Here is a 57,671-nt window from a genome sequence, read left to right on the forward strand (position 1 = left end):
TTGAGAATAAAAGACTTACAAGACTTGAAGTTCTCGGCTTTTTTTTCTATATATTTTTTTTAAAGCATTGAGAAAGTGCTGGATAGAATGAGAGAGCGAAGGAGAATTTGTCAGGAGGAGTCGAAAATTTTTCCTCCTTTAAAAAAAGATTTTTTTCTCGTGTCAAGATTGTTAGATCAATGTATAAGTTGGAGAGCTTGTGGGAAGAGGTGGAAGAGACCACCTCTAAATCGTGAGTTGATGGTTATCTTAAAAATAGACTCGAAGTCATTGCTGTAATGTTTTTAGCCATTTTGAGAAGGGCTTCTTGAGATTTGGGATTTGTAGGATCCCAAAGGTCAGCATTATTTGTGGTTTCAGGTAGAGTTCCATCAACCCGCGATTCCCCAGCATCACTACGCATAGCCGCTGGTAGGCGTCCGCCAATAAATGATTTCTGTCCATACTTGGGTAGAGGAAGGCCTCCCGAACGTACTTTGACTTCTGTCCCCATTAAGGAACGTGTATCAAGAGCGGGTTTAGGAGCGTTTTTCTCTTCTTTATAGAGTTCTTTGCTTGTGTTTTGTAATTGCTCTAAGCATATGGGGAGTTCTTGATCAGCACCTACTGGGGTAAATCCTAAAGATAGCAAAGAAAGAAGAAGTAAAGTACGGTATTTTGATTCTTCAAGAGTTAATCCAAACCCTGGAGAATCAAAGGTATTTTTCGCTTCATCAACGTATTTGCTTAAAGTGAAAATCAAAACACCCACAGCATCTCGAGATTGAAAGCCTAAGTAACCCATTTCATTAGAGTTCAAATCTAATACTTCCAATTGGCTGAGTTGCTGCTGCAGTCTTTGAAGGTTCAAAGTATACCCTGACCTTTGTTCGTTAGAAGCGCCTTCGGCATTCTCATTGGGGTAAAGAATCAAACATGTGGGAAGAGAGGGAGGTGTTTTAGAGCTAATAAATTCTTCTCGGGACTTCTTCACATTTTCCATCTCTGTAGAACCTTTTGAAGGGAGATGCTGAGCCGCATTGGCAACTTTAAAGAGCTCATGTTGCGATCCTCCTTTTAAGCATCTTCCGAGCTGCTCTTTTGCTTCTATACATTTCTCAGAAAATAGGCTTTTCTGATCTTCGGATAGAGTTTGACCTTCAGCGAGTAACTTAGAGACATCCCAGGGACCATTTTTCATGGCGATACCCACGCAAATAGGCCCAAACAAATCTCTTTGACTTTGGATGAATTCAGACAACTCATCTTGTTTTTCTTGAGAGCCAGCTTCTCCTGGGGTGATCATACATGCACAAAGACAATCAAAGAAACATAGGCAGGGGCTCCAACAAGAGTCTGCACACCAAGGTCTGCAAGAATCTTGGCAAAATTGGCTTGTTCTTTGTACTCTTTCAGAATTCAAGGCATCTGAAACAAGATCTCCAGCAGCTCGAATTGTATCTAGTAATGAAGGATCTCCAATTTTCAGATGAAATTCTGAAGAGGATCCAGGTTGTTTTGAAATTCCGTTTAAAGCAAGGCTTTCTTCTGAGCAGGCATTTTGAGATGAACGCCAGCCCGCGCTAATTCCAGGGCAGCACATAATTTACTCCATAAATAACAATGTTTTTTACTAAGAATCCTCTTACGGTTGACGATTCTTAATCCTTTGCTAAATGGCTTTACGCACTTTTAACGTTACTGGGGAATGAGTTCATAAGAGCTATTGCGCTTATGAAAATAGAAGGTACATTGCTAAGTTTGGAAAATTTTTTAGGAAACCAAAGCGTGGATCATCCTCATTTTGTGCTCAAAAGCATTCAGACGGACAGAGGCTATTCAAAAAATTATTATAAGTCTATAAAATATTTTTTAATTTAAGAGGCTTTCTCTTTACATAGGAAAGTCTCTTAAACGGAAGAAAATTATTCCCCATACTCTTGTCGCATAGCAGCAAATAATTTTTCTAAACGGAGAGAGCTATTGACGAGTTGTCGTTGACGTTCAATGCCTTCATCATCATCATCACTACTCTCGCTGATTCCATCCAGCTGTAATTGCAACCATTCTTGATCAACTTGAGGTTGGTAATCATCCGAAGGCGTGGAGTACGTGCGTACACTATCTTGACGTACAAGAGGTCTTCTTGATAAAGGAGACGAGGGGGTTGAGCTTGATAATGGAGAGGGTATTATGGAAGTAGAAGATTCTATGAGTACCGTTTGGGAAAATCCTACGGTTTTTTTCGTTTTAGGACGTGCTCCAAGGAGTTCATCTCCCAGGCTTTGTCTCCTCCTTTCTAACGGTCGCGATAGTGGGGCGGCTGCATCTTTGGGGTTGTTATAATTTAACATGGCTTGTTTGTATATCTGTGCATGCTCATCGTTCGGATCATCATACTTAATGTCAGTCGTTTTGTTGTCATCCAGGGGAACATAACCGCAGGTAGTTAAAATTAACATAAAGAGTTTGACGAACTTTTCCATCTCGTAACCTAAACATCCGTCAGAGAGTGTTAGGGGGGAATCTTCTCCCGCACTCATGAGGCGTAGAATATCAAATACTGTAGTTACTAAATGTGCTTCTTTAACCCCTAATTTTCCTGTAGTTCCGCTTTCTAGAGAATAAACCTCTAAGTCTGAGAGGAATCTTGTCATTTTCTTTTTGTCGTATTTTATCCCAATTGCCCGCGTAGGATCCGGATACATGTTTTTATCGGTTGCAGGCGATAGAGATGATCTATCTAGACTTAACCGAGATAGAGGCAATTCATCTTCAGTGGTAGGTTCTAAGATCCAACATTTCAGAGGCGTATGCTGGTAGATAGGCTGTGTCCAAGATTTCTCTTTCATAATTTTAAATAAGAGAGGGAGAACAGATTTTGCGAGTGGACTTCCCGGGAGATCTTTAGTAAGGTCATAGAAATATTGTTGGGATAAATGAACGAAAGATCCGGTAAGTTTCTTTTTAGCTTTTTTACATGCTTTCTCAAGATCTTCTTGTTCTTCTTCTGTTATGTGGCGGTTATTAATAGCCATCTTAGTAATCTCCCAGCGCAGTTCTTGCAGCGCTAAAGCTAGACTTAAAGGCCCATACTTCTTATCCATTTGTTGCATAACCTTAGGGATGTTCGTCGTTATTGGGGTTTCTACAATACAACAGGCTTTAAAGCAGGCACAGAGCCAACTTCCAAAGCATCCACAACGATAGGAGCAGCGCGGCGCGCACTGATCGTAACAGACCAAACAGCCTTGTTGTATATGAGGATTCTTAATTATCCGTTGAGAATCCTCTACCAGTTGTTGAACACGTTCAACAGTTTGTAAAAGACCATCCTCGTTGTTTGGGCTTAATAGCAATTTCATTTCTGTTGTTGTTGATGATGGCTGGGGTTGGCTTGTAACTACCGGTGCAGATGCTATGCTACCATCGTCTTGATCGTTTTCTGTCTGATTTGCGGTAGTTTCAGTTGTTCGAGTATAAATACATGAAATATTAGGAATATTGGGACAACCTGGGAAACACATAACGTCACCTTATTTAAGAGATTAACCAGTGAATTCTTGTGCATTTTAGATCCGCGTTTGGATACAGATAATCTCTGTATTCTGAATTCACTCCAGATTTCGATTTTTTAAATTTTGTAGCGTTGCTCTGCGAGAACTAGGAGAATTTCTTGTCTGTGTAAAGCTCTTAATTTCTTGTCTGTCAACGCTTTTGGTAGAGGTATTATTGTAAAAAAATTTTTTAAATCCATTAGTTTTTCAAAAAAATTATTTACAATTGTTGGGGGGGGGGGGGTAAAGTTGCCCTGAGAACTATGTGTAAAGGCGTTTTATTGTAAATATTGGTGGGGAAGTTTTTTGAGATTTTTTATGAATAAAATCTTTTTTATTGATTTTATTTCAAAAAATTATTATTACTTCTTCCTTGTTTTAACCAAGGTATGGTAAACGTGACCCATTGGCTGAAATATTTTCCTAAGATATTGGTACTTGCTTTTGCAATCTTAGGAGTATTATCTCCAGCTGAAGCAGCGAAGAAACACTCTGTGCCCATGACCATGGCCTATTCTTTTGGTGATGTTTTTGCTCATTTAGAAAAAAATGAGGAGGAAACGTTATTTTGCATCAATGTGGATACCGTCATTCAGCATAAGTATATAGGTTCTCCGGGTTGGCATCAAAGTAGGTTATCGAAGCTTTCTACGCGTTTAGGAGATTTTTATAACGCTAAGAGACGTGTGGAAGAAGAACAGGTTATTGTAGATACATTGCTAAGCAAAAGGTGTTTGGAGCCAGACTTTGCCGAGCAGTTTGCTCGCCTACTTTCTGATTATTCGTGTTCCTTGTTGGGGATTTCTTTATCAGGTAGTGAATCTGTTTCTTCAACATTAAAGAGTCTGAAAGAATTGGGGATAGCCTTGCGCTCACAGGCGTTTTCCCAACAAGATTTTTGCCTGGATACTCATGCCAAATGTAGTGCATCCGCATTGGTGCAAGAGGGGATTTTATTTTGTGGGGCTTCAGAAATCTCAGAAGCTATGAAGTTGCTATTTACCTATGAAAATAAAACTCCAAAGAACATCATATTTTTAACTGATAACCCCGAGGAAGCTAAAGCTTTAGGGCGCGAGTGCTTGGGGTGGGGAATCGCATTTTTAGCTTTCATATACTATCCTGCTGCGGAAAGCTTATTTTTTTATGCAGACCCTTTTTCCACAGCAGTAGGGATTCAAGAGGAACAGGCATTGAAGGTTATCTCCGATGCTGCAGCGCAATTATCGCTAGATTCTCTTAATCAAAAGAGTTAATATTATTTATCCGAAACAAGCCTTACAGCATCCTCTCTGTCCCCCTGAGAGGATGCTTAGGGCCCTTTTTTATTTCTTTTCGACATCTTCAAAACATTATCGATACGCGTATATAAAAAATGTTTCTTCCTAAAGGCAGGCTCTGTAAAATAAAACAATTTTTTTTAGAGTGTTGCCATGAAGGTTCTATTTTTTATCCTAGCGATCTTTTCTGTATTTTCCTTAGAAGCGAGTATTATCCAAGTTTCTAATGCGCAGGCTGTCAATAAGTATGCAAAGCAAGAAACGCTAGTTTTACTAGCCTTAGAGGAAACAATGATTTTCCCTAAGCAGATGGTAGGAAACTCTTCCTGGTTTCACCAGCGTTTAGAAAGTGTGAAAAACGAAGAGTCTATTGCAGATCCCTTTGAAAAGGCCTTTGCTGAAAAAATCGCCGTATCTTTTGCTGTAGACTATGAGCTGATCCATTCAGATATCCCTAAAGTTATAAAAGCTTTATCTTTATCGCAAGCCTGGGTCTTGGGGGTTTCTCAACTTCCCATTCCTATGGCAAAACATTTTCTGCAAACTGCTCAAGATCTGGGAGTCGGATTTTCTTCATGTCTACCTATACGTGAGGATGGATGGATGCAACATCCCAAAACGCTTGCTAAACCGCAACACGCGATTTTTATAGAAGATCAAGTGCTCTTTACTGGAAGACTCGTTAATGAAATTCCCCTGGAAGAAGTGCTGGCTGTCTTATTTGCAACGATAGAAACACTTCCGAAACAAGTAGTTTACTTAGACGCAAATAAAGATAACCTCATTGCTGCAGAAGCTGCCTGCAAACGAGCGAATATCTTCTTTATCGGTATGCACTACAGTCCTGCAGAGCAACGCCTACAAGGATACAAATCTGACATTGCTGAGATGCAGTGGTTACAATTGTGTACACATCTTTCTGATGAGTACTTTCAGTCTCTGCTTACCTATGTCATTGGACCGGAAGGTTAAGAATCCTACCTTAAGAAAATTAGGGAATCCCCTCACTGCAAAGTGGGGCATGTTCTCTAATTTTTAATCATTTAGGAAATAGAAAACGGAAGAGAAGGGATTCGAACCCCCGGTTCCTGTAAGAGAACTTCTGATTTCGAATCAGATGCATTCGACCACTCTGCCACTCTTCCGCGAATACATTAGTTTAGGCTTTCCTTACTAGGAAATCAAGCGCAACCATAATTTTCTCACGCCTCCTAAAGCACTAACAACAAGATCAAAAACTCTTCCTCACACGAATACAGTTGCTCTTTCTACATTGGCCTATTCAATAACAGAACGTTGAAAATAAAAGAGATGGGAGTTTCTTTTCTTGGAATCGAGAATCAAAACAAAATTAATTAGAATTATGAAATTCTATATAAGCAGTTTAATAAAAACGCTTGGATAAAAACATGTTAAAAGTGTGTTTTTTGATTTAAAATGGAGTATAGATTTTTGATTTTTTGATTTTTTTATTTTATCATGTCGCAGCCGTTATATACGAATAGACTTATTAGTGAGAAATCTCCGTATTTGCTTCTTTATGCCCATACTCCGGTAAATTGGTATCCTTGGTGTAGTGAGGCTTTTGATCTTGCTGTGGAAAAAGATAAGCCAATTTTCCTTTCTATAGGGTGTGCACATTCTCGATGGTGCCAGGTGATGCTTCGCGAAAGCTTTGAAAATCCTGAGGTTGCTGCGATACTCAATGAGAATTTTATTAACATCAAAGTAGATAAAGAAGAGTTGCCTCATGTGGCGAATCTCTATTTTGATCTTGTGCAAATGCTTTCGATCTCGGGGGAACATGAAAGTTCTCCCTCATGGCCACTAAATGTATTTTTAACTCCGGATCTTCTTCCTTTTTTCTCCGCAAATTATTTAGGAGCAGAGGGGAAATTAGGGATCCCTTCATTCTCACAGACAATAGAAAGACTCCACATGATGTGGGAAGATCCTGAAGAAAGAGAGACGCTTGTTCATCAGGGGCATAAAGTTCTTGAAATAGCTTCATTTATAGAAAAATGCGCAAGGAAAGAGATGCTCGAAGAGGGCTCTCTTCGAAAAACAGTGGAAGCCCTATACCTTGGTGTAGATCCGCATTATGGAGGGGTGAAAGCTTTTCCTAAAACCCCACCAGCCTTGCTTAGTCAATTTCTCCTGCGCTATGGAGTGGAGTATCAAGATAACAGGAGTTTGTTCTTTGTAGATCGTTCTTTGCAAATGATGGCTCACGGGGGAATTTTCGATCATTTGGCAGGAGGGTTTTACTGTTATGCCATAGATGATAGATGGTTAATTCCCTGTTTTGAGAAGCGTCTCGTGGATAATGCTTTCTTGGTATTAGACTATCTCGACGCTTGGGTTTGTATGAAAAGACCCGAGTATGGCTCTGTAGCTAAGCAAACTCTCCATTATATCCTTTCTGAGCTCTACAATCCTGAAGTGGGAGCTTTCTATACCTCAGAACATGGAGAACATTGGGGAGATTTTGATGGGGGGTATGCAACATGGTCAGGAGAAGAAATCCGCGAAGTTCTGGGAGAGAATGCCGCGATTTTTTGCGAGTATTATGGGATTTCTCGAGAAGGATTTTGTAACGGAAGGAATATCCTACATATTCCTTCAAATATTGATGTCGAAGAGATCGCAGATAAGCATGGCTGTAGCGTTGAAGAATTTTATGAGATTATCGACAGGCTTAAGGAAAAGTTACGTATGTACAGGGCGACTAAGGTGCGCCCATTTAAAGATGACCAGTCTCTGACATTCCAAAATGGCTGGATGGTCTACACACTAGCATATGCAGGAAGAGTCCTTGGTAATTCCTACTACATTGATGTAGCAAAGAAATGTGGGGAGTTTATCTGCGAAAATTTATGCAGACACTCTAAGGTGCTACGTAGATGGCGTGATGGAGAAGCAAAATATTCCGGAGGTCTTGAAGATTATGCAGGAGTTATTTTAGGAGCCCTAGCTCTTTATGAAACAGGGTGTGGAGCTAAATGGTTGCTTTTGGCAGAAGATCTCATGAAAGAGGTGATCTTATCCTTTCGTTCCGAAAGTGGGGGATTTTACACTACAGACGGTAAAGATGCCGCATTGCTTTTAAAACAGGAGAATCTTTCTGATGGGGAGACAATATCTGGAAATGCTCTTGTCTGTCAGGCTTTGATAAAATTACATATGCTTACCGAAAAAAAACACTACCTGACTTATGCGGAAGATATTTTGCAGATAGCCCAAGCTCGATGGCATACCCATAAGTTTTCTTCTTTAGGGAGTCTCATAGCCGCGCAATCTTATTTTTCACGTAAACATCAAAAAATTCTTATTTCTTTAGCTAACGATCAAGATCGCGAAGCGATCCTATCCTGCTTCGCGGGATTATTTCTTCCTCAAGTTTCCCTTGTTTGGATGAGCGCGAAAGATAGTGAATTGTTAGAAGCTATTCTTCCTGAATACGAACATAGCTTAATCCCTAAGGAAGGCCAAAAGTCTTCGGTGATTTGTCTTTTAGAATCGGGAGTGGGAAGGAAATTTTCTAATATTGAAGCATTTCGCGCCTACCTACATTCAAATTAACCCTTTGTTTTTCATGCTTTTCTCATGAAGATTTTTCTCGAAGTGGTCAAAATTAGGTTAATTTCCTATAGTTAATCCCTAGACATGTCAACCATTATGGAGTAGCAAATCATGAAGAACAAAACACTAAGCGTTTTCTCTTTGGTGGGGTTGGTTTGTTCGGTAGGAGTTTTACCAGGCAATGAAAGTTCTCTCCCTGTACAACGGGAGTATCCAAGTCGTACAGAAAGAATCCCTGAAGATCCTGCCGGAATTGCTATTCATGATCGTGTGTTATTTAAAATCGATGAAGATAACGTTGTTACGACTTTAGATGTTATACAGAAGCTTAACCTTCTTTTTGCTTCTTCATACCCTCAGCTTATGGATTCTTATCCTGCGCGTTCGCAATACTATACAGCCATGTGGCCAGTAGTTTTAGAATCTGTAATAGACGAGTTTCTTATGGTTGCCGATGCTAAGACTAAAAAAATCCAGGTGGACTCTACTACAGTGAATGAAGAAATTGAAGCAATGTTTGGTAGAGATCTATCTCCTTTGTATGTACATTTTGACATGACCCCCGAAGATGTTTTCAACGTGGTAAATCGTACCCTAATTGCTCAGAGAGTCATGGGTATGATGGTGCGCTCTAAGGTAATGTTGAAAGTTACCCCAGGGAAAATTCGCGAACATTATAATCAGCTGGCTGAAGATGCAGCAAACACTACTGTATGGAAATACAGAGTTGTTACGATTAAAGCAGCTACAGAGTCATTATCGAGCCAAATTGCCGATAAAGTCTGCGCTAGGTTAAATGAAACGCAAAGCTGGAATAAAGAGCGTTTATCTGCTCTTACTCTTTCTCAAGGAGGGCAGTTTGTCTGTTCTGAAGAGTTTACACGCAATGATAAAGAATTATCAGAAGCTCATAAAATGGAATTGTCCTCGGTAAACTACCCACAAACTATTTGCAGCCTACCTAAAGCCCATAAGTCAGGACATAAGCTTTATGTGCTTCTTGATAAATCTGCAATGGCAATGCAGCCCCTAGAAGAAATGGAAACGCAGATAAAGCAGACGCTATTTATGAATTATGCTGGGACTATAGAAAGTCAGTATAAAATGAAATTGCGTACACGCTATGGATTTGACTCTTCAACGATTGCTAAATTGCTTTCTGAAGAAGCTCCGCCTCTATTTTCATTGCTTTAGGAGATCTCTTGTCACGCAGCTCCCCAGATCAACTTACCCGTTTCTTAGCTCAAGTCCAAGGTCGTCCTAAAAAAGGTCTATCACAGAACTTTTTGATAGATGGGAATATTCTAAGAAAAATTCTTGCTGTCTCTTGCGTAGAAGCTGGGGATTGGGTTTTGGAAATCGGTCCTGGATTTGGCGCTCTTACCGAAGTCCTCGTGAATCAAGGGGCGCATGTCGTTGCTTTAGAAAAAGATCCCATGTTTGAGGAAACACTAAAGCAACTTCCTATAGATCTAGAAATCACAGATGCATGTAAGTATCCGTTATCCCAGTTGGAAGAGAAAGGCTGGCAAGGGAAGGGAAGGGTCGTTGCGAACCTGCCTTATCATATTACCACACCCTTATTAACGAAATTATTTTTAGAAGTGCCTAACCAATGGAAAACGGTTACGGTAATGATGCAAGATGAGGTTGCACGACGTATTACCGCACAACCTGGAGGGAAGGAATACGGATCTCTAACTATATTTTTACAATTTTTTGCCGACGTACGCTACGCCTTTAAAGTGAGTCCTGGATGCTTTTTCCCCAAACCTCAAGTGTCCTCAGCTGTCGTACATATGACAGTGAAAGAGACCTTTCCGCTTGAAACCTCCCTCCATCAGAAATTCTTTTCTTTAACTCGAGCTGCTTTTGGACAAAGACGCAAATTATTAGCTAATGCTCTTAAAGATCTTTATCCTAAAGAATTAGTTTTCTCCGCTCTAAACCAATTAAACTTTTCTGAAAAAACCCGTCCAGAGACCCTCTCTCTCAACGAATATCTTCAACTTTTCCATCTCCTTTCCTCGAACGCCTAAGAAGACCTTAGGATCTGCTGACAAGTATTTTTTTATCTTAAAACTTAATAGATAGATTACATCTGCAGGAGTTGAATTTGTTTTTTTATAAAAGCGTTTTTTGAACAAAAAAGAAAGAAATAGAAAGCATAATATGGTATTATTCTTCGTTGAGATTAACAGAAGAATAGGGGATTCATCCTGTAAAATTCTGTTTGTTTATAAATATCAATAAAGACTAGGAAGTTCTTATGGAGACTTGGTTATACTATTCTAAATTGCCTACCCGTAATTATTATATTCCCTGCCTTCCCATGCTATCGCCAATTATGCTGCAAGCAGATCAGTGTCTTCCTACATTATACCTGTCCCCCTTTAGCCGCTGTTGTGGAAAAACTACTTTTGTAGCGTCTGTAATGGGATAACGATGCTGCTTCTTAAAGAAGACATCCTAATCTAGGCGTGTTAAACAATACTCAACTTATTAGAGGGAGAGGTTTTTGTCCGAAAGTTAAAGTGTGTGAGAATCCGCTTAACCATGCTTTCAGTATCCAAGCCTACTCTTTTTAATAAGCTTTCCTTATCTCCATGAGCAAAGAACGCATCAGGAATACCAAAGTGCAAGACATCGACTTTAAAGCTGTAGGTAGCTAGAAAATCATTGAATTCTGAAGCTAACCCACCCCGAATCGAATGCTCTTCTATAATAATGACCTTAGAATGATGCATTAATAGAATGCTAAATAGGTTATTATCAAAAGGTTTGACAAATACAGGATCTACTACAGTTGCAGAAATCCCATGGGTGAGCAACTGTAGTTTTATAGACAGCGCCGTATTGCACATATGACCTAAACCTAGGATCAAAACATCCTCTCCTTGACTGAGGATTTCTCCTACTCCCGGATCGCGGTGCATATGCACATCCGTAGCAATGGGATCTCTTTGAGTCGCCGCAATATTAGGATAACGAATCGCTACAGGCATGTTCCATTGTAGAGACGATTGCAGTAACTGCTGGAAAACAACCGCACTTCTTGGCTGACAAATAACCATATTTGGCATGGCACGAAGAAAACTTAAATCATAAATGCCATGATGGCTGCAGCCGTCCCCATAGGCTAAACCTGCACGATCTATCGCTAAGATTACAGGGAGACCTTGTAAACATACATCATGGAAAACATTGTCTAAAGCACGATGTAAGAATGTCGAATAGATAGAACAAATAACAGGAGATTTAGCTTTGGCAATGCCTGCTGAAAAAGTCACCGCATGTCCTTCTGCAATCCCCACATCTATAAAACGGTTGGGAAATTTTTCTTTAAATGCTTCCAAGCGGGAGCCTAACGACATCGCAGGAGTCACAATATGTAAATTCGGAAATGCTTCTCCGAGTGTGCACACTGTTTGTCCAAAAATATCCGGATAAGTGAGCTGAGGCTTAATAGTTGGCAGGAATTTATTTTCCTTAGAAGAGTTAAAATTCGCTGTCACACCATGATACTTCTCTGGGTTTTCTTGAGCGATTTCTAAACCCTTACCCTTGGTTGTGTACACATGAATAAGAACAGGAAAGGGTAAATCCCGCGCAGTTTGGAATACAGAGATCAGCCTTTTTATGTCGTGACCATCTACAGGACCCATATAGGCCAAATTAAACTGCTCAAAAATAGGAATCGGACAAAATAAAGATTTTAAACAGATGGATAGTTTGTGAGAACGCCTGGATATGCTGTTGCCATAACGAGGGATCTTTGTTAGCCATTTTTCTATCTTTCTAGAAAATAAATTGAATTTGGGATGGTGAATCCATCGCGACAAATTCTTAGACATAACACCCACGTTTTGCGAAATCGACATGTTATTATCGTTTAAAACGACAATAAACTTAGATAGGTTTGAGCTAATATTATTCAAAGCTTCTAAAGTTAACCCACAAGAAAAAGCCGCATCACCAAGGATGGGAAGAATGTGCGTTCTAGAGTCCTCAGTAGCTTTAGCCATCCCCAAAGCTAAAGATAAGGCATTCCCCGCATGACCAGAAAAGAAGAGATCGTGAATGCTTTCCGAAGGGGAGGTGAATCCACTCAAACCCCCATCATGGCGAATCCGATCAAATTCCTCAGTATTGCGTCCTGTGAGTAATTTGTGCGGATAGGCTTGATGACCGACATCAAAAATAAACTTATCCTCAGTAGAGGAAAAAACATAATGCAAAGCTATAGTTAATTCAATGATCCCTAAATTAGAAGCTAAATGCCCTCCCGTGTTGGTAAGAACAGAAATAATTTTATGACGCATCTGCTCAGCAAGAAGAGAAAGCTCCGCAAGAGAAAACTTTTTTAGATCTGTAGGGGAAGAAATTTGACTTAAAATAGAGGAAACTTGGGAAGTCATGGTCTTGTCATGGCAAACGTTTGTAAAATAGGCGGATCTAACGCATCCTTTACAACGGTTCCATTAGATTGCACAGAAAGAATATAACATTGTTGATCTTTGACTAAGATCTCATCTAAACCCTGATGTATCAAGGAAAACATTTTTTCATAGGCGACTAAAATATCGTCCAAAGAGTCCAGGATGTCTAATTGATTTTGTAAAAAACTCAGCTTTTGAGCTAGGGAATCCAAATCATTATGAGACATGGCTTACTCTACAGTTAATGCGTACAAGATTCTTCTTCAGAAAGAAGAGTTTCATTTCGCTTTTCGGACAATTCGCGTACACGGTCTTCTGCTTTGCGAATGCGTGATTCACAAATACGCATTAAAGCATCAGCTTCTTCATAAAGTTTTAAAGAAGAATCTAAGGACGTTGAGGGTTGATTCATAAGATCTACGATCTCTTCCAACCTTGCCATAGCATTTTCAAAGGGAATTTCTTCCATAAATTAGGACTCTTGAGTTTCAAAATTCTGAATATCCGTTACAGTAAGAGTGGCTTCCCCGTCCTGCAGTCGTACCCTTACACAACTGTGTTTATGTAAGCTTTTTGCAGAAATAATAGCGAAATTTTCATTAAAGTCAAAGAGCATAGCGTACCCACGTTTGAAAACATTTTTAGGGTTTAATAGGGTAAGTTGCTTAGAAACCTGAGAATATTTTTCGCGGTTTCTTTTTACAAGGTGGTGTAAGGAAAATATTAAGTTTTCCCTAGAACGCATATAGCTCTCTCGATGCTCGTCTACTCTATTGGCAAAAGTTCTCGTCAGCCGTTTCTGTAAAAGACTCAAGGCATGGTTTTCCTTGGTAAACTGCTGATTTAATTTAGTTATAAAATGTTTTAGTGATGTTTGTTGGTGCGTTAGAGATTGGCTGCAGTATCCTAAGCGTTGTCTCAGAGCTCTACGGGTTTGTTGCTTCCAAAGATCCAATTTCTGGATAAACTGCTGTGTATTAAGAAATGTTAGATTTTTTTTCTGATGTATACAGAGATGTTTTGCAGCAATCAAACGATTGTGAAAGGCCTGCACGATCATTTTCCAAAGATCATAAAGGCGGTAGGTCATTCTCTGTAAAACATCACTTTGTAACCAGCGTGCATATTGCATATAACGCTGTTTGTATTGTGAAAGTTTTATTTTAATTGACCGTTCTATAGATAAGCAAAGGTAATCTAGGGACTGATGTGCTGGACGGAAAAAATCTACGTGATCTAAATAACGCTTCCATTGTTGAATTTGTTTTGTTTTCCCTGAAAGCAGCTGCTGCGCATGCGCATTCAGGTAGCGTAAATAACTCTTCAATACTTGAATTTGCTGTTCGCTACTTTGGCAGACAATTTCTGCAGCAGCAGAAGGTGTGGGAGCACGTACGTCAGCAGCAAAATCACATAACGTATAGTCCGTTTCATGACCAACAGCAGAAATAATGGGGATGGAGCTGGCAGCTATGGCTTTGACAATGATCTCTTCATTGAAAGCCCAAAGATCTTCGATGCTTCCACCACCACGAGCTAGAATAAGAACATCTGCAAGATTCTCTTTATTCATTTCTTCAATAGCTCGGGAGATTTCTTTTGCAGCTGTAGCTCCCTGAACCGTTACAGGATAAATGAGGAGTTTGTATTGATAACACCGACGGGAAAGAACGCGCAGAATATCTTGAATTACTGCCCCTGTAGGGCTGGTAATCACCCCAATGCTTTTAGGAATCGTGGGCAGCGCTTGCTTCTTCTCTATAGCAAAATACCCCTCAGCAGCGAGGCGTTTTTTCGTCTCTTCAAATTTTTGTAGTAGGTCTCCCTCTCCAGCATAGACTAAAGCATGGGCGATAATTTGATATTGACCCCGTGGAGCATAAACCGTCAGCTTTCCATGAATGACTACAGAATCGCCATCTTTGGGACGACGATCGAAATACTTACTTTTAAAATGGAAAAACGCCCCATTTAAGAAAGATCGGTTATCTTTAATTCCAAAATATAAATGTCCGCTAGGTTGTAGTGAGACATTGCTTAACTCTCCTTTGACCACAATATGACAAAAGTTTGACTCTAAAAGATTTTTTATAGATTCTGTGAGCGTCGTGACTGCTTGGGGAGGAGATGAAGTTGTCATATCCTTAGATCCAGGAGGTTTCAATTTTTATTTATTTGAAGAATAAAGTACCTTACTTAGCAGAAAACTAGCAAGAATCGTGAATCAATGTCTATAGTAAGACATAAGAGTTAAAACAATTTGAGGGCATAGATGGAACGCAAGAGTTATGTTTTTGGTAATTGGAAAATGCATAAGACAGCTAAGGAAGCTAAAGACTTTTTATCGATTTTTTGCCCTTTCGTTAAAGAAATTTCTCCTGCATCCCTAGTGGGTATAGCTCCAGCATTTACAACATTAAGTGCTTGCTGCGAATCCATAAAAGAGATGGACTCTTCTATTTGGTTAGGAGCGCAAAATGTCCATCAGGACTCTTCTGGAGCCTTCACAGGGGAAGTGTCCTTGCCCATGCTTCAAGAATTTCATGTAAATTTTGTTCTTCTAGGGCATTCAGAATGTCGGCATATCTTTCATGAAGAAGACGCTACCATAGCTCTTAAAGTGGGGGCTGCAGCTCGTTCGGGAGTGGTTCCAGTTTTATGTATTGGCGAGACTTTAGAAGCCAGAGAAAATGGTACGACTAAGGAGGTTTTGTCTAACCAATTGATGTTGGGACTGGCTCAGCTTCCCGAAACAGCCCCCGTGATTATTGCCTACGAGCCTGTATGGGCAATCGGTACGGGAAAAGTTGCTTCAACCGCAGATGTGCAAGAAGTTCACGCTTTTTGTCGCGAGGTTCTCTCTCGTATATTCTCTAAAGAAAAATCTGAGATAATTTCTATTCTCTACGGCGGATCTGTAAAAGCTGACAACGCAGAAGGATTTGCTCGCTGCCCCGATGTGGATGGTTTATTGGTAGGAGGAGCCTCTTTAGATCCTCAAGGTTTTGCCAATGTTTTAAGAAATTTTAATCTTTAAATATTGCCGGAGTAAAAAGTTCTTCATAAAACTTCCCAAGGTTGTGTCTAGGAATGGCGTTTTAAAGGAATAAAATGTTTTTCAATATGGTGATTAATTTAGTTTTATAAGAGAATATTGCCTGAGCCCTTTTAGAGATTTTTTATTCTGTTGAGCATGCTGTGTAAGGGAGATTTTTTAAAATCTCAAGTGTTGCTTCGTTTTTTCTATAAGAGTGTAGGGAAGAGGGTGATAGATTCAAGGGTTTGGAATTCACCTCGAATAGGTTTATTGATTTAGGAGAAGCATTGTGACAGCTTTGTTTTATTCGTTTTTATTTATTTTTCTTCTTTTGTGCGTAATTTTGTGCGGGCTGATTTTGATTCAAGAAAGCAAGAGCATGGGACTAGGTTCTTCCTTTGGTGTGGATTCAGGAGATTCTGTTTTCGGTGTATCGACACCAGATATTTTAAAGAGAGTCACAGCTTGGCTTGCTGTCGCTTTTTGTTGTAGTTGTCTGCTTCTTTCCTTTGCAACAACACATTTAGGGAAAAAAGCTCAAGAGCTGCCTACGAAAGCTCTAGAACAAGTTGCTCCGGATGGAGAAGAAATTCTCGTGGAATAGGATGCTGGAGTAAAAGCTAGTATTTTTTATAAATAAATTTTAACCGGTTACCGTCTTGTGAAAAAGATCCTTTGTATACTTTGTTTTTGTAGTTTACTACCTGTCTCTACAGTGTTTTCTGTAGAAGAAGTTCAAGAAGAGGAAACAGAGCAACCAGCTCCGTCACCTGCGGTTTGCCCTTTCAAAGTAGAGGAAGCTAGTTAACGGCTTTATCTTCGAGAGTAAATCATGATTAGAGAATTAGAATATTATGGCAGCCATATTTTACGTAGAAAGGCTGATATAATTCCTGAAATTACTGACGCGACTCGTCAGTTAGTTCAAGATATGTATGAAACTATGGTAGCGCATAAAGGCGTTGGTTTAGCAGCTCCCCAAGTAGGAGAAAGCCTGAGTCTTTTTGTTATGTGTGTTGAAGGAGAAACCGAAGAAGGGGATTTGATCTTTTGTGATTTCCCAAAGGTCTATATCAATCCTGTTCTTTCTAATCCTTCTGAGGATCTCGTTATCGGTCGGGAAGGATGTTTATCTATTCCTGGGCTTCGTGCTGACGTCTACCGTCCACAAAGTATTACCGTAACGGCGGTGAATCTTGATGGTCAGGAATTCACAGAACATTTGGAAGGGTTTCCTGCACGAATCATTATGCATGAAAATGACCATCTTCATGGAGTGTTGTATATCGATAAGATGGAAGAGCCTAAAGACATTAAGAAGTTTAAGGCTTCTTTAGAAAAGATACGCCGTCGTTATCATGCTCATGTAAAGCCAGAAGATAGAGCTTCCTAACCATTTTTTATAGGATTCCTCTACTCTTGAGGATCCTTTAATGCATTCTAGAGAAAATACATTATTTATTTTTCAGGCGTTTAGGTTTGTCGAGCTTGAGATAGAAGAAAAAGCGGTTGTCTGCTTCTCTTTTCTCATACACAGAATATAACTGCCAATGCTCAAAGATTTTTGTTCCTAAAATCATCTGATATTCGAGATAGCTAGGCGTATCCAATCTATGCCAGCCATATCTCAATGTTAAATGGTAATTCCAGCAAGGATGAGGACGAACAAACACCTTTCCTAAAATAAGGTTGCGACGATCCGATAGGGGAGAATTGAAAAGCTCGTCAGGAGAGCGACTTACATCTAAAACGTAATTTTCTTTATCGCATTTAAGAAGACTGTATTTACTTCGATGTAAGAACTCTAAAGTTAAGCCCACATTTTCACTTCCTACCCATTGCCAAAGGAGATTCATATGATCCCAGCAATGTTTCTTCCATATCCATTCAGCATCTAAAGATAGGGTGTTCTTACGGTCTAAAGGTAGGGAAATCGTACATGCCGTTTTGGGAAAGGTCGAGTTGGCAAAGGTATTTTTAAAAATTTGCGTTGTCCAAAGTTTTGCCGAAATCGGAGGCGTGCTCGGAGACACTCTATTGTATATGAAAGATTCTATACCAACTTTGCCTAAATGTAGGGAAGCAAAGGCATCGTTTATAGAAAAGATAAAGTGCTCATGATTCTTTGTTAAAGGATGTGTTGTCGAAGTAAAAGACACAAACGGTTCTACAATATGTCTCGTCTGTAGGTAATTCTTATATAAAGAGAAACGATAATCTAAATTGATTTTCGCAGAAGCTTGGCAATGACGTGAGAATGTTTTCGGAACATTACTATAGTAAATTGCCGATGCCAATGCCGATGGAGTCAGAGTTCCTATAAATAAGGGAATCGGACGGTATACCTTAGGAGAGACAGATGCGCGTAATGATGAGAAGTTAGAATCAGCAATGTTATTGCTAAAGGCAAAGTTCAAGTACCCGCACTCAAGCAGGTTCTCAATAAAAATCCCCGTATTTTTAATATTCAGAGGACGTTGTTTCAAAGATAGATAGGGAAGCTCCTGATTTACATTCTGGAAAGGATTTACTCTCACAGAAGAGGATAGACTGCCATCAAATAACGCATCTGTCCAAGTCAGGCGAACTTGCGTAGGACCGGTATTTTTTAAAGAGAAATTGTTGGGGAAAATATCCGCAACGGTTTCCCAGCTATCACTAACATGATATTCCCCAAATAACTTTGCCTGTTTATGCGAAAGAGAAAAATCCCCATGGAAACGATAGCGGTCTCGAGGTTCTGCCATGTCAATCGCTAAGCGATGGGCATAGTAGCTTTTCATGTTGAAGACATTTTTAGGATTATCTTTTAGGGAGAAGTGCATATTATAGCCCACCCCAATGCCATGTTTGAAAAAGCTATCTAGGAAAAATGTAGATTGGAAGTGCTTTTTGGAAATTGGCGAGTAGCTAATTCCTAAATAAGACCCTAAAAATCCTCCCGTACCTCCACGGAAATTAATAGGAGGTTTGGGAATTTCCATAGGCATAATGGAAAATTGCGGAAAGAATAACACTGGAATATTGCAAATGCTAAATGTTGTCTTTCCTATAGAAAGCACACTATCGGAAGAGTATTCTAAGTAATCTCCGGAGAGGCAAATATGTTTTTTAGGCCCTTCAGATGTGGATATGTATCCCTTATGGATAATTAAGGTTTCTGGAGTCAATGTCATCATTGATCCTCCTAAAAACCACGGATACATGGCAAATCTACCATTAGTCAAAAGACAAGAATCAGTGTCTTCGTAGTACTCTAGGTAATCACAAACTAAAGTCTTTCCTCGGTAATTGACCATGACATTTCCATGGGCAATTAACTTCATACCACGATCAGGAACGTTATCTACATACGCGCGGTTTGCCTGTATGCGCAGATTGTTATGAATATTTAATACACCATCTTCAATGTCTAACGATCCCGATACCCCTTTAAAATGGCTTAGGTAGGAGACTTTTTTCTTAGCGGCTTCCTTATGAGTTAATGCTTGTGCAGAAGACGAGAATGCAAGTAGGGCGGATAGAATAAGGAAGGGGAAATAACGATTCATATGTCTCCCATTATTCTACAATTTTCATCAATAACCCAGCTAAAATATGACAGTTTTTTGCCTTTGCTTGTGTCATTAGCTGAATAAGAAAGCGAATGTCTTCATGTGTCTTCGATACCACGAGAGTTTCTAGGATATCTAACATGAGCTTTGCTCGTGTTGCTGGAGTCACCTGATAACGAAGATAGGGAGAATCTGGATGTGGCTGTTTGTCTTCGGTATCAATGAACAATAGTGTTTCTTGAATGAGATTTTGAGCGTAACGGTGTAGGGATAATTTTTTTTCAGGATCTTTGGTAAGATTATATAAAGCTAAATCAGCATAAGCTCGGATTATAGGCTCTCCAGGAAGCTGTGAGGCTCGTGAAAGGATTTCTAAAGCTTGTTGATGTGAAGAATGCGCCAAAAAGGTAATCGCTTTAGAAGCTAGAGCTGTTTTCTGACTTAATAAGATCTTCTCGATATAGGGAAGATAGGCTTCTTTAGGTAACCGCAATAGAGAAACAAGAATCTGCTCTTCAGCATTTTGAATGATCGATAACGCCTTAATACGTTCTGTAGGATTTTGGGGAAGGATAATCCCCCTGCATTTCCATGCTTGTGTGGCTCGCCCTTTGGAAAATGTAGGAACTAAGGCTTGGCTATAATGTTGTTGAACCAACCACTCTGTAATGTATTCAAGAAGAAGGGGATGGTCACACCCTAAATGTATCAAAGCTAGCGCAGCATTTAATTTTGCTTCGCTGTTTTTCGTATTTAAAAATACAGGAAGTAGTAGGGGAATCCCTGTCTCTTTAGATAGTAATCGTGCTGTATATAGAGCTGTTGAGCGTTCTTCCACAATCTGCTTTTCAAAAACCGGAAGAGCATCTTCTTCCTTCCCAATCGCAATTAATGCTTGAGCAGAAGCTAACGATAGATCAGGATCATTTCTCTTTGAGAGATTTTTTATCGTGGTATAGCTCTGACCGTCTTTTAACATCCCTAAGGCATAAACTGCTGCTTCACGATCTAAAGGGGAGGCGCTTGTTAATAAACTCCTTAGTGTAGGCAAGAACCGTTTTTGTTGGTATTCACCAATGAGCAAAGCTGTATAATTTCTTGTCGTGTTACTTGTTGATGAAAGCATCTGGCGGATATACGTATCCGACTCTTCAGTCTCTAATCTTAAAAAAATTGCTGTAGCAAGACATTGTATTTCTTCAGGAAGCTTATGAATAAAAGAGTGAAGATGATCGATAACTTTAATGTTTTTTAGTCCTGCTAGACGGTAGGCGGCTTCTAAACGGATCACAGGATAGGCAGAAGCTAATGCTTTAAATAAAAGCTCGTCCGACGTTTTTCCTAGGTTGGAAGATAAAGCAGACAATACTAACAGTTGCTGAAAAGGATCTTCCGTTTCCATAGCTTGAGAAAGAATCTCCAAAGCTTCCGAAGAACCTACAATCCCTGCTCCGATAATAGTACTTTTCCGAATATAGGGGTCGTTAGAATGTAACCCCTGCCTTAAACAATTCTCAGAGATTTTTCTTAATAAAGCAAAGTCATGATCCCCATGAGTGTTTAAAGCTTCTAGGTAGGCCGTGAGAGCCTTGTCTACAGATTTTTGGCTAGTATAAAGAATCTTATGGCTTACTGGATCGGGGAAGTTGCCAAATACTACACTGGGAAAACTTAAAAGTATTCCTAGGGATACAGTTAAACGAGATAATCCCATAAGTTAATGTCGAACTCCAGCAAGAGATGATACAATGTTCTAATCGGAAGACCCTGGACGTTGTATGCACAGCCCTGGATATTATGAATAATCAATCCTCCGCCTTCTTGAGTGCTATAGCCTCCACACTTATCTAACGTGGAAAATGCCTCGACATACCTTCCTAAATACTTTTCAGGAAGCTGATTAAAGGTCACTTGCGTTGTTTCTTGGCCAACCATCAATTTCTTTTGTTGAAGAAGAGCAACACTTGTAATTATAGAATGCGTTTGACCACTTAACGTTTTTAGCATTTCAATAGCCTCATCACGCGAACTCGGCTTATTGAAAACTTTTCCCTTATAGATAACAACCGTATCTGCTGTGAGGATTACTCCTTCAGGATTGTGGTCTTGTACTATAGATTCTGCTTTTCCTACAGCTAATTCTTGAGAATACGCAGCAGGATCACCTTGATAAGGAACAGAACGTTCTTCGAAACTTGGTGAGATACAGGTAAAAGGAATACGGAAGTACTGCAAGATTGATTTTCTTCGCGGAGAAGAAGAGCCCAAGATTAATTGTGGTTCCATATGACCTCAGTAAAACATCTCCCAAACTGCCACGCAGCTTGGGTCTATAACTTGCTGCTGCTTGTATAGTCAGCCATAGTCCCATCAAAGAAAGTAATTTTGCCTTTATCAAAGATAAGCAATTTCGTGGCACACTCTTCAATTAACGTTCTGTCGTGAGAAACAAAGATAGAGGTGCCTTTATAATCATTAATCGCCCAAGCTAATGCAGAAACAGACTCTAGATCCAAGTGGTTATTTGCTTCGTCAAGAATCAATACGTTGTGATTTTCCAACATCATTCCTGCCATAAGCAATCGTGCTGTTTCTCCCCCGGATAATGCTTTAATTTGTTTGAAAGCATCATCGCCTCCAAACAACATCTTTCCTAAAACACTGCGTATTTCCTGATCATTGATCCCTGTTTTACGATTGCGTAACCATTCAAACAGTGTCTCGTCTCCACAATCCTTTAAAACATCAGAGTGATTTTGAGGAAAATAGGAATAAGCAACCTGATGACCGGTTTTTATAGTCCCTTGAGTAGGAGTCTCTACGCCGGCTAAAAGCTTCATTAAGGTTGTTTTCCCAAGACCGTTATTTCCGATAACTCCTAATTTGTCTCCTTGATATATCTCCAAAGAGAAAGGCTGGAATATAGGCTCTTCGTTATTGTAACCTTTCGTAATGCTTTCTATAGAAAAGACGACCTTCCCAGAAGCTTTTTCTGACAAAGGAAAGCGTATGTAAGGGCGCTGAATATTCGACTTCTTTAATTCCTGAGGTTGGAGCTTTTTAATTTCTCTTAAACGAGATTGTACCTGACTAGCTCGAGAACCTGCCCCAAATTTAGCTACGAACTCTTTAAGTTGGGCAATTTTCTTTTCTTTAGATTTGATATCGGCCTTTTCTTGATCTCTAGAAGCTGTTTTCATTTCTACCATGGCATCGTAATTTCCAGGATAGATAATGACTGTGTCATAATCGATATCAGCAATATGGGTAGTGATGGTATTTAAAAAGTGCCTATCGTGGCTAACAACAATCACGGTACCATCGTAATCTTTTAAAAAGCTTCCTAACCAGTTAATAGAATGAATATCTAAGTGGTTTGTAGGCTCATCAAGAAGAAGAGCTTCTGGATGACCAAATAAGGACTGGCATAGAAGAACACGAAACTGCAAATCTATGGGAATCGTGGACATTTTATTGTTAAATAATTCTTCAGGAATGCCAATGCCTGTGAGAAGCTCTTCAGCTTCAGATTCTGCTCGGTAACCATTTTCCTCGCCGACGATTTCTTCCATCTCGCCGAGCTTGATACCTATAGCATCGGTGAATTCTTCTAAGTATAAAGCATCTCTTTTTTGGAGAGCATCCCATAGGCGGGCATTGCCCATAATCACGCAGTCTATAACGGAAACATCACCAAAGCTATCAATATTTTGGCGTAAGATTCCAACTTTTTTAGGTAAAGAAATTGACCCACGAGTAGGCTCTACAAAACCTGTGATAATTTTTAATAATGTAGATTTTCCTGCGCCGTTAGGCCCCGTTAATCCGTAGCGATTTCCTGGATTGAAGACGACGGAAACGTCGTCGAACAGTACGCGTGTGCCTAGAGTTTTGCCGATTTTATCAAGTACGATGCTCATAGCATCTAGCATAACAAAGAAAGTCTTAGAGCACAAGAGGTTTGCCTAAGGTTTAGCTATGAGGATGCGACTCCTCATGCGTTTGCTTTTTAAGCTTCATAGATACATGAGTATAGATGGTTGTAGTTTCTAAAGAACTATGTCCAAGAAGTGCTTGAATCGTTTTTAAGTCCATACCGTTCTCTAACCAGTGTGTGGCAATTGTATGACGAATCGTATGAGGAGTAATACTTCCTGACAGGCCCGATTGACGAAGATATTTTTGAAATTTCCTATCAATAGAGCGTGTAGTCAATCTTTTCCCAAAACGATTTAAAAAAAATGCTTGAGGATCTTGTTCGACATGGGCTCTTTCTGGATGATGTAGATATTGTTGCAGCCACTGAGCAGCATGAGGAGTCATAGGAACAAGACGTTCTTTTTTCCCTTTTCCTCGGATGCGGATAAGGTTAGAATTGAAATCGATATCCCAATGATTGATAGCGACAATTTCACTAATACGCAATCCTGAGCTATAGAATAATTCTAATAAGCACCGATCACGAAATCCTGTATATTTTGATAGATCAGGAGTGGCCATGAGGATTTCTACTTGCTCATAGGTAATGGGTGAAGGCAGTTCCTTAGGTAATCTAGGTCCATGAATTGTTTCTGTAGGATCTTCAAAAATGATGCGGTTTTTTATGCAATATTGTGAGAAGCTTTTAATTGCTGAAAGACGGCGTTTTATCGTGCGTTTCGCTTTATTTTCCTGCATGAGTTCTAGAACATAGAGGCGTACGCTATCTTTCGTAAATAAAGAGAAAGGAAGCTCTGTTTCTTTTCTCTCTTTTGTAAGTAAGCAGATAGGGGAAGATGGAGAGAGCTCTCCCTGTTTTTCTAAGAAGCTTTTAAAGCTATTAAGGTCTATGCAATAGTTCCTTAGGGTATGAGGTGAGGCTGTTTTTATGTTTTTTAGGTAATCAAGAAAAGCATAAAAAGCTGAGATCATAGTTTCCCTAAGTACTTTTCTAAAGTATCTCCTTATAGAGATTTATTTAGAAGAAGGGTTTTTAGGAAAGGGATAACTACGGAATTCTTCAGCAGCAGCAACATTGGGGAAAATTTTCCCAGCTTCTAATTCAAACTCTTTAGAATTTAAATAACGTGCAGAAAAGTGTGTGAGCACGAGCTGCTGGGCTCCAGCAGCCAATGCTTGAGTGGCTGCTTGTTTCGCTGTCATGTGGTAATGACTTTTTGCTAAATGAAGATGCTCTTCAAGATATGTGCTTTCACATAACATGATTCTTGCATCTTTGGCTAAGTCTACAACAGATTGACAGGGAAGAGTATCAGCAATAACGGCAATGCTATCGCCTTTTCGTACATAGCTGACATCTTTAAGGTATATAGTATTTCCGTTTACCGTTACGTGATCATCACGGAGAAGATCTTGCATGATAGGTCCACGCAACCCTGCAGCTTTGATTTTTTCGGGAATGAATTTTATCGTATCAGGCTCGGTGATTCTCCATCCTAAAGTATCTACAAGATGATCGAGTTTACGTGCTTCAATACGAAAATTTCCAAAATCTTCAACAATCCCCTCCTTATCTACAGGATGCTCTACAACATGGATAGTCTCGTGATAGATAGTACCGTAGCGTAACCGATCAAAGTACTTTTTCCCCGAGGCTGGGTAGTAACAGTGTATAGGGTGGGTAACTTTGTCTAAGTTTAGTCTCATAAGCATGGAACCTAAACCTAAACAGTGATCCCCATGGAAATGGCTGATAAAGATTCTGGAGACTACAGTAGGAGCAATGTTAGCAAAAATGAATTGTCTTTGTGTTCCCTCGCCGGGATCAAAAAGCAAGCCCTCATTATTCCAACGGAATAGATAGGCTCCTTGATTACGCATTCGCGTAGGTTGTTGACTAGAGCAACCTAAAATAATTAATTCTCTACAGCTCATAAATTTAGGAGAAAGTTTCTAGGGAAAAAGATAGAATAAACCAATCCAGTAAAAATACTCTACTAGAACTTACCTCTAGATATTGTTAAGTTTTGTTTTTAATTTAATCTTTAGGGTTGAGGTGCTTATAAAGCTGGTAGAGCGGAGGGGTGGTTACGGCTTTTGCTATCATCTTGGTTGTAGAAAGTAACCTTGGGCCTACTTTTGCATCTGCATCCGTATCTGAATCAGAAGAGGAAGGACTAGAAGATGTATTAGATGAGGGGCTTTTAGGCCGAATTAAGTCTAGTATCGGTGAAGTTCTTCTTCGTGGTTTTGGTGATTCATCCGAAGATGTTTCTTGAGCTTGTTTTTGTTGAGGACGAGTTCTTAAAGGCCTTCGTTGTTTTTTTTGGATTTTTTCTTCCTGTTCTTGGGCATATTTTTTCTCATCTTTTTTGATGATTTCATGAAGTAGGCGGTTGTGCCGTGTATCTAGTTTGGACAGATCTAAATCTTTAGGGCGTACAGGAATGTTAGCGGGAGATTTTGATAAACAGCTCATGATGATGGGGAACAAGACCATACCTACGAGAAGTGAGCTTAAAGCAGCAATACCGATATAGACCCCTCCAGGGAAAAATGGTGTAACAAGAAATCCTCCTAACATAACCACTGCTAATAAGGCTAAGACGAGCAGGCAAATCAAAGCGATAAGGCTATTTCTTTTCTTGCTTTCTACTTCTTTCGATGGTTCTGCGGTTATAGTATGCGTGGTGTGATTCTTTTTGACAGCAACGCTGGGAGCTGATTCAGAGATAATCATGAAGATCTACTGCGAAGTTTTTTTTAAAACGTGCAGTTTAGAAATTTTACGAGCGTTTGTAAATATACAGTTTTTTTTCTAAGAAGAATTTAGAGCCGTTAATTTATAAAGAAAACGGCTCTAAACTATATTATAAGAGTTAATTAATGTTCGGAAAAGCAACTTTGAAAACATCATCATAATGTGCAACAAAATGAATCTTCAGTCCCTTTTTTAGGTAGGCAGGAAGTTCTTCATAATCACGACGGTTATCTTCAGGGAAGATTAGGATGTTTAATCGTGATCGACGTGCAGCGATGAGTTTTTCGCGAATGCCTCCCACTCCTAGTACACGACCTGTTAGCGTGATCTCTCCCGTCATACCTAAATTTTCTAAAATAGGTGTGTCCAAAAGCAAGGATAATAAGGAGGTGACCATCGTTACACCCGCTGAAGGACCATCTTTAGGTGTTGCCCCTTCAGGAATATGAATATGTACCTGAGATTTGGAGAAAAAGCTATGGCCAGGAGCATAACGTTCTAATGCGCTATGCAAATATGTCCAAGCAATTTGAGAGGACTCCTTCATAACATCTCCAGCCTGTCCTGTAAGATGCATATCTGTTTTCATTGAAGGGACCTGAACGCTTTCAATGTACAACGTAGCACCCCCTAGAGATGTCCAAGCTAAACCAGTAGCAACACCTATAGGCGTATGATCGTAGAAACGATCGCTAGAAAATATAGGCTTGCCCAAATAGTCCTGAAGATTGCCTACATTAATCTTGTATTGTGTATGTTTTGGATGCGCCTTTTCCTGATTTTTAACTATTTTAAGCGCGACTTTTCTCAGAACCTTTTTAATATTCCCGTTTAATGTACGCACACCGGCTTCTCGGGCATAGTTATTAATCATATGCTTTAAAGCTTCGGGTTGGAATACGATTTCACGAGCTGTTAACCCCATTTCTTTACGTGCTCGAGGAACAAGATATTTTGTTGCTATCTGAAGCTTCTCCTCAAGAATATAACCCGAAAGGCGTAGGATTTCCATACGATCTAATAGGGGATCAGGAATAGTGTCCAACACGTTTGCTGTTAGAATGAATAGAACATTAGATAGATCCACACGCACATCTAGGTAATGATCTAAAAAGTCTTTGTTTTGTTCTGGGTCTAAAACTTCTAATAAAGCAGATGCGGGATCGCCGTGATAGCTCGCGCCAATTTTATCAACCTCGTCAATCATAATGACAGGGTTCATAGCTTGACTTTGTTTTAATGCTTGGACCATTTTTCCAGGCATCGCACCAATATAGGTGCGTCGGTGTCCTTTGATTTCAGCTTCATCACGCATTCCTCCTACTGAAAAACGGAAGAATTTACGATGTAAAACTTTTGCTATGCTACGGCCAATGCTTGTCTTACCTACTCCTGGAGGGCCCACTAGGCAAATAATACTTCCTTTAAGACCTTTAGATAACTTTCCAACGCTAATAAGTTCCAGAATGCGTTGTTTAATATCTTCTAAACCATAGTGATCTTTATTGAGAATCACTTCAGCTTTCTTGAGATCGTGGTATTCTTTACTCTGAATGCCCCAAGGAATAATCGTTAACCAATCTAGATAGTTACGGCATACAGTGTATTCTGCAGACGATGTTTCTAGAGTTTGAAGTTTTTCCATTTCATCTTGGATCACTTCCATAGCGTAATCAGGGACCTGACGTTTTTTTAACCGGTCCATGAATTTTTCTAAGTCAATAGCTCGATCTTCTTTTTCTAATCCCAGCTCTTTTTTGATCGTTTTTAGCTGTTCTTTTAAAAAGAATTCTTTTTGGCTTTTGGTAATTGTTGCTTCGATTTTTTGATTGATACTACTTTGTAGGCGGCTAAGATCCAGCTCTTTTTTAAGTAGGATCAAAGCTTTATCAATACGATCGTGCATGTTTGTTGTTTCAAGAACTTCTTGAAGTTCTTCCCTGGTAGCTGTTGTTAGTGCTACAGAGAAATCAGCAAGCTTCCCAGGTTCAGTAAAGTCTGAGTGGCCGAGAAAGATTTGCAGTTCTTCTTTAAACAGGGGATTAAGTTTTAAGAGGTCCTTAATTACAGAAACAATGCTAATAGAATACGCTTTTAGCTCTTCTGTTAGCTCTTTATTGTCTCTATGGTAGGAGACGCGAGCTTTGAGATATTTATCTTTGAGAGGCTCTACAATGCGGATACGTTCTTCTATACTAAGGAGTATTTGCGCACTGCCTCCTTCTATAGGCATAATACGTAAGATACGTGCTACTACACCTACGCGATAGAGTTGGTTAAAACCAACTTTTAAAATGTCAGCATCTTCCTTTTTGGTAAGAACTAAACCTATGTATTTTTGTGAGGATTTTGCTAGGAGCTTTAACACTTCATAATAAGGTCCTGATTCTATAAGGATTGGCGCTGCCATTCCTGGGAAAAAGGGGCGCTTATTAAGAGGAAGAATAAATAAATCGGAAGGTAGGGAGCGATCGTCTGATTTTTCTTCGACTTCCTCAGATTCATCCAAGAGTTTTTCTACTTCTTCGGGATTCGGATCCAAGATCTGAGAGTCGTTATTTATTGTAGAGTCCACAATTGTCCTTATACTAAAATCATCGGATACATTTATCTAAGTTGCTCTGATAACTTATTGATGACAGCACTTTCAACAATAAAGATCCTCTTTTCGGTATATTACAAAATAATCGAAATAAGTGCACCTATACAACTACTAGAGAAATAGCAGAGCCTGAAATAAGAATGAAAAAAGATGAGGGTTTAACGCAAATCGTTTTTCCTGATTTTCCAAAAAAGCAATCCCTGAAAATTTCTACGTATATGTTTTATATTAAACAATTTCTCATGTTTTTTTTATCGGATCTTGATTTAGAATGACTCTCAGATCGTGGGGATCACTCTCGTTATTAGTTATTTAAATTGTTTGAAATCTATCAAAAATTTTTGATAATTATGACAATTTTGATCAATTTTCTAGTTGGGGAGACATGGCTCAAGCTCCCTTTGCGATAAGAGAGTTAACGGTCATTCAATCAAAGTAATAATATTTTTAGATTAAAGAAATTTTTTCCTCAGAAAGGGCAAGTCTGTCTGAGATTTGTCTTGTTTGCGTTCTGAAATTAAATTCTAAATCTTTAATCTGACTAATTATTATTTAGTTTTGTTATTTTTTTTGATTAAAAGTTTTTTAGTTGTTATAGTTTATCTATTCGATTCTAATTTGAATTATGCATTTTCATAGATACGTTATTATTGATACTTCTGGGTATCAACCGTTTTTAGCTTATGTAGACCATCAGAGGGTACTGAAACGTTGGAGCCTTCCCGTGGGTCCAGATCAAGGATTGGTTTTAGAATTTATTTTTAAAAACAGTGGGCTATGCTTTCAAGGAATCGGAGTTGCCGCGGGACCTGGGAATTTTTCTGCAACTCGTGTGGGGTTGTCCTTTGCTCAAGGGTTGGCTTTATCCCGGAAAGTCCCCATGATAGGTTATAGTTCCTTAGAGGGGTATTTGACTCCTAAGGATAAGGGCAAGGCTCTTATGCTTCCCCTAGGGAAAAAGGGCGGGGTAGTCACTCTTAGCTCAGATCTCACGGAAGAAGGGTTTATCTATGAAAAAAACGGGGTTGGTCCTGGAATTTTATTACCCTATGAAGAAGCTTCCGAATATTGTTTGGCAAATCATTGCTATCACGTCGTCTCTCCCAATCCGCAACTTTTCACTGATAGATTTTCAAATAAAATTTATATAGAAGAGACGGCGCCTTCAATTGACCATATTAGGAGAAATGTAGTTTCTCAACTTATGCTTTTAGAGTGTAGTCAGCAGCTCACTCCAGACTACCGTAGTTGTTCCTGTTTTTTTTAAATTAGAAATATTTCAGCCGGCAAGCACGATAGATTGACTCAATCTTGCTGCTTTTTCAGTGTGCCTCACGTCAACTAACTCTTGAAGGGTAATAGATCTGATGTTACAATCGAGGCGCCTCTAACATACCAGAGTGAGATGTATAGCTGTGTTGTTTTAGGCTTAACAGTGATTATTATGCGAAATAAGGTAATGCATGCCCAGTGTTAAAGTTAGAGTTGGTGAGCCTGTAGATCGAGCTCTGAGAATTTTGAAAAAGAAAGTTGACAAAGAAGGGATCTTAAAGGCTGCTAAGGCACACAGGTTTTATGATAAACCTTCAGTAAAGAAGCGCGCTAAATCTAAAGCCGCAGCTAAATACCGCAGTCGTTAGAAAAATATCCATCTAGTGGTGTTTGATTTATGGATTACTATGATGTTTTAGGTGTTTCTAAAACTGCCTCTCCTGAGGAGATTAAAAAATCTTATCGCAAGTTGGCTGTTAAGTATCACCCTGACAAGAATCCAGGGGATGCTGAGGCAGAGAAACGTTTTAAAGAAGTTTCAGAAGCTTACGAGGTTTTGAGCGATCCTCAAAAGCGCGAATCTTATGACCGCTATGGTAAGAATGGACCTTTCGCCGGAGCCGGTGGTTTCGGTGGTATGGGCGGCATGGGCAACATGGAAGACGCTCTGCGTACTTTTATGGGAGCTTTTGGCGGAGAATTTGGCGGTGGCGGAAGCTTTTTCGAAGGCCTGTTTGGTGGTCTTGGAGAAGCTTTTGGAATGCGTGGAGACCCTGCGGGAGCCCGTCAGGGAGCGAGTAAGAAAGTTCATATCACCTTAACATTCGAAGAAGCTGCTCGTGGTGTAGAAAAGGAACTCCTTGTTTCTGGATATAAAACTTGTGAAACTTGTTTAGGCAGCGGTGCTGCTAGTGAGCAAGGAATCAAGTGTTGTGATCGGTGCAAAGGTTCTGGACAAATCGTTCAGAGTCGTGGATTCTTTTCTATGGCGTCAACTTGTCCTGAGTGTGGCGGAGAGGGGCGTGTCATTACTGACCCTTGTTCTAATTGCCGGGGACAGGGAAGAATTAAAGATAAACGAAACGTCCATGTACAAATTCCTGCCGGAGTCGATTCAGGAATGCGTCTAAAGATGGAAGGTTATGGAGATGCCGGACAAAACGGTGCTCCTTCCGGAGACCTTTATGTATTTATTGATGTAGAAGCGCATCCTGTTTTTGAGCGCCGCGGGGACGACTTGATTTTAGAGTTGCCTATTGGTTTTGTGGATGCAGCTTTAGGAATGAAGAAAGAAATTCCTACACTCTTAAAGGAAGGTATGTGCCGTCTTACTGTTCCTGAAGGAATCCAAAGTGGCACGATTCTTAAGGTTAAGAATCAAGGGTTTCCCAATGTTCATGGTAGAGGGCGCGGAGATTTGCTAGTTCGAGTTTCTGTAGAGACTCCACAAAATCTATCAGAAGAACAGAAGGAATTACTTCGTAAGTTCGCAACTACGGAAAAAGCAGAAAATTTCCCCAAGAAACGTGGTTTTTTGGATAAAATAAAGGGTTTTTTTTCCGACTTCGCCGTATAGGTAAGGGATAGCATAGTCTATCCGAGGAGCAGACATGGTAGCAATACAGCATGAATTAAGATCTTCTATTAAGGAAGTTCTGAAATTAGTCTGGACTTTAAGATTTGCTGAAAACAAGATGCTCCTTCTTTCCCGACAGAGTGATTCTGGAGGAACCTTCCAGTTGTCTTGTGCTGGTCACGAGCTTGCAGGAGTTATCGCAGGAAAGAGTCTCATCCCAGGTAAAGACTGGTCTTTCCCTTATTATAGAGATCAAGGATTCCCTATAGGATTGGGATGTGATCTTTCGGAGATCTTAGCCTCTTTCCTTGCTAGGTTAACTCCTAACCACTCTTCCGGTAGGATGATGCCCTACCACTATTCCCACAAAAAGTTACGTATTTGCTGCCAATCTAGTGTTGTGGGTACGCAATTTCTTCAAGCTGCAGGACGCGCTTGGGCTACCAAACATGCAAAGTCTAACGAAGTAGTTTATGTTTCTGGAGGAGATGGATCCACGTCTCAAGGAGAATTCCATGAGATGTTAAACTATGTTGCTCTACACAAGCTGCCATTAGTTACCGTGGTCCAGAATAACTCCTGGGCAATCTCTGTTCCTTTTAAGGATCAATGTTCTGCAGATCTAGCTCGTTTAGGGGAAAGTTATCGCGGTCTTTCAGTATATGAAGTGGATGGTGGTGATTATTTTGGTCTTGTAGATGTATTTTCTAAAGCTGTGGATCAGGCTAGACATGCTTCTGTTCCTGCTTTAATTCTTATCAATGTTATGCGTTTAGAGCCGCATAGTAACTCTGATAATCATGAGAAATATCGTAGTCGTGATGACTTAGATTATTGCATGAATAATGATCCTCTAATTCGTTTAGAGCGCCAGATGGTCGAAGAGTGCGGTATTTCCCCTGCTGAAATTTTAGAAATAAAAGCTGAGGCTGAGGCCGAGGTGGCTCGTGCTTGTGAGCTAGCTGAGGGAGTGCCTTTCCCTAGTAAAGGTTCTACAAGCCATGATGTATTTTCTCCACATACGATTTCTCTGATTGATTACGAAGGTTCTTTGGAAGCTCAGCGTTTACGTGATACACAGCCAAAAGTCATGCGTGATGCTATTACGGAAGCTTTAGTTGAAGAAATGAATAGAGATTCTGGAGTGGTTGTTTTTGGTGAGGATGTTGCCGGAGATAAGGGTGGGGTTTTTGGTGTTACAAGAAATCTTACTGATAAATTCGGTGTGGAACGTTGTTTTAATACACCTTTAGCAGAAGCTACAATTATTGGAACAGCTATCGGTATGGCTATGGATGGTATCCATAAGCCTGTTGCAGAAATCCAGTTTGCCGACTATATCTGGCCAGGAATTAACCAGTTATTTTCTGAAGCTTCGAGTATTTATTATCGTTCTGCAGGAGAGTGGGAAGTCCCCTTAGTTATTCGTGCTCCTTGTGGGGGATATATACAAGGTGGCCCCTACCACTCTCAAAGTATAGAAGCTTTCCTAGCCCATTGTCCGGGAATTAAAGTTGCGTATCCCTCTAACGCTGCAGATGCGAAAGCTTTATTAAAAGCTGCTATTCGCGATCCTAATCCTGTGGTCTTTTTAGAGCATAAGGCTTTGTATCAACGGCGTATTTTTAGTGCCTGTCCCGTATTTTCTTCTGATTATGTTTTGCCTTTTGGTAAAGCAGCGATTACCCATCCAGGTTCCGATCTCACGATTGTTTCTTGGGGAATGTCCTTAGTTATGAGTATGGATGTAGCTAAGGAGTTAGCAGCTTTAGATATTTCTGTAGAGGTTATAGATTTAAGGACAATAGTTCCTTGTGATTTTTCTACAGTTTTAGAATCTGTGAAGAAAACTGGGAAGCTTCTTATTGCTCATGAGGCTTCGGAGTTTTGTGGATTCGGTAGTGAGCTCGCTGCGACTGTAGCCGAGCAGGCATATTCGTATCTTGACGCTCCTATTCGCCGTGTTGCGGGATTGCACGCTCCTGTCCCCTATTCAAAAATCCTAGAAAATGAAGTTCTTCCTCAAAAAGAGAAAATTCTTCAAGCAGCAAAAAGCTTGGCAGAATTTTAATTGTTGTAAGCTTTTTGTAATATAGACAGCAGGGGAAGTTCTTTTTGATGATTTACGGTAATTTGTTTTACTGTTCTTCCGTTGCGTTGTTCTTCTATACGTATAGCTTCTAGCAAGGCTAAGGCACATAGAGAGCACCACATCTCGTATTCTTCTTGATGCGAATGCATATCGTTTACACCTAAAAGTTCCAGTTGCAATGAAGTAATTTTATGTTCCCTGCAGATGTTAAAACATTTTAGATAAGCGTCTACAAGGTTTTTAAAGGCTTTCTCATGATTAAAATCTTGGAAGGTAACAGCTCTTTGTAATTGCTTAGTATGGAGAAGAACTTCGATAGTCGGTGGGTTGATAAAGATCAAATGAGAAGCAGGGGCTATTTCTTGAGACTTATTTATCCAAGGTCCGTAAGCTATAGCACCTGGAGGGAATTTTGAGGCATTAGGTTGTGTAATAGCATTCCAACACTCTTTTTCTATGCGTCCAATTAATGCTAATGTTCGATGAATTACGTAACTGGAATCTCTATCAGAGTTCGTGCAGAGCATAACCGCAGAATCTTTATTTTTTAATACAGGATCATTGATAGGATGTCCTTTATAAAAGGCGAGTTGTAAACCGGTCTTCGGATTGCTTACAAAAATATATTCCGTATTCTTACTTATTCTATTTGAATGGGGAAGTATCAGGTTTAAGGAGTAGGTGTTTTTTAACCGTTTTGCAACACCTGATAGCGTAAGCTCTAAGAAAGAAGGCGTGGAAATAGGCGTAAGAGGTTTTCTTAGCTTTATCAAAATCAGAGAGCTAAGGATAAGGAAAACCGCTCCTAAAGCAAGTAGGGGGGAGGCAAGGGCAAAAGATTGCCCTGAAGATAATGCGAGTATCCCTCCTAGTAAAAATGCTAATCCTAAAGTAGCTATCGCCTGTATGACGTGCAAGGTTTTTATCTTTAAATTGTATGGGCTTCTATAGGCTTCTAACAATTTTAAAGATGTGTTTGAGATCTGATTGTTTACACGATGAATTAAAGGCATGCAGGAGTCCTAAGATAGACACAATCAATGCTATAGCCATAAAATTGTAAGATAAGCGCAGGAGCTTAACAATAACATTTTTGATAATGACAAGAATTTTTTTATAAATTCTTCTTCCAAAGGTCTAGCGTATAGCTAGACCACATTCTGAATCTCATTCTTTTTGATCTGATCCAAGCGTATATAGAAGTTCAAGTCGTATCGAGGTGCGTTCACAGAGACTAAATAGCATGAGTTAAGGAGGGATTTTCTGTTGTTTTTTCTCGGCGTTCGCCTAGAAAAAACAGAAAGATGAAAATCAGGGTAAGTTTTTCTGGAGATAGAGGCGTTAGCTCTAGGGAAGTTAACACATTAGGACTATGCAGAAGAGGGTGTGAGATTATCCATGAAATACAAAATTTTGTCATGGGAGCGGCAAATGGAAGAATCAAAGAAAGGAGAATTAGGGAAAACAACGGAAGGATGATTAGAGGGAAAAAGAGGTTATAGATTAGTCCTTCTAACGGGAAAGACTGAAAGAAGTTCACAGCAGGGAAAAAGAGAAAGATCTGTGAGGCGAATGCTATAGATAGGGCTGAGAAGAAATAGCGAATAAGGGGAAGTAAATACCCAGGGGCTATTTCCTTCCAAGGGATGAAGAAAAAGCGAAATAGATGGGGGAAGAATAGTAAAATACCCAAAGTAGCTAAAAAACTTAGAGAAAAGGCGGGAGATAGCGGAGAGAATACTAAAGAACATAGAATACACCCAATCCCTAAACGATTCAAACTAGAGCAGTATCCTGAAGAAAAAGGAGAAAGGCAGATAAGAGCCAAGGAAATCCATGCTCTCCATACCGAAGGAGACCAGGGAAATAAGAGCGTGAGTCCCGAAAGGATACTAAGAGCAAGGAAATATTTTATTTTGGTGGGGAGGCTACCAAAAAGGAAAAATAGAGCTGAGGCAAATAGGGAAAAGTGCCATCCAGAAATAGCAAATAGGTGGGCAAGTCCTTTATTTTGAAAAATTTTTTAGATGTTTTGGTAAGGGAGTGCCGAGAAGGAGGCTGGAGGCGAATCTTCCTGACTCTTCGGAAGAAAATAGATTTAGAATACGTTTATGAGATGATTCTCGTAATTTATCTTGGATACGTGCTATTTTTGTAGGCTCTATTTTTTCATAGCAACCATTAGACTTAAAAATAATTTGGGATGTATGATCTAGCGTCGTTCCTTGGATATAGTATTGTTTATTTAGTTCTAAATGTGCGTCTATAAGAATAGTACAGGGAACATGACGGTATTTTTGTCCACAGGGATAGTATAGGTGAATGGCTTCTCCAAAATATCTATTCTCTCTTCCAGATTTAATGATAAAGCTTCCCGATGATTGCCCTTTATGAATAGAAGAAGCTCCTGAAAAAGTTATCAAGGGAATAAGCCAGCACATTCCTATGAAGAGCTGTTGTTTATGTTGTTGTTTGGGAATAAAGAGGGAAAGGGCTAGAAGTAAGAGTATCCCACATAGAGGATAAGAACGTGCTAGTGTCCCTGTTAGCCAATAGAGAGCGCAGATCAATAAAGGATGTTGTTGTTGAAAGTATCGACAAGAATGCGTTAGCTGTATCCATAGGGAAGATAAAGTGTGAATAAGGACTGAGAATGAAAAAGTTTCAAAACGTTTTAGCATCGGTTCATTCTTTCCCCAATCTTGAAGTGTATTCTATAGAGCAGTTACGTGAAGAGATGTCTTGGGAAGAGATTTCCAAGAAAGCTCCGCGCTTGCCCCGAGGCTGGTACGAGCTAATGGGATTATCAAAAAAGGACAGATTAGATTTTTGCCAAGAGTATTGGCTTACTGTTTTGGGAATTGATGGTAATCAATTTCCGGGTATTTGTCGTTTTTTCTCGTTATTAGATAGTCTAGATGTTTATATTTATCGTTCTGCTAATGAACCCTATGAGGCGAAAATGCTCTATACCTTCGGTGATGGGCGTTGTGGATTTCAAGGAGGACCTCCTTTATTGGAAACAGAGGGGCATTGTTTTCCTGCTCTAGGGGATAATGATTACCAGAAATTTTTCACGATTCATAATGGATTTGGGAAATGGGAAGATGAGGGAATTTTCCCTTACCGTTCTTTAGCTAAAGTTCAACATAAGCTGCGGGAGCTGCTGCTGCGTTTAAAAAAGATTTCTCCTGAAGACAATTGTACCTTTTTAGGAATTTATCCTTTCTATGGTTATGAAGAGCCTTTGACTTACCAGTGTTTTCTTTTTGATCCGGAAGTGCGTAGGGATTTTCCCTCACCAAACATAGTATTGAGTGAGGAAAGCCTAGAGCATAGAACTTTAGAAAGTATTGAGCGTTTACATTTAACTACAAGTCATTATCCTTCTTTCCTTTCTTGGTTGGAAAACTACTTGCATAGTGAAGAGGTGTATGGTGAATGAGTGTAGAGAATGTGTTTTAGATAGCGAAGATGTGGAAACTTCTGTGAATTCTCAAGATGATGAACTGACATGCCTATGCATTGTAAAAAATACTTCTGGGATACATGTCCGCCCTGCAGGTGCTATTGTGAAGTTGTTTGATGGTGAAGATTGCGAAGTCAGCTTTACCTACGCGGGGAAGACGGTAAATGCTAAAAGTATAATGAGCATACTCATATTAGGAGCACCACAAAACGGTGAGATTTTTGTGCGTATTAAGGGAAAAGATGCGAGTCGAGTCATGCAGAAAGTGCAAGATGCTTTTGATTCAGGTTTTGGAGAGTTGTAGATGAATACGCCTGCGCCTTCTGTAGAGCAAAATGAAGAATGGAAAGTTCCTGGAATGACCTTGGTTTCTGGAGTGGCCATAGGGAAAGCTTTTTTCCTAGGGACTTCTCCTTTGCAGGTTCATGAACTTACTTTGCCTCAAGAGGAAGTAGAGCACGAGATCCATCGTTACTATAAAGCATTGAATCGTTCTAAATCTGATATTGTTGCCTTAGAGCAAGAAGTTCAAGGGAAACAGGGACAACAAGAGATCTCTTCGATACTACAAGCACATTTAGAGATAATTAAAGACCCTATTTTGACTGAAGAGGTGGTGAATACCATCAGAAAAGATCGTAAGAATGCTGAATATGTCTTTTCTTCAGTCATGGGGAAAATAGAAGAATCTTTAACAGCAGTTCAGGAGGGTTCTTTAGCTGTAGATCGTGTTCAAGATATTCATGATATTTCCAATCGTGTGATTGGTCATTTATGCTGTCAGCATAAGAGTTCTTTAGGAGATGCTGATCAAAATCTCATTGTCTTTTCTAAAGAGCTTACTCCTTCAGAAGTTGCTAGCGCGAATCCCTCCTATATTCGAGGATTTGTTTCTTTAGTTGGCGCTCCGACATCGCACACAGCAATTGTTTCTAGAGCAAAAAATATTCCCTATTTAGCGAATTTTTCTCAGGAAAATTGGGAACGTATTCAAGAGTATTCTGGGAAGCTCGTCCTTGTTGACGGTATTCGTGGTGAGATTATCTTTAATCCTAAATCAAAGACTCTTGAAAACTGTTATAAGCAAAAAAACATAACTTACAGTGTGAAATCTTATCCTCAGGCATCGCCACATGCTCTAGTGTCTTCTCATGCTACAAGTCTTGAAGAAGTGCGTATGCTTTCAGAATTCTTCCCACAAACGTCTATCGGGCTATTTCGTTCAGAATTCCTTGCGATTGCTGAGGATAGGCTACCTACGGAAGAAGAACAAGCTGCGGTATATAAGTCCTTAGCTTTATTTCCAGAGCGTGTCTCTGTATTGCGTTTATTTGATTTTGGTGAGGATAAGCTTTGCCCAGGTCGAGATCCTATTCAAGAACGTTCTGTACGCTATTTATTAAAAAATCCTCAAATACTCGATGATCAGCTTCGCGCTATTTTAACAGCTTCGGCATCAGGTCCTTTAAAAGTATTAATTCCAGGAACCGCGGATGTTATAGAAATTATAGAAGTGAAACGTCGATTAGAAAATATACGACGTGCGTTTAATAAAGATCATTACATAGAAAACATCGCCTGGGGAAGTATGATAGAAATTCCTTCAGCTGTATTGATGATTGATGAGATTCTTCAAGAGTGTGATTTCATTTCCATAGGGACTAATGATCTTATGCAATATGCCCTAGGAAACAATCGAGAAACGGTTCTTCCTGATTATCTTGATAATCCGCTTCATCCTTCAGTAATGCGTATGATTCGTCATGTAGTATCTAATGCTAAGCAGCGTGATGTCTATACATCTATTTGTGGGGAGGCAGCAGCAAATCTATCTTTAACTCCCTTTTTCTTAGGATTGGGAGTGCAGGAATTATCGGTTGCTATGCCAGCTATTGTAGAATTAAGAGAGAGAATAGCCTCTTTGAATTTAAGTAGTTGCGTAGAGCATACGGAGAAATTGTTAAGAGCAAGGACCTGTGAAGAAGTTCAGGCCCTATTAGCTTAGAAAGGCATTCCAGCTCGCATAACAGACATCTCTTTGTCCATAGCTTCTTTGGCTTCTTTGAATGCTGAACGAAAGAGATCCTCAACAACTTCAGGTTCTTCGGGATCAAGACATGTGGGCTGTACTTTTATGGAAACAATATCACATTTGCCATTGATCACTACAGAAACAAGTCCATTACCTGCTTGTCCTTCGTAGCGTTTTTGCTCTAGAGAAGCTTCCATTTCTAGGAATTGCTGCTCCATGATTTTTGCTTCTTTTTTCTTTTTGGCATATCCACTGCCCATGGTTACTCCTTAGTTAAAATTCCTGAAAACTCAACAACAGCAAATTGTAAAAGCGTATCTATAGTAGCTGATCCCACTAAAGAAGGGGAAGTCTCTTTTTGGTGGAGAGCTTCTTTAACGGTGGGAGATTTTGCAGATAACGATAGGAAACTTTGTTCTTCGTAGTGCTTTTCGGGCTGTATAATAGGCTTAGGAGGTTCTTGCTGTTGGGGGATACTTCTTGGGGTATCAAAAGTTGATGTTTTAAGTTGAGAAAATAGAGTTTCTAAAGAAGGACGTTGGCAGATCCGAATCAGATGAATAATTACTGTTTCTAAAAATGTTTTTTCAAAGATAGTTTGCTGTAGATGTTTCGCAGCCTCACCGAGAAAATCAATGATTTCTAATAAACACTCACTAGAGTAGTGCACGGCTGTTGCGGATAAAGGGGAATGTCCCTGATCTTTATTGAGAAGTAAATCGCGATAGAAAACAGTGAGATCATGAAGGAAAGTTATAGGGGCGACTCCAGAATTGATTGCCGTGGTTACGGGGAGTAAAGCCTCAGCATATTTTTGTGTGCGGATACACTCGGCTAACGTATAAAGGGTATCTTGAGAGAGTAAACCTAAGGCATCTGCTACAGATTCTGGAGATAAAGATTTAGGGAATAACCCCGTGACATAATCATAAAGGGATTCTGCATCGCGTAGACTTCCCTGTGCTGCCCTCGCAATAGGGAGAAGAGCTTCAGAAGAAGTCTCTATAGAGTTTTCTTTAGATATGGAAGCTAACTTCTCCACAATCATTGTTTCGGGGATTCTTTTTAAGTACATTTTTTGACAACGACTCAAAATAGTGCCCGGAATTTTATAATTTTCTGTAGTGGCTAGGAAAAATTTCACATGGCTAGGAGGCTCTTCCAAAGTCTTTAACAAAGAATTGAAAGCCTCTTTTGTTAGCATGTGCACTTCATCGATAATGTAGATCTTATATTGCGATTTTGCTGGAGTGAACAAAACCGTTTCATTGATCTGACGGATATCTTCAATACCCCTGTGAGAAGCTCCATCAATTTCTATAACATCTAGGGAAGTTCCTGAAGAAATTTCTTTGCAAATGCAACAGTGATTGCAAGGCTCGTGATCAGAGGTGCGTTCTGGACAATTCAAGGCTTTAGCAAAAATTCTTGCCAGGGTTGTTTTCCCAGTTCCACGAATTCCTGAAAATAAATACGCATGCGCTACACGTTGAAATTGAAGGGCATTTTTTAAAACAGTAACTACAGCATCTTGTCCGAGAATTTCGGAAAATGTTTGGGGGCGATACTTTCTAGAAGAAACTTGGTATGTTGTAGATGTCATGTATTTTGCCTCTAAAAATTCTTATGAGGAGTTTTTTTATTTAATTCAGGTGACTATTTTTATTAGGGTTTCTAGACTAAGTATCCCAAAAATGCACACATGAACACATTTGCAATTGGGCCGATTTTTCTATGTTTACTATAGTATAAAGGGTTGGAAATTGTCCCTCTTTAATGAATATATTCCTGCATCAGATAGAATATAATGTTTTCTAGGTAAAGGGGAGATTCCCATAAGAAATCATTATTTTTCTTTGTCATATATCAAGCTATAGTCAATAGTATGAAATTCTTAATTAAAATAGAGTAAAGTTCGTGAATTATGCTAATGTGCTTTAAGTGATGTCATTTGCTGTGAAATTTTTAGAGTTTTCTTGTTTGCAAGTGACAGAGTTTATTTGTGAAAAGAATAAAGAGCTAGTTTTGAATAAAAAATGGCCTTTTGTTCTTGGGTGTGATAGCTAAAAAACAATAGAGATATCCTGTATTTGGCATATGATCAAGCAAATGGAAGACCGTAGGCAAACTTACCGTAGCTGCACTACTGCTGAGATAGATCGGTCGTGGTCAAGGTATTTTTTGTATTTTGCTATTACGGGAGTTTTTGGGTTAACGTTATTCTCTTTTGTCTATCTTAGAGTGCTTCATATTCCCATATATAAGGAGGGGGATATTGCTCAAGTATCTCTAAGTTCTCCTATTGATTTTTCTATAAGTTGGAATGTACATGCATTTTACAGTAAGACTGCTGAAGTTCCTGAAGTTTTTGGAAAAGTTTATCGGATTTCTGAAAGTCCTTGTTTTGACGAGCCTGAAGAGGAAGAAACACGACGCTGGTTGAAAAAAACTCAAGATTTTCTTGGGGCTGTAGGGTTTATAGATAACTCTACAGAAGCCTGCCTTCAAGATCTTCATCTACGTCCCTCTGCTTTGAAAGAAAGAGACCGTTTGTTAGGAATTCATGTAAGTTCTGATTCAAGAGCGGTTATACATCAGTGCGTTGCTCATGTGGATAACTTTCTAAAATCTGAAAATTGTCCACCATCTTGCAGATTACATATTATAGATAATTTAAAAGAGAAGCCTTTAGACATTGCCGTAGATAAGGAAAAATCAGGCTATGTTAAAGGAGATTTGCTCGGAACGCGACGTATAGAACATTTCCCAAAGGGAAGAGCTATTATAAGGCAGTATCAAAGAATTAGCGGTAGAGATGCTAAAATTCTTCGTTGCTTACGCCACCAACTCGTTTCTTCAACAACGTTATTTTCTTGTCGTGGAGCTTTCGGAGTTCTTTTTTTAGTCGCCGTTATTTTAATTTGGGGTTACCGCTCTTTAGTAACGTTTTGCCCTGAGTTATTAATGTCTCCAAAACGTTTCATGCTCTACATTGCTATCTTTTCCCTATCCTTGATTGGTGTGAAGATTACGGAGACTCTATGTGTGTTAGGTCCACAAAGTTGGGAGGTTTATCTCTCTTGCCCATTGATTCTTCCTTTTACAGCAATTCTCCTTGGTCACCTTGTGGGAATTCCTCTTGCAGGTGCTTCCTGCACATTTTTAGGAGTCCTCTATACTTTTGAGTCAGATATCTGGAATAACAGTTGGTTCCTTGCTATGAACTTATTGAGTTCCTGGAGGATTTTATTCACGGTAAGTCGAGTTACCCGCTTAACTTCTCTATTTTGGTGTTGTATGCGGTTGTGGTGGGTATCCACGGCTATTTTAACAGGATTCCGTTTGTTCTTTGGCGAAGCATCTATAACAGCTTTCCGTGCCGATTGTTTAGGAAGCTTTGTTTATAGTTTAATTACTGCTTTAGGAGTCGGCGCTTTAATTCCGGTATTGGAGTCTTCTTTTGGTGCGTGTACGCATAACCATTTATTAGCGTATTTAGATTCCGACTATCCTCTACTAAAACGGCTCTTTGAACAGGCTCCGGGAACTTACCAGCATTCAGTTTTAGTGGGTATTCTTGCAGAAGCTGCAGCGAATGCTATTCATGCTGACGGTCTTTTTTGTCGTGTTGTGGCGCAATATCATGATATTGGTAAGTTAATTAATCCAGGGTTTTTCATGGAGAATCATCAGATGCTTGGCACATCAAAAAATAACCTCTCTCCAATAGAAAGTGCAAAAATGATTATGCGGCATATTCCTGAGGGGGTAGAGTTAGCAAGAAAAGCAGGCCTCCCGGATTCTTTTATTCGTATTATAGAAGAGCATCATGGTACATCTGTTATTCTTTCCCCATACCATCGTCATTTGCAAAATAATCCTGATACAGGCGCTTTAGATGAAGAACTGTTCCGTTATCCAGGAAGAAAACCCTCCTCTAAAGAATCTACAATTATTATGATTGCAGATTCATTTGAGGCGGCGGCACGTTCCTTAGAAGGAACGAGCATGGTAGCTTTACGGGAGCTTGTAGACAAGATTGTATCAGGGAAAATGCATGATGGGCAATTTGCAGATTCCCCAATAACTTTGGACGAGCTTACTACTATCTGTGAGACTATGGTCAAAACACTCTATAGTGCTCTACATTCTCGCGCAAAGTATCCTGAAATGGTTTTAAAGCCTTGTGTATAGAAGAAACTCCAGAGAGAGTTAAATATCTACGGACCTTGGCTTGTTTCCGCAACATTTTACGCCTGCTGCTACGCACCTACCAATACCCAAGATAGCCTTCACCAATCCTGTAATTAAAAGGATCGGGAGAAGAAGAATAAGTAGAGGCAGCATAAATCCTAAACCACCCAAGACGCTAACGACTATGGGTAGAACCATGATCATTGAGGTTTCTCGACATTGAGGGCACTTTGTATTTGGAGTAAAGCCATTTATCGCTTGGAAAGAGGTGCAAGCACGCGTGTATCTGCGATAGAATATTCCAGCATAAACCAAACCTACAATAGGAATTAAGAGCAAGGGAAGATGCTGAAGCTTGGTTATCATAGCCTCTGGGGCCATTGGACAGCCGTGAATGACCTCTGGCAATATGACATGAGGTGCGAGACAGACGCTATTGTTTTCATTTACGTGTGTGTGTTGAGGAATTTGAACGACTCCCATAAACTCCTACCAATTTAAAAATACTGTAATGAACTCTATTTCAACTAGAAACGAATAGTAAGTATTTTATTATCATTTATAAATTAGTTCTATAGATTTTCTTTAGGAAAGAAATCTTAACCCGGTCAGCGCGATCATTTTCAGAGAGAATATAACAAAGAGTTAAGATGTCTTAACAGCTTGTATCTAAGTTTGATACATTAGGAGTATTTTGTTGAAAAATACTCCTAATGTATATGTCAGGTGTCACTGGAGTGTTTTGGAAGTGGGGCAGCAGCAGGAGCGGATTTTTGAAACAAGAGCAAAGATCAATAGGACAGATACTAGAAGTATTATGACTGGGAGTAAAAGACCTAGTCCACCGAGAACAGCAGTGGTTAGGGCAAAACTTAGGTGCCCTGCATCTACCAACGAACAGGTTCTATTTGAGCATTCTTCATTAGGGGCATACTCTAGTTTTAAATATTCTTTATCCAAGGCTCTTTTCTGATGAAAAAGATGGGCTGCGACAAATAAACCTACAACAGGAATGCAGGAAGCAATCTTTTGACACCAGCTGGATCCTGAATTTGGATAAACTAGGTGTTTGGGAACATGTATCGTGGTGGAGGCTTCTACATCTAGGGTAGAACCGTTTTCGCGCTTATGTGTATGCGCGGGAATGATTGTGGAGACAAGAGGCATAAGGGAATTACCTTCTTTTAAAAATTGATTTAAGGTGACCTAAGCTGGTGCTTAGGACGATTTTTTCTCTTTTATTTAAGATGGGAATTCCATTTTCAAAAATTTTATTTCCATAATTTACTTAAGAAAAAAATAAGCGAGGAGATTCTCACATATACTCACATAAAATCATAGACTTTTCTTAAAATACTTGGGTCTAGATGCATAATAATTACTATAATAAGAAAGGGAGTTAAAACTCCCATCCCTCCTAAAACCCTGATAAGCTATTCAGAAGATTAAGAAGCTCGTAAGAGTCTTAATATTTTCATTCAGGTTTGATAGATTGGGGGGCATTTTTATTGAAAAATGTCCCCCAATGTAGATGTTGCTGAGGTTTTTGGAAGTGGATCTTATGCTCTTTGGTTGGGAGAAGTGCAGCAGAAGAGAGATTGGATGCTTGTAACAAGAGCAATGAGTGCTGCGGCAACGATTACAAGCAACATGAATGGGAATAAAAGACCCAATCCGCCTTGGACAGCAATGCTTAGAGGAGCATTTAAGTGCTTAGGATCTAGTGACGCACAGGTTTTATTAGTGCATTCTTCATTAGGGGAATACTCTAGTTTTGAATACTCTTGACTCAAGGCTCTTTTCTGATGAAAAAGATGGGCCGCGACTAATAAACCTATACCGGGAATGCAAGAAACAACCTTTTGAAACTTGCTTAATCTTGAGTTGGGATTAACGAGGTGTTTAGGAACATATAACGTAGGGGATGCTTCTACATCTTTCCCGGGGGGGGGGGGGGGAAGGTGTGTGTGTGCAGGAATGATTATTGAGGCAAGAAACATAAGAGAATTACCTTCTTTTAAAATTAATGATAAAGTGGGCTACGCTTGTGCCTAGGGCGATTTTTTCTCTTTATTTAAGATGGAGTTTGTTTCCATAATTTTCTGGAGAAAAAATAAACAAGTACGTTTTCGCACATACTCATATAAAAACACAAAGTTTTCTTAAAGTTTTTAGAATCAGATGTGTAGCGATCCTGGTATAAGGAAAGGAGTTAAATCTCCTATACCTCTTAAAATCCCGATATTAAGAAAACTAGGAACACAGAAGAGTCTTGCTGTTTTGCATTCAGGCGCAATAAATTAGGAGTATTTTCTTAAAAATACTCCTCTAATTTAGATGTTGAGTGTGTGGGTTATTTTTGAAGAGGATTTTGTAATAATTGTTGGGGAGGGCGTTGGCAGCAAGAACGGATTTTCTCAACAAGAGCAATAATCGCTACCATAGCTAATAGAAGTATTATGAATGGGAATAAAAGACCTAATCCACCCAGTAAAGACGCACTTAGAACAATATTTAAGTTAGATGGATCTAATAATGAACAGCGTGTATGGGGGCATTTGTTACAGGGAATATACTCTAGTTCTTTATATTTCTTCGCCACTGCTCTTTTCTGATAAAGAACAAGGGGCACAACCAATAAACCTATAATAGGAGTGCAAGAAGCGATCTTTTGAAGAATGCTTGCTTTTGAGTTTGGAGTAGCTAGGACTTTAGGAGCCTGAATAATAGAGGATTTTACATCCTGGGTAGCATTATTTTTGTTCGTATGTGTATGTGGGGGAATGATTGTTAAGCCAAACAACATAAGAAAATTACCTGATTTTAAAAATTGATTATCAAATGGCCTAGGCTTGTGCCTAAGGCGGTTTTTTCTCTTTATTTAAGATAGATTTTGTTTCCGTAATTTGCTGGGAAAAAGTGAGTAAGCGCATTTTTGCGTATACTCACATAAAAACGCAAATTTTTCTTAAAATTTTTAGAATTAGGTACATAACGATTCCTAGCATAAGGAAGAGAGTTAAATCTCCTATACTTCTTAAAATCCCGACATTAAGAAAGCTAGGAATGCAGAAGGTTCTTGCGTTTTGCATTCAGGCTCAATAGATTAGGAGTATTTTCTTAAAAAATACTCCTAATCTAGATGTTGAGTGTATATGGGTTGTTTTTGAAGGGGATTTTGTCATCATTAGTCGGAAGAAGAGCAGCAGCAGGAGAAATCTAAGAGTTTGTCAACAAGAAAGATGATCGCTAAGGCAGAGTATAGCAGTATCATGAATGGGAGTAAAAGACCTAATCCACCTAGTAAAGACGCGCGTATAGTAGCATTTAAGTGCTTAGGATCTAGTGACGCACAGATTGGATGGTGGCATAGGCTACTAGGAGTATAGCCTAGTTTACTCATTGCTCTTCTCTGATAACAAGCAAGGGACAGAACAAACAAACCTATAATGGGAGTGTAGACAGCGATCCGTCGAAGGATGCTTGCTTTTGAGTTTGGATTAAGGAGTTTAGAAACCTGTGTAGTAGCGGTTTCGACATTCTGGCTAGAACAGTTTGCATTTGTATGTTCATGCGCGTGAATAGTTAGTGAGGCAAACAACATAAGAAAATTACTTGGTTTTAAAAATTGATTTCAAATGGCCTAGGCTTGTGCCTAAGGCGATTTTTTCTCTTTATTTAAGATAGATTTTGTTTCCGTAATTTGCTGGGAAAAAGTGAGTAGGTGCATTTTTGCGTATGCTCACATAAAAACGCAAATTTTTTTAAAATTTTTAGAATCAGGTGCATAACGATTCCTAGAATAAGGAGGGGAGTTAAAGCTCCTATGCCTCCTAAAATCCCGAAGGCAATTAAAGGGAAATGGTATTTAGGGTGTAGCCGAGAGCACAGTTTATCCATGCAATTTTTGTTGGGCGTATACTCTAATTTTGAATAAGCATCGCGCATTACTGTACATCTACGATAGATTAAGAAAATTGTAAAAATGAGCCCTAAAACGGGGAAAACTAGGAAACGTCTACTAATTTCAGGAAAATACGCTGTTTTGCAGACTAGGATTTGTATTTCAGAAACAGGTATTGAGCTATTCTTACTTATCGTGTGTGTATGAGCTGGTAGGGTAACGTATGAAGTAAACGTCATCTTGCCTCATGAATTTTATGATTGCAATTTTGATTGCTATCAGCAGCATAATGCTGATGACGAGCGTCACACAGTTGTTAATGATTGTGATTAAATTTGCTTTGGACGTGATTGTCAGCTATATTGTTTCAAACAAGGCCGTGCTTGTCTTGAGTGAGGTCAGAGGCGTTTAACGGAAGTAAAAGCTTTTTCCATGCTTCGATATTTTTTGCTGCTGTAATGCTTAAACGTCCCTGAAGAGGGTGGTAAGGAGGAGGAAGAGTTTTGGTGTACGGCAGGCGTAGGTGGAGTCTAATGACAGCAGCTTTTGCAACAACAATAGCGTCGTATTTTCCGCTTTCTAGTTGTTTCAGCCTTTCCTCTATTGTACCTCGAATATCGAGAATCTGTCCTTTAGGAAATAGGTTTTTTAACATTTCTCCTCGACGTAAAGAAGAACTTCCTAGTCTAGGGTTTTTAGGAAACCGTTTCCAAAGGTAGCGTTCGCCATAAACTAAAAGATCTGAAGGGTCTAACCCGTTAGTTATTGCTACGATGGAGGTTTTTGATGGATTGGGGAGATCTTTAGCAGAATGCACAGCAAGATGGCAGTTGCCGCGAAGAACAAGTTTATCCACAGCATCTGTGAAAAATTGTGAATTTTCTACAAGATGCAAGGGAGTCTTTTTATCTTTATCCCCAAGGGTATGCACTGTGTGTATTTGAACCCAAAGTTTAGGGAACCAGGAACGAAGAAGACAAACGCACTCATGTGCCTGAGCTTGTGCTAAGGTAGAGCGGCGAGAAGCTATGCGTAAGGGACGCCTTCCTGAACAAAAATCAGAAAGAAAAGGATCAGTGTAGCAATCGGATAGCATCTTTTATAGTTTTCACCCCTCGAATATCTAATTGGTTTTTAATTTCAGAAGATAGCCCTGAAATCTGTCCTTCGGGAATCACTGCACCCTCGAAACCCATAAGTTTACTTTCTTTAAGACGCCTTTCTAAATGGGTCACATGACGAATTTCGCCTCCCAAGCCTATTTCTCCAGTAAACGTATAGTTTTGAGGAGAAAGGCGATTGTACAATGAGGATACTACCGAAAGACCTGCTCCTAAATCTGCAGCAGGCTCTGTAACTTTTAATCCTCCAGCTATGGAAAGAAAAACATCCGCAGTATGGAATTTTATTTGAGCACGCTTTTCTAGAACAGCTAAGAGTAATAAAAAGCGATTCTGGTCAAATCCTGACGTTTTTCTAATAGGATTGGCAAATGGAGAAGATGAAGCTAAAGCCTGCATCTCAATAAGTAGAGTTTCAGATCCTTCAATAATAGGAATAATTACAGAACCTGTGGTTTCTGTAATTTTTTCTTGTAGGAAGAGGCCAGAAGGATTGGTAACTTCTTTTAATCCATCCGCGTGCATGGATAAAATAAGCAATTCATTCGTAGGACCGAAACGGTTTTTTACGGAACGTATCATGCGATAATTAGCATGGGAATTTCCCTCAAAATACAAGACAGTATCTACGAGGTGTTCTAAGACTCTAGGACCAGCAATTTCTCCAGATTTTGTTACGTGCCCGATAACAAAAGTTGTGATTTGTGATTGTTTAGCAATATGCATCAGTTCGGAGGTCACTTCCCGTACTTGAGCCACAGATCCTGGAGAGGAATGTAGGGCAGGATTGAATACAATTTGGATAGAATCAATAATTAAAATGTCAGGATGTAACGTTGCTATCTGCTGCTTGATATCATCGAGATTCGTCTCGGGGAATAGGTAAATATTTGCATTGGAAATATGTAAACGCCGTGCTCTTAGAGAGGTCTGCGTTACAGATTCTTCCCCGCAGACATAAAGGACTTTAAGGCCCCGATGGGCAAATTTCGCAGCTGTTTGTAAAAGCAACGTAGACTTGCCAATCCCTGGATCGCCTCCTAATAGAGTAAGGCTGCCACGAACAGCACCTCCACCTAAAATGCGGTCCCATCCCGGCTCTCCTATACACAGACGTTCTTCTTCGCAAAGTTCTACAGTATTCAAAGATACTGCAGTCGCTTGCGTTCGAGAACGTCTTCCACTTTGAGAGGGGGAAATATGTTCTTCAATGAACGTGTTCCATTGTAAACATCCGGGACATTGACCTAACCATTTTGGTGTGTTGGTTCCGCATTCATTACAAGTCCATTGTGTTTTTATTTTCGTAGTCATGGGCATCTAAAGCTTTTTGAGCTGCAAGTTTTTCGGCTTCTTTTTTTGATAAGGCACATCCCTCTCCCCAAACTTCATCGTTCACTATTACACGAATATGGTAGCCCGGAACACCTTGTTGTGATGTCCATGGCGTACATTGGTATACAGGTAATGTCCTCAGTTGTTTTTGTGTGAGCTGCTGAAGGCGGTTTTTGGGATTTCCAAGCATAAGAGGAAGGATATCTTTTTTTGAAGGTAATAACGGCACGGTGATTTGTCGTGCTGGGGCTAAACCTCCATCTAGATAAACAGCTCCTAAAACAGCTTCGAATAAATTAGCATAGGCTGAAGTTCTGCCACGCTCATTTTGAATTCTTTCTCCCTTTCCTATAAGTAGATGTTCTCCTAATCCTAATGCGTCGGTATATTGGCAGCAAGAAACTGCATTAATTAAAGCTGCGCGTGCTGTGGACAGTGTCCCTTCATCCATGGAAGGAAATAACAGGAATAAGTGTTCAGTTACGATTAAACATAACACGGCGTCTCCCAAGAATTCTAAACGCTCGCTATCTTCGGTAATAGTCACAGTCTCATTCCTATAAGAAGGGTGTGTGAGAGCAGTCACTAAGAGTTTCGGTTGAGTAAATGTAAAATTTAATTTAGCTTCAACTTCTTTAATGTTGATCAGATTATTCATAAAATTATGAAATGTTGCCCTATTAAAATATAACGCATTAGTTATCGGAGTTTTTTTATAGGCGGAAAAGGGCTTAAAGTCTATAGTACTTTTGGTTACGTTCTCTTAAATGGATAAGTATGAGGATCGTTCTACATTTAGAACACCTGCGCCATTTTCAAAATCAAGGTAGTATATTATTCGAAGATTTGGTCTCTGCAGACGATTGTTTTGCTTTAGAAACAAAACTCAGACACTTCGTAGAATCCCTATCCAAAAATACACTAGATGCGCGCTGGAGAGACAATATCTTTCGTTCCCTTCCTGAAGTGGCAGCTTTAGTTAAAAAGCGGCGTTTGGATACTTTTGCCGCGAATCTCGTGCATCGACCTCGATTATCGTTAGTTGGTGATTTTTGGGTTTTGCCCGGCGATAAGCTTATCGAAAGAGAAGAAGATTGTCAGCTACTCTTATCTTTATCGGGAGATAGGGTAGGGCAGGGAGTATTTTTCGTTGGACCTTATCCTACGGATCTTTATTTCCCAGAATCAGGGGAAACAGCTCTTCTGCTTGTCTTCTCTTCTGCGGGGATCCCTATTTCTTAAAGACATTTCCCTCTTTTAGATAAATATACGAAATTGTTTGCCTAGAGCTATTTTTATGTTATGACGGCATAAGAGCGATTTGTTTGTAGGAACTTTTATGAAGCATCTTCAACAGAAAATAGAAACTCTTTGTAACCCTATAACAGCGAAGAATATCTTAACCTGGTTGTCTAGTGATTTTGGTCAGAATGATCGGGAAACGATAGCCGAGCTTCTAGAAAACAATCCGCAGCATCTCGAAGAGCTATTTGGAAAAACTCTTGCATTTGGTACCGGAGGATTGCGTAGTCCTATGGGATTAGGTACCAATAGAATCAATGTTTTCACAGTGCGACGTGCTACGCAGGGCTTGGCTCAAGTATTAAAAAAACACAATCCGCATCCCGGAGATCCTATTCGGGTGGTCATTGGTTATGATACTCGACACTGTTCTTTTGATTTTGCTCAGGAAACTGCCAAAGTTTTCGCGGGGAATAAAATCCATGCACTTATATTTAAGGATCCCGAACCTTTAGCCCTCGTTTCTTTTACTTTACGATCTCAAGAGGCTTTAGCCGGGGTGATGATTACGGCTTCCCATAATCCTCCAGAGTATAATGGATATAAAGTCTATATGGCCTCAGGAGGGCAAGTGCTACCTCCTTTAGATCAGGAAATTATTCAAGCCTCAGCAAATGTCGAAGAAATTTTAGTCGTTGATTCTTTAAAAGATCCCTATATCCATCTCATAGGGGAGGAATACGAGGCTTTATACACAGAAACCGTGCGGCAACTACAGCTCTATCCTGAAGATAATCGTATTTCCGGACAGGCAATTCACGTAAGCTATTCTCCACTCCATGGAACTGGGGTCACCATGATCCCTCGAGTTTTAAGAGATTGGAATTTCCCCATGGTGAAGCTTGTTGAAAAACAAGCACTTCCCGATGGGAATTTCCCCACAGTGCATTTGCCTAATCCTGAAGATCCGGAAGCCCTGACTTTGGGAATTGAGCAAATGATAAAGAATCAAGACGATATTTTTATAGCTACAGACCCTGATGCTGATCGTTTGGGTGTGGTTTGTTTGGATGAGAATCAACCTTATATATTTAACGGAAATCAAATCGCTTGTTTGCTTGCAGATCATATTTTACGTGCATGGTCGGCTCAAGCCCCTTTAGGGAAGGAAGACAAGGTGGTTAAAAGTTTGGTAACTACAGAAATGCTCTCGGCAATCACAGAGTCTTATGGTGGTGATATCATAAATGTAGGGACGGGATTTAAGTACATTGGCGAGAAAATAGAAGCTTGGAGAGGCCAATTAGAAAGGTATGTATTTGGTGCAGAAGAGTCCTACGGTTATCTCTACGGTACACATGTAGAAGATAAAGATGCGATTAGCACATCAGCATTAATTACAGAGGCTGCTTTAAAGCAAAAACTCCAAGGGAAAACTCTTCGAGAGGCTATTTTAGATTTATATGAGACTCATGGATATTTCATGAATAAAACGCTTTCCCTATCCTTTGAGCCTGGTCAGGAAAGTTTCATGAAATCACAAATAGAGAAGTTGGCAGTTCTTGATCCCTCGACCATGTCCTTAACAGGGTATCCTGTGGCAGCATTTGAAAATTATCGCCAGGGGATAGGCATCAATATTGCTTCGGGAACTACATATAAACTGCATCTTCCGAAGATGTTCATGTTGTGCTACTACTATCAAAATGGAGGAAAGATCATCGTGCGTCCTTCAGGAACAGAACCTAAAATAAAATTGTATTTTGAGCTTGTGAATCATTACGATGTGGTAGCAAAAAAGAAAGAAGAGCGTATCCAAAGAGAACAAGAAAGTCAGAAAAAATTAGAGGATTTTATTTCTGAATTTAAAGAGAAGTTCTCTTCTTTAAAGCCTGAATAATAAAATTAAAATCCGCTTGTAGTAATATCCATAGCGCATCTACACTGACGTTGCAGAATGCTGGCTAGATTTTGTTCTCCTCTTGTCTCTGTTTTTATAAGAGGCAAGAGCCGTAATACGCCCGTATAAGATAGAATATCTCAAACCAATGCTCTTGATGAACTCAAGACAGATATGAAGGACTGCTTTATGACCTTTGTTCCCTATACTTTGCCCGAATTGCCCTACGATTACGATGCTTTAGAACCAGTGATTAGCGCAGAAATTATGCTTTTACATCATCAAAAGCACCACCAAAGTTATATAAATAATTTGAATGAAGCCTTGAAGAAATTAGACGTTGCTGGTGTTCAGCAAGATCTTACACGCCTGATTGCCTTAGAGCCTGCCTTACGTTTTAATGGCGGGGGACATATTAACCACTCTCTATTTTGGGAAATGCTCGCTCCAGTAGATCGTGGCGGCGGCGTACCCCCAAAACATGGGTTGCTCAAGCTGATTGAGAAATTCTGGGGAACTTTCGATAATTTTTTAAAAGAATTTATTGAATTTGCAGCTCCTATTCAAGGATCGGGATGGGCGTGGCTAGCTTTTTGTCCAAAAAAACAGGAGCTTATGCTATGTGCAACAGCAAATCAGGATCCTCTAGAGGCGACCACTGGTAAGGTGCCCCTTCTCGGAGTGGATGTCTGGGAACATGCTTACTATCTCCAGTATAAAAATGTTAGATTAGATTATTTAAAAGCTATTCCTCGAGTAATTAATTGGGGATATATTGAAAAAAGATTCTCTGAGACAACTAATTAAAACAGTATTTTTAATTGAAGAGTTAATAACTTTAATTTAAAATTGCTCCTACTGAAAAGTTTGGATTGGGTAGCTTGTGCGTTTATTTTCTTACGACAAACCTAAGATTAAAGTGCAAAAGATAAAAGCTGATGGTTTTAGCGGTTGGTTAAAGTGCACGCATTGTCACGAGATGATTCATGCGAATGAATTGGGGCAGAATTTTAATTGTTGTCCCAAGTGCTCTTACCACTACCGTATTACCGCTGCAGAGAGGATAAAGCTTCTGGCGGATAAAGATTCCTGGCGTCCTCTCTATACAAATCTTAAATCGCAAGATCCGTTAAAATTTGTTGATACAGATACCTATCCAAATCGTTTAGCTAAAGCTAGAAAAGACAACACAAAAAGTGAGGGTGTTCTTGTTGGTGTTTGCACCATAGGTGAGCATCCTGTGGCTTTAGCTGTTATGGATTTCAATTTCATGGCGGGATCTATGGGGTCTGTGGTCGGTGAAAAACTTACCCTCCTTATAGAGAAAGCTATAGAATCAAAACTTCCTGTAATTATTGTCTGTGCTTCGGGAGGAGCAAGGATGCAAGAGTCTGTACTCTCTTTGATGCAGATGGCGAAAACATCCGCTGCTTTAGCCAAATTACACGAAGCAGGTCTACCATACATTTCTGTATTGACCAACCCTACATCCGGAGGGGTTACCGCTTCTTTCGCTTCTTTAGGTGATGTGATTATTGCGGAACCTAAAGCCCTTATTTGTTTTGCGGGTCCTCGAGTCGTTGCCCAAGTTATAGGTGAAGATCTTCCCGAGGGGGCGCAAAAATCTGAATTTCTTCTCGAACATGGAATGATTGATAAAGTGGTTGAGAGGAAACAATTAAAGACTACTTTGCAGAGTTTACTTGATTACTTTTGTGCTCAAGAATACACTGGCGGCCAGGATAAAGCACCTAGGGATCTGTCTAAGACTCTTAAAGAGATTTTTTTATTGACAGATGACGGTGAATAAAACATTATTCCCGACACTCATAGCAACCATGGCGCTGTTCTTATGACTATAGTTTGTGAATTAGAATCTGGAGCAGATCTTCCAGAATATGCCACAGAAGGCGCTTCAGGCGCAGATCTTCGAGCCCATATTGAAGAACCTATTGCCGTATTGCCAGGGCAACGCGTGTTAATTCCTACGGGAATAAAAATGCAGATTCCCCAAGGCTATGAAGTTCAAGTGCGTCCACGTAGTGGGCTAGCTTTGAAACATGGGATTATGGTTGTTAATTCTCCAGGAACAATAGATGCCGATTATCGCGGAGAAGTTTGTATCATACTTGCAAATTTTGGAGAGAGTACTTTTATTATCGAACCTAAGATGCGCATTGCTCAAGCTGTAGTTGCTCCTGTAGTTCAAGCAAAGTTTATAGTCGTGGATCAAGAAGAAGGATTAACGGCAACATCTCGGGGAAGTAGAGGTTTTGGGCATACCGGAGAGAAGTGACATGCCTTTCTATTGTGAGAGTCAACCTGATTTTTCCTTGTTTTCTCTTTTATCTCCCAATCTTATTATGTTTTTGAATAAAAACTCTCGGGAGGAGATTCTCCAAGATCTTACAGATCTTGCGAGTGCCGCCGGCCTACTTGAGAATAAAGAAGAGTTTTTTCAAGCTTTAGTGACTCGTGAAAACATTATGTCCACGGGTATTGGCATGGGGGTAGCCATCCCCCATGGTAAATTACGTAGTTGTTCTGACTTTTTTATCGCCATAGGTATTCATTCTCAGGGGATTCTCTGGGATGCGATAGACGGAGCTTTAGTCCGTCTAGTATTTTTGATAGGAGGTCCTGATAACGCTCAAGCTGAGTATCTCAAGCTGTTATCTACATTAACTCTTTCACTTAGAGATGAATCTCGACGACAGAAGTTGCTACAAGTAACAACGATTGAAGAAGTTATGAATGTGTTTTTAGGAATGTAGTGGTTATGGATTTAAAATTAGACGAGTTAGCTTCTCTATTGGATGTTTCTGAAAATACTGTCCGTCGTTGGCTGGATGAGGGAGCTATTCCTAGTTATAGCATGAATAATGAACACAGATTCAATCGAGAAGAAATAGAAGATTGGATTTTACATAATCAAGCGCTAATCGGATTGGAACAAGACGAGAAGCAGGATTCAGAGTTTCGCGACCTTTCCTTAAAATATAGCTTGTATAAGGCGATTTATCGTGGAGGGATTATCCGCGATGTTACTGTAAACAATAAAGCAGAAGCTTTGCAATATGCCTCTTCTTATATAGCAGAAAAGTTTAATCTCGACGCCAGCGTTCTTTTTGAAATGCTTTCACATCGAGAAAGTCTCATGTCTACAGGTATAGGAGAGGGCATTGCTCTTCCCCATGCCAAAGATTTTCTAATCAACGCCTATTACGACGTTGTCGTTCCTATGTTTTTATCAACAAGTATTGACTTCGGTGCTCTTGATGGAAAACCTGTGAGCGTATTGTTCTTCCTTTTTGCATCCCAAGATAAAAGTCATTTAAATTTAATAAATAAAATCGTCCATCTTGGAATGTCTTTAGAAGCTCGAAGTTTTCTGACAAGCTATCCAGAAAAAGAGCAGCTTCTTGCCTACATTAAGAATTGGGAATCACAAATCCATTAACTATCAATCTCTATAAAAGATTTGCAACTCCGAGTTGTGAAAAAAGTCCTATTGTTGTTATGGTGGTCTTATAGGCTGATCTAGGAGATTATAGCGGCATGATGAGTTCTAAGCGTACTTCGCAACTTGCAATGCTTTCCATTTTGTTAACTTTTACTCACTCTGTCGGTTACGCAAGTGCTGCAGTTCCTCCTTTTGAAGTTAGCTCTGTATATTCCGAGGATTCTTTAATTGCTTTGGAAAGCGAACAAAGCAATCAAAGCAGCCTCAGCCGTAAAGAGAAAAAACTCAATAGGATTCAAGAAGGCAGAGCTGCAAGAAAAGAAGCAAGAAAAGCTGCCGAAGCTAAAAAAAATGCTAGAGATGCAGCAAGAAAAGCTAAACAGAGTAAAAAACTGTCCTTTTCATTCAATAAGTTGAATCGAAAGCCCAATGTTCAAGCTCAAGCTAAAGAGCAGAAGGAACAACAAAAAGTCTTTGCCCAACAAGTTAAAGACGGCGTGAATTATTGCCGAGAAAAGCTTGTTGAATATGGAACCGAAAATCTTTTAACTCGCGGTGGAAGATTTTTTAAAAGACAACACAAAGTTAATAACCCTGATCAAAATACAGTAGCAGCTCCCGAGGCTGCAACTCCAGGGACTTTATTAAAAGCTAAAGTTGATAGCGAAACAAAAGCTTCTTCAGAAAATAAAGAAGCCATTCAAGTTGTTCATGATATCAAAGACGGTCCAGTACTCCCTATTTTTGTTCGTCCTGATGTAAAAGTAGTTCATGAAGAGAGAAGTAAACTTATTCAGGATTTAGCTAGAGAACAGAGAATCACTAAGAGGAAATCTTCTAGAGAAGCTCTCCAGGCTCGTGCAAAGGAAAATAAAATTCTTAGAGATGGGAAGATTACTTCAACACTACGTTATGATGTTGAAAAAGCTGCAGCTGTTAAAGTTAAACGCAATGGTTCTGTAAATCCTCAGGTTCGCGCTCAGAAAGCATCCAATACTCGAAGAAGCGCACGTAGTGAACAAAATCAGCAAGAATCAGCACAAAATTCTGCAGATCAAAAAGAGCAAACTGCTAGCAACACATCTAAGGATGATTTCTACAGAACATCTTCTGCTGCAGGAAATACCAACATAGATAGCTACCTTAATGCTAAGCAGTACCGTTGTGATTCTTCTGAGTCAGACTGGCCTTGTTCTTCATGCGTTGCTAAACGTCGTACACATACAAGCATTTCTGTATGTACCATGGTCGTTACAGTTATAGCTATGATCGTTGGAGCTATTATTATTGCCAATGCATCTGATTCTACCCCAGCTAATGGTGGAACAAATCCTACCCCAC

51 protein-coding genes, 1 tRNA gene and 1 pseudogene (1 of these 53 only partly in view) are annotated in these 57,671 nt (G+C 39.6%); 26 read left to right on the forward strand and 27 right to left on the reverse strand.

Translation table 11 applies throughout. The features are described 5' to 3' along the window. Nucleotides 1-244: 244 nt before the first annotated feature. Both CCA_RS01510 and CCA_RS01515 read right to left on the reverse strand, forming a co-directional pair. On the reverse strand, nucleotides 245-1,582 hold the full coding sequence (locus CCA_RS01510; protein WP_011006264.1) for a hypothetical protein: 1,338 nt from the start codon (nucleotides 1,580-1,582) through the stop codon (nucleotides 245-247). Nucleotides 1,583-1,904: 322 nt separating this feature from the next. Then, on the reverse strand, nucleotides 1,905-3,506 hold the full coding sequence (locus CCA_RS01515) for a hypothetical protein (protein ID WP_011006265.1): 1,602 nt from the start codon (nucleotides 3,504-3,506) through the stop codon (nucleotides 1,905-1,907). A 428-nt stretch (nucleotides 3,507-3,934) separates the two neighbouring features. On the opposite strand from CCA_RS01515, the gene CCA_RS01520 reads away from it, so the two are divergent. Together CCA_RS01520 and CCA_RS01525 are read left to right on the forward strand one after the other, a co-directional pair. Continuing rightward, nucleotides 3,935-4,792: a DUF2608 domain-containing protein gene (locus CCA_RS01520; protein WP_157850885.1), complete on the forward strand. Its 858-nt coding sequence runs from the start codon at nucleotides 3,935-3,937 to the stop codon at nucleotides 4,790-4,792. 177 nt (nucleotides 4,793-4,969) lie between these two features. Further along, a complete protein-coding gene (locus CCA_RS01525; RefSeq protein WP_011006267.1) occupies nucleotides 4,970-5,788 on the forward strand; it encodes a DUF2608 domain-containing protein in 819 nt (272 codons plus the stop codon). A gap of 86 nt (nucleotides 5,789-5,874) precedes the next feature. Here the strand turns inward: CCA_RS01525 and CCA_RS01530 are convergent. Next, nucleotides 5,875-5,961 (reverse strand) — tRNA-Ser (locus CCA_RS01530). Between the two features lie 334 nt (nucleotides 5,962-6,295). On the opposite strand from CCA_RS01530, the gene CCA_RS01535 reads away from it, so the two are divergent. The 4 genes from CCA_RS01535 (at nucleotide 6,296) to CCA_RS05360 (ending at nucleotide 10,841) form a co-directional block, all read left to right on the forward strand. After that, the gene (locus CCA_RS01535) at nucleotides 6,296-8,398 is read left to right on the forward strand and encodes a thioredoxin domain-containing protein (protein WP_011006268.1); all 2,103 of its coding nucleotides are present in this window, start codon (nucleotides 6,296-6,298) and stop codon (nucleotides 8,396-8,398) included. Nucleotides 8,399-8,509: 111 nt separating this feature from the next. Continuing rightward, nucleotides 8,510-9,592, forward strand: coding sequence for a hypothetical protein (locus tag CCA_RS01540; protein WP_011006269.1), 1,083 nt, complete (start codon nucleotides 8,510-8,512; stop codon nucleotides 9,590-9,592). A gap of 8 nt (nucleotides 9,593-9,600) precedes the next feature. Beyond that, entirely contained in the window at nucleotides 9,601-10,437 is an 837-nt protein-coding gene (gene rsmA, locus CCA_RS01545; protein WP_011006270.1) for a 16S rRNA (adenine(1518)-N(6)/adenine(1519)-N(6))-dimethyltransferase RsmA, read from the forward strand. Between the two features lie 230 nt (nucleotides 10,438-10,667). Then, nucleotides 10,668-10,841 (forward strand): hypothetical protein, encoded by a 174-nt coding sequence (locus CCA_RS05360; protein ID WP_162826058.1) that lies wholly within the window; start codon nucleotides 10,668-10,670, stop codon nucleotides 10,839-10,841. A gap of 40 nt (nucleotides 10,842-10,881) precedes the next feature. Here CCA_RS05360 and CCA_RS01550 read toward each other — a convergent pair whose 3' ends face one another. Genes CCA_RS01550 through xseA form a run of 4 tightly spaced genes read right to left on the reverse strand, consistent with a single transcriptional unit; the run spans nucleotide 10,882 to nucleotide 14,977 of the window. Beyond that, nucleotides 10,882-12,816, reverse strand: coding sequence for a 1-deoxy-D-xylulose-5-phosphate synthase (locus CCA_RS01550; protein ID WP_011006271.1), 1,935 nt, complete (start codon nucleotides 12,814-12,816; stop codon nucleotides 10,882-10,884). After that, a complete protein-coding gene (locus CCA_RS01555) occupies nucleotides 12,813-13,064 on the reverse strand; it encodes a hypothetical protein (protein ID WP_011006272.1) in 252 nt (83 codons plus the stop codon). The genes CCA_RS01550 and CCA_RS01555 overlap by 4 nt, the downstream gene beginning before the upstream one ends. Before the next feature lie 14 nt (nucleotides 13,065-13,078). Continuing rightward, nucleotides 13,079-13,306: an exodeoxyribonuclease VII small subunit gene (locus tag CCA_RS01560; RefSeq protein WP_011006273.1), complete on the reverse strand. Its 228-nt coding sequence runs from the start codon at nucleotides 13,304-13,306 to the stop codon at nucleotides 13,079-13,081. Nucleotides 13,307-13,309: 3 nt separating this feature from the next. After that, a complete protein-coding gene (gene xseA / locus CCA_RS01565; protein WP_011006274.1) occupies nucleotides 13,310-14,977 on the reverse strand; it encodes an exodeoxyribonuclease VII large subunit in 1,668 nt (555 codons plus the stop codon). A gap of 132 nt (nucleotides 14,978-15,109) precedes the next feature. Between xseA and tpiA the strand changes: the two genes are divergently transcribed. The 4 genes from tpiA to def all read left to right on the forward strand — a co-directional run bounded on the left by tpiA (nucleotide 15,110) and on the right by def (nucleotide 17,267). Further along, on the forward strand, nucleotides 15,110-15,874 hold the full coding sequence (gene tpiA, locus CCA_RS01570) for a triose-phosphate isomerase (RefSeq protein WP_011006275.1): 765 nt from the start codon (nucleotides 15,110-15,112) through the stop codon (nucleotides 15,872-15,874). Between the two features lie 289 nt (nucleotides 15,875-16,163). Further along, nucleotides 16,164-16,478, forward strand: coding sequence for a preprotein translocase subunit SecG (gene secG, locus CCA_RS01575; protein ID WP_011006276.1), 315 nt, complete (start codon nucleotides 16,164-16,166; stop codon nucleotides 16,476-16,478). A gap of 57 nt (nucleotides 16,479-16,535) precedes the next feature. Beyond that, nucleotides 16,536-16,682 (forward strand): hypothetical protein, encoded by a 147-nt coding sequence (locus CCA_RS05365; protein WP_011006277.1) that lies wholly within the window; start codon nucleotides 16,536-16,538, stop codon nucleotides 16,680-16,682. Between the two features lie 24 nt (nucleotides 16,683-16,706). Beyond that, the gene (gene def, locus CCA_RS01580) at nucleotides 16,707-17,267 is read left to right on the forward strand and encodes a peptide deformylase (protein WP_011006278.1); all 561 of its coding nucleotides are present in this window, start codon (nucleotides 16,707-16,709) and stop codon (nucleotides 17,265-17,267) included. A gap of 61 nt (nucleotides 17,268-17,328) precedes the next feature. Here the strand turns inward: def and CCA_RS01585 are convergent, their stop codons facing one another. The 8 genes from CCA_RS01585 to lon all read right to left on the reverse strand — a co-directional run bounded on the left by CCA_RS01585 (nucleotide 17,329) and on the right by lon (nucleotide 28,703). Continuing rightward, complete coding sequence (locus tag CCA_RS01585; protein WP_011006279.1) at nucleotides 17,329-19,425, reverse strand: hypothetical protein; 2,097 nt, start codon at nucleotides 19,423-19,425, stop codon at nucleotides 17,329-17,331. Nucleotides 19,426-19,435: 10 nt separating this feature from the next. Continuing rightward, nucleotides 19,436-21,142: a HEAT repeat domain-containing protein gene (locus CCA_RS01590; protein ID WP_011006280.1), complete on the reverse strand. Its 1,707-nt coding sequence runs from the start codon at nucleotides 21,140-21,142 to the stop codon at nucleotides 19,436-19,438. Then, complete coding sequence (locus tag CCA_RS01595) at nucleotides 21,124-21,714, reverse strand: Maf-like protein (RefSeq protein WP_011006281.1); 591 nt, start codon at nucleotides 21,712-21,714, stop codon at nucleotides 21,124-21,126. Before CCA_RS01595 ends, CCA_RS01590 begins: the two co-directional genes overlap by 19 nt. 44 nt (nucleotides 21,715-21,758) lie before the next feature. Beyond that, on the reverse strand, nucleotides 21,759-23,348 hold the full coding sequence (locus CCA_RS01600; protein ID WP_041462250.1) for an ABC-F family ATP-binding cassette domain-containing protein: 1,590 nt from the start codon (nucleotides 23,346-23,348) through the stop codon (nucleotides 21,759-21,761). A gap of 52 nt (nucleotides 23,349-23,400) precedes the next feature. Beyond that, on the reverse strand, nucleotides 23,401-24,339 hold the full coding sequence (locus tag CCA_RS01605) for a tyrosine recombinase XerC (protein WP_011006283.1): 939 nt from the start codon (nucleotides 24,337-24,339) through the stop codon (nucleotides 23,401-23,403). Nucleotides 24,340-24,381: 42 nt separating this feature from the next. Then, complete coding sequence (locus CCA_RS01610; protein ID WP_011006284.1) at nucleotides 24,382-25,302, reverse strand: ribonuclease Z; 921 nt, start codon at nucleotides 25,300-25,302, stop codon at nucleotides 24,382-24,384. Nucleotides 25,303-25,405: 103 nt separating this feature from the next. Further along, nucleotides 25,406-26,107, reverse strand: coding sequence for an IncA family protein (locus tag CCA_RS01615; protein WP_011006285.1), 702 nt, complete (start codon nucleotides 26,105-26,107; stop codon nucleotides 25,406-25,408). A 139-nt stretch (nucleotides 26,108-26,246) separates the two neighbouring features. After that, nucleotides 26,247-28,703 carry an endopeptidase La gene (lon, locus tag CCA_RS01620; RefSeq protein ID WP_011006286.1) on the reverse strand — a complete coding sequence of 819 codons (2,457 nt, stop codon included), beginning with the start codon at nucleotides 28,701-28,703 and terminating at the stop codon, nucleotides 26,247-26,249. A gap of 652 nt (nucleotides 28,704-29,355) precedes the next feature. On the opposite strand from lon, the gene CCA_RS01625 reads away from it, so the two are divergent. The 4 genes from CCA_RS01625 to CCA_RS01640 all read left to right on the forward strand — a co-directional run bounded on the left by CCA_RS01625 (nucleotide 29,356) and on the right by CCA_RS01640 (nucleotide 33,649). Next, the gene (locus CCA_RS01625) at nucleotides 29,356-29,997 is read left to right on the forward strand and encodes a tRNA threonylcarbamoyladenosine biosynthesis protein TsaB (protein ID WP_011006288.1); all 642 of its coding nucleotides are present in this window, start codon (nucleotides 29,356-29,358) and stop codon (nucleotides 29,995-29,997) included. 196 nt (nucleotides 29,998-30,193) lie between these two features. Continuing rightward, nucleotides 30,194-30,370: a 30S ribosomal protein S21 gene (gene rpsU / locus CCA_RS01630; RefSeq protein WP_006343002.1), complete on the forward strand. Its 177-nt coding sequence runs from the start codon at nucleotides 30,194-30,196 to the stop codon at nucleotides 30,368-30,370. 29 nt (nucleotides 30,371-30,399) lie between these two features. Next, nucleotides 30,400-31,578, forward strand: coding sequence for a molecular chaperone DnaJ (dnaJ, locus tag CCA_RS01635; RefSeq protein WP_011006289.1), 1,179 nt, complete (start codon nucleotides 30,400-30,402; stop codon nucleotides 31,576-31,578). A 34-nt stretch (nucleotides 31,579-31,612) separates the two neighbouring features. Next, nucleotides 31,613-33,649: an alpha-ketoacid dehydrogenase subunit alpha/beta gene (locus CCA_RS01640; protein WP_011006290.1), complete on the forward strand. Its 2,037-nt coding sequence runs from the start codon at nucleotides 31,613-31,615 to the stop codon at nucleotides 33,647-33,649. Here the strand turns inward: CCA_RS01640 and CCA_RS01645 are convergent. Together CCA_RS01645 and CCA_RS05445 are read right to left on the reverse strand one after the other, a co-directional pair. Beyond that, complete coding sequence (locus CCA_RS01645; RefSeq protein ID WP_011006291.1) at nucleotides 33,646-34,683, reverse strand: membrane protein; 1,038 nt, start codon at nucleotides 34,681-34,683, stop codon at nucleotides 33,646-33,648. The two genes, CCA_RS01640 and CCA_RS01645, sit on opposite strands and share 4 nt — an antisense overlap. Nucleotides 34,684-34,904: 221 nt before the next feature. Next, nucleotides 34,905-36,351: pseudogene (locus CCA_RS05445) on the reverse strand (ComEC/Rec2 family competence protein). Here CCA_RS05445 and CCA_RS01655 point away from each other — a divergent pair. The 3 genes from CCA_RS01655 to ptsP are packed head-to-tail and all read left to right on the forward strand — an operon-like array spanning nucleotide 36,324 to nucleotide 39,144. Next, nucleotides 36,324-37,115: a hypothetical protein gene (locus CCA_RS01655; protein ID WP_011006292.1), complete on the forward strand. Its 792-nt coding sequence runs from the start codon at nucleotides 36,324-36,326 to the stop codon at nucleotides 37,113-37,115. The pseudogene CCA_RS05445 and the gene CCA_RS01655 sit on opposite strands and share 28 nt — an antisense overlap. After that, a complete protein-coding gene (locus CCA_RS01660) occupies nucleotides 37,108-37,443 on the forward strand; it encodes an HPr family phosphocarrier protein (protein ID WP_041462253.1) in 336 nt (111 codons plus the stop codon). The genes CCA_RS01655 and CCA_RS01660 overlap by 8 nt, the downstream gene beginning before the upstream one ends. After that, complete coding sequence (gene ptsP, locus CCA_RS01665; RefSeq protein ID WP_011006294.1) at nucleotides 37,444-39,144, forward strand: phosphoenolpyruvate--protein phosphotransferase; 1,701 nt, start codon at nucleotides 37,444-37,446, stop codon at nucleotides 39,142-39,144. On the opposite strand, the gene CCA_RS01670 is transcribed toward ptsP, so the two are convergent. Next, the gene (locus CCA_RS01670; RefSeq protein WP_011006295.1) at nucleotides 39,141-39,431 is read right to left on the reverse strand and encodes a YbaB/EbfC family nucleoid-associated protein; all 291 of its coding nucleotides are present in this window, start codon (nucleotides 39,429-39,431) and stop codon (nucleotides 39,141-39,143) included. The two genes, ptsP and CCA_RS01670, sit on opposite strands and share 4 nt — an antisense overlap. Nucleotides 39,432-39,433: 2 nt before the next feature. Then, complete coding sequence (dnaX, locus tag CCA_RS01675) at nucleotides 39,434-40,774, reverse strand: DNA polymerase III subunit gamma/tau (protein WP_011006296.1); 1,341 nt, start codon at nucleotides 40,772-40,774, stop codon at nucleotides 39,434-39,436. A 494-nt stretch (nucleotides 40,775-41,268) separates the two neighbouring features. On the opposite strand from dnaX, the gene CCA_RS01680 reads away from it, so the two are divergent. Next, nucleotides 41,269-43,365, forward strand: a complete 2,097-nt coding sequence (locus CCA_RS01680) for an HDIG domain-containing metalloprotein (protein ID WP_011006298.1) — start codon at nucleotides 41,269-41,271, stop codon at nucleotides 43,363-43,365. A gap of 18 nt (nucleotides 43,366-43,383) precedes the next feature. Here the strand turns inward: CCA_RS01680 and CCA_RS01685 are convergent, their stop codons facing one another. The 8 genes from CCA_RS01685 to rnc all read right to left on the reverse strand — a co-directional run bounded on the left by CCA_RS01685 (nucleotide 43,384) and on the right by rnc (nucleotide 50,383). Beyond that, nucleotides 43,384-43,848 (reverse strand): hypothetical protein, encoded by a 465-nt coding sequence (locus tag CCA_RS01685; protein ID WP_011006299.1) that lies wholly within the window; start codon nucleotides 43,846-43,848, stop codon nucleotides 43,384-43,386. Nucleotides 43,849-44,094: 246 nt separating this feature from the next. Further along, complete coding sequence (locus CCA_RS01690) at nucleotides 44,095-44,532, reverse strand: hypothetical protein (protein ID WP_011006300.1); 438 nt, start codon at nucleotides 44,530-44,532, stop codon at nucleotides 44,095-44,097. A gap of 392 nt (nucleotides 44,533-44,924) precedes the next feature. Beyond that, the gene (locus tag CCA_RS01695; RefSeq protein ID WP_011006301.1) at nucleotides 44,925-45,365 is read right to left on the reverse strand and encodes a hypothetical protein; all 441 of its coding nucleotides are present in this window, start codon (nucleotides 45,363-45,365) and stop codon (nucleotides 44,925-44,927) included. Between the two features lie 353 nt (nucleotides 45,366-45,718). Next, nucleotides 45,719-46,171: a hypothetical protein gene (locus CCA_RS01700; protein ID WP_011006302.1), complete on the reverse strand. Its 453-nt coding sequence runs from the start codon at nucleotides 46,169-46,171 to the stop codon at nucleotides 45,719-45,721. Nucleotides 46,172-46,552: 381 nt separating this feature from the next. Then, entirely contained in the window at nucleotides 46,553-46,969 is a 417-nt protein-coding gene (locus CCA_RS01705) for a hypothetical protein (RefSeq protein ID WP_011006303.1), read from the reverse strand. A 667-nt stretch (nucleotides 46,970-47,636) separates the two neighbouring features. Beyond that, nucleotides 47,637-48,365, reverse strand: a complete 729-nt coding sequence (locus tag CCA_RS01715; RefSeq protein WP_011006305.1) for a hydroxymethylbilane synthase — start codon at nucleotides 48,363-48,365, stop codon at nucleotides 47,637-47,639. Further along, complete coding sequence (gene radA, locus CCA_RS01720) at nucleotides 48,343-49,704, reverse strand: DNA repair protein RadA (RefSeq protein ID WP_011006306.1); 1,362 nt, start codon at nucleotides 49,702-49,704, stop codon at nucleotides 48,343-48,345. Before radA ends, CCA_RS01715 begins: the two co-directional genes overlap by 23 nt. Beyond that, nucleotides 49,670-50,383: a ribonuclease III gene (gene rnc / locus CCA_RS01725; RefSeq protein ID WP_011006307.1), complete on the reverse strand. Its 714-nt coding sequence runs from the start codon at nucleotides 50,381-50,383 to the stop codon at nucleotides 49,670-49,672. The genes radA and rnc overlap by 35 nt, the downstream gene beginning before the upstream one ends. A 119-nt stretch (nucleotides 50,384-50,502) precedes the next feature. Between rnc and CCA_RS01730 the strand changes: the two genes are divergently transcribed. The 8 genes from CCA_RS01730 to CCA_RS01765 all read left to right on the forward strand — a co-directional run. Next, nucleotides 50,503-50,967 (forward strand): DUF5070 domain-containing protein, encoded by a 465-nt coding sequence (locus CCA_RS01730; protein WP_011006308.1) that lies wholly within the window; start codon nucleotides 50,503-50,505, stop codon nucleotides 50,965-50,967. Nucleotides 50,968-51,064: 97 nt separating this feature from the next. Then, the gene (locus tag CCA_RS01735) at nucleotides 51,065-52,867 is read left to right on the forward strand and encodes a phospho-sugar mutase (RefSeq protein WP_011006309.1); all 1,803 of its coding nucleotides are present in this window, start codon (nucleotides 51,065-51,067) and stop codon (nucleotides 52,865-52,867) included. A 189-nt stretch (nucleotides 52,868-53,056) separates the two neighbouring features. Continuing rightward, nucleotides 53,057-53,674, forward strand: coding sequence for a superoxide dismutase (locus CCA_RS01740; protein ID WP_011006310.1), 618 nt, complete (start codon nucleotides 53,057-53,059; stop codon nucleotides 53,672-53,674). Between the two features lie 76 nt (nucleotides 53,675-53,750). Continuing rightward, complete coding sequence (gene accD / locus CCA_RS01745) at nucleotides 53,751-54,677, forward strand: acetyl-CoA carboxylase, carboxyltransferase subunit beta (protein WP_011006311.1); 927 nt, start codon at nucleotides 53,751-53,753, stop codon at nucleotides 54,675-54,677. Nucleotides 54,678-54,719: 42 nt separating this feature from the next. Beyond that, nucleotides 54,720-55,163 carry a dUTP diphosphatase gene (dut, locus tag CCA_RS01750; protein ID WP_011006312.1) on the forward strand — a complete coding sequence of 148 codons (444 nt, stop codon included), beginning with the start codon at nucleotides 54,720-54,722 and terminating at the stop codon, nucleotides 55,161-55,163. A 1-nt stretch (nucleotide 55,164) separates the two neighbouring features. After that, nucleotides 55,165-55,641, forward strand: coding sequence for a PTS sugar transporter subunit IIA (locus tag CCA_RS01755; RefSeq protein WP_011006313.1), 477 nt, complete (start codon nucleotides 55,165-55,167; stop codon nucleotides 55,639-55,641). 5 nt (nucleotides 55,642-55,646) lie between these two features. Continuing rightward, nucleotides 55,647-56,327 (forward strand): PTS sugar transporter subunit IIA, encoded by a 681-nt coding sequence (locus CCA_RS01760; RefSeq protein ID WP_011006314.1) that lies wholly within the window; start codon nucleotides 55,647-55,649, stop codon nucleotides 56,325-56,327. A gap of 98 nt (nucleotides 56,328-56,425) precedes the next feature. Further along, nucleotides 56,426-57,671, forward strand: partial view of a hypothetical protein gene (locus CCA_RS01765; protein WP_011006315.1) — the 5' portion only. The gene runs 11 nt beyond the window's last position; the window shows 1,246 of its 1,257 coding nt (coding positions 1-1,246); it begins with the start codon at nucleotides 56,426-56,428; its stop codon lies off the right edge, out of view.

It is taken from the genome of Chlamydia caviae GPIC (assembly GCF_000007605.1).
GTDB classification, from domain to species: Bacteria; Chlamydiota; Chlamydiia; order Chlamydiales; family Chlamydiaceae; genus Chlamydia; species Chlamydia caviae.

Bases quoted from the DNA above. Each gene is read 5' to 3' on its own strand.
- CCA_RS01640 (WP_011006290.1), top strand. From the start codon at position 31,613: ATGGTAGCAATACAGCATGAATTAAGATCTTCTATTAAGGAAGTTCTG.
- CCA_RS01705 (WP_011006303.1), bottom strand. From the start codon at position 46,969: ATGTTGTTTGCCTCACTAACTATTCACGCGCATGAACATACAAATGCA.
- CCA_RS01605 (WP_011006283.1), bottom strand. From the start codon at position 24,339: ATGATCTCAGCTTTTTATGCTTTTCTTGATTACCTAAAAAACATAAAA.
- CCA_RS01625 (WP_011006288.1), top strand. From the start codon at position 29,356: ATGCATTTTCATAGATACGTTATTATTGATACTTCTGGGTATCAACCG.
- CCA_RS01510 (WP_011006264.1), bottom strand. From the start codon at position 1,582: ATGTGCTGCCCTGGAATTAGCGCGGGCTGGCGTTCATCTCAAAATGCC.
- CCA_RS01595 (WP_011006281.1), bottom strand. From the start codon at position 21,714: ATGGAACCACAATTAATCTTGGGCTCTTCTTCTCCGCGAAGAAAATCA.
- CCA_RS01550 (WP_011006271.1), bottom strand. From the start codon at position 12,816: ATGACTTCCCAAGTTTCCTCTATTTTAAGTCAAATTTCTTCCCCTACA.
- CCA_RS01700 (WP_011006302.1), bottom strand. From the start codon at position 46,171: ATGTTGTTTGGCTTAACAATCATTCCCCCACATACACATACGAACAAA.
- CCA_RS01685 (WP_011006299.1), bottom strand. From the start codon at position 43,848: ATGGGAGTCGTTCAAATTCCTCAACACACACACGTAAATGAAAACAAT.
- CCA_RS01715 (WP_011006305.1), bottom strand. From the start codon at position 48,365: ATGCTATCCGATTGCTACACTGATCCTTTTCTTTCTGATTTTTGTTCA.
- CCA_RS01730 (WP_011006308.1), top strand. From the start codon at position 50,503: ATGAGGATCGTTCTACATTTAGAACACCTGCGCCATTTTCAAAATCAA.
- CCA_RS01645 (WP_011006291.1), bottom strand. From the start codon at position 34,683: ATGCCTTTAATTCATCGTGTAAACAATCAGATCTCAAACACATCTTTA.
- CCA_RS01515 (WP_011006265.1), bottom strand. From the start codon at position 3,506: ATGTGTTTCCCAGGTTGTCCCAATATTCCTAATATTTCATGTATTTAT.
- CCA_RS01525 (WP_011006267.1), top strand. From the start codon at position 4,970: ATGAAGGTTCTATTTTTTATCCTAGCGATCTTTTCTGTATTTTCCTTA.
- CCA_RS01740 (WP_011006310.1), top strand. From the start codon at position 53,057: ATGACCTTTGTTCCCTATACTTTGCCCGAATTGCCCTACGATTACGAT.
- rpsU (WP_006343002.1), top strand. From the start codon at position 30,194: ATGCCCAGTGTTAAAGTTAGAGTTGGTGAGCCTGTAGATCGAGCTCTG.
- CCA_RS01560 (WP_011006273.1), bottom strand. From the start codon at position 13,306: ATGGAAGAAATTCCCTTTGAAAATGCTATGGCAAGGTTGGAAGAGATC.
- CCA_RS01760 (WP_011006314.1), top strand. From the start codon at position 55,647: ATGGATTTAAAATTAGACGAGTTAGCTTCTCTATTGGATGTTTCTGAA.
- CCA_RS01610 (WP_011006284.1), bottom strand. From the start codon at position 25,302: ATGAGCTGTAGAGAATTAATTATTTTAGGTTGCTCTAGTCAACAACCT.
- ptsP (WP_011006294.1), top strand. From the start codon at position 37,444: ATGAATACGCCTGCGCCTTCTGTAGAGCAAAATGAAGAATGGAAAGTT.
- dnaX (WP_011006296.1), bottom strand. From the start codon at position 40,774: ATGACATCTACAACATACCAAGTTTCTTCTAGAAAGTATCGCCCCCAA.
- CCA_RS01555 (WP_011006272.1), bottom strand. From the start codon at position 13,064: ATGTCTCATAATGATTTGGATTCCCTAGCTCAAAAGCTGAGTTTTTTA.
- dut (WP_011006312.1), top strand. From the start codon at position 54,720: ATGACTATAGTTTGTGAATTAGAATCTGGAGCAGATCTTCCAGAATAT.
- CCA_RS01735 (WP_011006309.1), top strand. From the start codon at position 51,065: ATGAAGCATCTTCAACAGAAAATAGAAACTCTTTGTAACCCTATAACA.
- CCA_RS01670 (WP_011006295.1), bottom strand. From the start codon at position 39,431: ATGGGCAGTGGATATGCCAAAAAGAAAAAAGAAGCAAAAATCATGGAG.
- dnaJ (WP_011006289.1), top strand. From the start codon at position 30,400: ATGGATTACTATGATGTTTTAGGTGTTTCTAAAACTGCCTCTCCTGAG.
- xseA (WP_011006274.1), bottom strand. From the start codon at position 14,977: ATGACAACTTCATCTCCTCCCCAAGCAGTCACGACGCTCACAGAATCT.
- CCA_RS05360 (WP_162826058.1), top strand. From the start codon at position 10,668: ATGGAGACTTGGTTATACTATTCTAAATTGCCTACCCGTAATTATTAT.
- CCA_RS01600 (WP_041462250.1), bottom strand. From the start codon at position 23,348: ATGAGCATCGTACTTGATAAAATCGGCAAAACTCTAGGCACACGCGTA.
- CCA_RS01615 (WP_011006285.1), bottom strand. From the start codon at position 26,107: ATGATTATCTCTGAATCAGCTCCCAGCGTTGCTGTCAAAAAGAATCAC.
- radA (WP_011006306.1), bottom strand. From the start codon at position 49,704: ATGACTACGAAAATAAAAACACAATGGACTTGTAATGAATGCGGAACC.
- rnc (WP_011006307.1), bottom strand. From the start codon at position 50,383: ATGAATAATCTGATCAACATTAAAGAAGTTGAAGCTAAATTAAATTTT.
- CCA_RS01695 (WP_011006301.1), bottom strand. From the start codon at position 45,365: ATGTTTCTTGCCTCAATAATCATTCCTGCACACACACACCTTCCCCCC.
- CCA_RS01585 (WP_011006279.1), bottom strand. From the start codon at position 19,425: ATGAATCGTTATTTCCCCTTCCTTATTCTATCCGCCCTACTTGCATTC.
- CCA_RS01655 (WP_011006292.1), top strand. From the start codon at position 36,324: ATGAAAAAGTTTCAAAACGTTTTAGCATCGGTTCATTCTTTCCCCAAT.
- CCA_RS01540 (WP_011006269.1), top strand. From the start codon at position 8,510: ATGAAGAACAAAACACTAAGCGTTTTCTCTTTGGTGGGGTTGGTTTGT.
- CCA_RS01690 (WP_011006300.1), bottom strand. From the start codon at position 44,532: ATGCCTCTTGTCTCCACAATCATTCCCGCGCATACACATAAGCGCGAA.
- CCA_RS01680 (WP_011006298.1), top strand. From the start codon at position 41,269: ATGATCAAGCAAATGGAAGACCGTAGGCAAACTTACCGTAGCTGCACT.
- CCA_RS01755 (WP_011006313.1), top strand. From the start codon at position 55,165: ATGCCTTTCTATTGTGAGAGTCAACCTGATTTTTCCTTGTTTTCTCTT.
- def (WP_011006278.1), top strand. From the start codon at position 16,707: ATGATTAGAGAATTAGAATATTATGGCAGCCATATTTTACGTAGAAAG.
- CCA_RS01590 (WP_011006280.1), bottom strand. From the start codon at position 21,142: ATGGGATTATCTCGTTTAACTGTATCCCTAGGAATACTTTTAAGTTTT.
- tpiA (WP_011006275.1), top strand. From the start codon at position 15,110: ATGGAACGCAAGAGTTATGTTTTTGGTAATTGGAAAATGCATAAGACA.
- CCA_RS01535 (WP_011006268.1), top strand. From the start codon at position 6,296: ATGTCGCAGCCGTTATATACGAATAGACTTATTAGTGAGAAATCTCCG.